Genomic DNA, 56,101 nt, shown 5'->3' on the forward strand with positions numbered 1-56,101 from the left:
GCTCTTTCAACCGTGGATAATGCTTCTCCGGACTCACCCTGCACGCAGGGATGTCGGTCTGCCTACTCACGTGAACAATTCCCTTCACCCGAGGCATGGGCGCTGCGGCCCCGCCCTCTCTCGTGCTGGCGCACCAGCGTGTAGCCCGGCGGCAACTCGGGGTCACCCGCCAGACCGTAATGGGCGACGAGCGTCCGGTATGCCGCCCGTGCTTCATCGCTAGGTTTTCCGGAAATACGGCGCAGATGCGGATACACAGTGTGGAGCTTGACCCTTCCCAGCAGGGGAGCTTGGCCCGGTGTGGCCTCGTCGGCAGAGGGTTCCACAACAGGCGTCCATACCAGCACCCGTACCGGTAAGCCGATCCGCTCACACCGGGGATACCGCAACCACCCGTCGATGCGGGCCGCGATATCACGGCGCAGCACGCCATCGCGAATCAACCGTTCCACACTGGGTGCAAGCCGAGTTCCCGCGCTTGATTCCGCCGAGTTGCCGTACACCGCGACCGGCAGTCGCATCTCATCGAAGGCGACCGTCCCATCCACGCACAGATACCCCAACCTGCGCACCGCCCGCAGAATGCGATCACGCAGCCCCAGCGAACCAAGGGCGCCTACACTGCGGTGATAAGCCGAGCCTGGAGCGGTGTCACGCGTGACGACACGCGGATCGTATTGGTGTTGGAAACGCATCCCAGCGCAGTACACAGGCTTGGGAAGCAGCGTCGTAAACGCGCGCACGACAGGGCTGCCACGTTCCCAGATGAACGTCACGACCGTGCCCGGCAGCATCGACGAGGGCCATGTGACCTCATCCAGGATCCCGCCACGCCCCGGGTGCTGTGCGATTTGCTGATAGGTGGCGGTCCACTCGGCAGAGCCGTCGCGGCTGGGATGGGTGAACAGCACACTGACCGGCGCTGCCTGTTGTAACGCGTCGGTGACTGCCTGAGGAATAGAGCAGTAGCGTTGCAGGAGGTGGGATTCACGCACCGCCACAGTCCAACTCACCAGGCCGTGCTCGTCCGAGGCGAGTAGGGTGCCGTAGCCAGCCTCGGCCCACTCAATTTCCCCGGGCTGTTCCTCAACAGCGGCCCCGCCGTCGGGTCCGTTTGTTTCCGCCCAGCCCAAACCCAGAGGATGCAGAATATCGATGCCGGTCGACGTTCCCGCCGGGTACTCGGCTCGCCAAACCCCGCCGGACTGCCAGACATCATCCAGCCGGACATGACCACCATGCGGCAGGATCCCTGCCACGGACCGAGCTCGGACGTACTCGGCGATCACGGTGTTGGCATGGATGATAGCCGCCGCGTAGCGCGGGCCCGTCAGCTGCGCGGCATCGGCAAGCTGCCGCAACCGCGGCCCAACAGCGACATAACGCACCGACCGCGACGGTGAAGCGTACAGTCGGCGCCGGGCCCGCGGCGGCTGGCACAGCCCGGAGGCCACGCTGCGCAAATCCCCGCCACCGAGCGGGCCCGAATCCGCCATTCGGGCAGCGAAATCTTCGGCTTCGAAGGCGTACATACCCCACATGCGTACCCCGGGCAGCGAGGCGAGCGCGTCGCGAATCGTACCCAGGCTGATCTGCACCGCCTGCTGCAGATCCTCATCAGAAGCCTCGACGCCCAGCAGGAATCGCAACGGCTGTGGTGCCAGCGGTGACAATAGGAGAGGGAGCGCCTGCGCGACCAGAAAGTGCGCGTAGTAACTCGGATCGCCCAGCTCTGCCGCAGCCGAATCCGGATAGCAGGCATTGACCGTCAAATGCCCGTGGTCATCCAGCCAACGCCCCTGACTGCGCAGCCGGGCCAGATCAGCTCGCGTCACCGAAAACGCCGGGCCGAATGCACCGAAATCGCAGACCAGGCGCTCCGCCAAGACGACCCCTGGCGCGTGACCCAGGTGAGCACTATGGGCGGGGGCACCCGACAACCAGCCGGGAACTGCTCCATCCTCTCCGACTTCGGGGTGTGCTCCTTCCTTATAGGTCACCTCGGCATAAATCGGCCCGCTACCCGTAGTGACGTTGACCAGCGCCCCCACCGGCAACGCCCTGACGGTCTCGCCCATGGCGACGGAGGGGAACGCATCGAGCTCCAAGGGCCCACCGACATAGCCACCCCCACCACGCACATCGAAGCCGAAATAGACGGCATTCCACGCCGACGTCACCGCCACCGGTCCGGAACGTGTGCGGATCAGCTCATGCAGATACAAGTGCAGACGATCGCGAAGGGACTCATCTAACGTTGCCCAGCCCTGCAGCATCTCGCCGCAGAACAGCGGCTCATCCTCGTAAGGCCGCCACACCGCGTCAGCCCGACACTCAGTCCTCACACACCACCCGCACTGCTGCCATATTTCGCGCAATCACCGGGAGGCTAGCCCACGCGCCTGACAGCACGACACCCACCAGGTTGATCTTCAACGGAATGGACGCTCGACCGCCGTTTGACTCAAGAAACAATGGAATATGCCAAAACCTCCCGAGTCTGCGCCGTCTATCGGAGCCGTGCGTTGACGACGGCGCGCGGTGCAACAAGTCGGGGCAACATCATCCCAACCGAACCCGGGCCGCTCGGACTGCAAAAGCAGCAGACGGGTGGATGGGTCGCCCGGATCGTGGCAGCCCTGCGGGGCCGGATCGACGGCCTGTGGCAGGCCCTGGAAGCGGTCACCGATTCACGCGACGGGCGGGGAGTACGGTATCAGTTGCCGTTACTGCTGGCCCTGGCGTTGCTGGCCGCGACCGCCGGAGCCAAGACATTCCTCGAGATCGCCGAGCACGCCGCGGATCTGCCGGTGGGGCTTTTGACCGAGCTCGGGGCGTGTTCGTGGGCGGGCACCCGTCGGGCTGGACCTGGCACGGGTGCTGGCCAGGGTCGATCATGACGAGCTCGATCGGCTTTTATCCGGCTGGACTGCCCGGGACGGCGCACCGGCCGTGGCGGTCGCCGTCGATGGCAAGACGATGCGGGCCGCGACCACCGGACAGGCCGGCATGCCTCAAACGCAGGTGGTGGCAGCGATGAACTCCCGCGGCGAAGTCCTCGGCCAGGCCACGGTCGATGCCGGTGATGGGAATGCCGCGGTCCGAAACCTTGTCGCCCGGCTGGGACGGAAAGCGTTGGAGGCAAGGGTGATCACCGCCGATGCCAAACACACCAGCAGCGCCTTCATCGCCGAAGCCGAGGCCGCCGGGGCGTTCTGGCTCCTACCGGTCAAGGGCAACCGCCCCAGTACATATTGATCGGGAACTTATAGGTGTGATCTTCGTTGTTCTGGCATGATCGCTGGTGTGCGGGACGCGCGGAGGTTGTCGCCTGAGGCGCAGGAGGATCTGCGGCGCAGGGTGGTCGCTGCTGTTCATGGTGGGATGACGCAGGTCGAGGCGGCCCGGGTGTTCGCGGTGGCCCCGCAGTCGGTGTCCAGATGGGTGCAGGCGTGGCGGAAACGTGGCTCGAAGGGTCTCACCGGGCGTCGCCGGGGTCGCAAGCCCGGCGAGCAGAAAGCGTTGAGTGCCCGCCGGCAGCGCAAGCTGCGGTATGCGGTGGCCGAGCACACCCCGGCCACGTTCGGGCTGACCGGCCTGGTGTGGACCCGCAAGACAGTGGCCGAGCTGATCCGGGTGCGCCACGGCATCGTGTTGAACCTGCGCACCGTCGGCAACTACCTGCGTTCCTGGGGATTGTCGCCGCAGAAACCGATCCGCAAGGCCTATGAACAGGACCCCGAGTCGGTGCGCCGATGGCTGGAGGAGGACTACCCGGCCATCGCCGCCCGCGCCCGCCGCGAGGGCGCACTGATCCTGTGGCTGGACCAGACCGGGATCCGCTCCGACGCCACCGTGGCCCGCACCTGGGCACCGGCGGGCCAGACACCGGTGGTGGGCAAAACGGGCAAACGGTTCAGCGTGAACGCGATGTGCGCGATCGGGAACAAAGGCGAGCTGTACTTCACCGTCTACACCGGCTCGTTCAACGGCAAGGTGTTCCTGCGGTTCCTGGACCGGCTGACCCGCCATCTGGACCGCAAGGTCCACCTGATCGTTGACGGACACCCCGTCCACCGCCGCAAGACCATCCAGCAATGGATCACCAAGCACGCTGAGGCGATCGAGATGCACTTCCTGCCGGGATACAGTCCCGAACTCAACCCCGACGAGATACTCAATGCCGACCTCAAACGCACCGTTTCCACCAGCACAGCCCCGAAAACCCGCGACGAGTTGAAACAAGCGGTACGTTCCTTCCTTCACCGCCTCCAGAAGCTGCCCGACCGAGTTCGCTCCTACTTCGGCAAACCCGAAGTTCGCTACGCCGCCTGACATCACACATTTGCCACCCGGATCAATATCAGCGGCTGAAAACCCTGCCCTGGAACCACACCCGGACAGGCGCCCACGACCGCACCCGGGGGCACGGGCTCCGAGACCCGCAGCTTGAAAGTCCTTGCCCTCGACGATGATCTGCGAGTTCGAACGGGGCGCCGCCGCCGTCGTCGGCGTGCTGGCGCGGTTCGACGTTCTGCGCGATGGTCTGCGAGCTCATCAATGCTCCTGATCTTTGTTCGTGGACTCTGACATGGACATGCACCCCGCGGCCTGGTGCTACCCGCGTGGCCTGGCACCACCGGACGCGGCCTTTCGTAGCGCCCTGCAACGGACTCGGGATCCGTAGCGCACGCGCGGTCTGTGGATAGGCGAAGACCCCTCGCCCTATACGAAAGGCGGATCACACACCACTATCGGACGGGGGAACAGTGCCATGGCCCGATCAAGCACCGATCCCAGCCAGTCCTCCGGCACAGAGAAACTGCCGTTGCGAACTGCGGGAACGATGCCGGTGTCAGGGGTGTGAGCCTGGGCAGGCTCGGGTGGCTCGATGATCTGAGGCATCGTTTCTCCCGGATTTACAGCATCGCCGTCGGTGGGCGGCCGGACCGCTTTTACCGTGCCTGTTGGGCAGGGCAGGAGGAAGGAGTTTGTGCACCGGAAGTGCTCGATACTGCTCGATTGTCGGCGGCCAGTGAAAAAGGTGCTGGTGCTGGCTCGATCCCGGCAGATGACCTCGGCGCCGGGATGGGCGCGCAGCCATTCGGCCACCGGCTCGGCGGTACGTTCGGGTAACACGTCCACTGGACGACCTGTGCGAATGCTGATCAGCAGCGTTCCGTACACGCGGCGCAGCGCGAAGTCGTCCACGCCCAGTACCGTCACCGTGTCGACGTCGGGGTCGGGCAGGGCCTTGACCAGCCTCAGCAGGGTGTCCCGGCTGGCCGATAACCCGAGTTTGCGCGCCAGGCGGGCACCGGCGCGGCCAGCCAGTGCCAGCCCGATCGTTTCCAACATCGCCCTCGAGGACGAGCCGCGCCGCGCGCGGCGCGGTCAGGCCGTCCACCTGCTCGGTGAACGTCCTAACCGGACAGTCGGTATTGTCACAGAAGAACCGACGCACCCGTAAGCGCATCGCCACGTCCCGACCGGCGATGGCCGCGTCCCCGAGTTGGCGGTCGTAGCGGCTGTGCACCCTGGCCTATCCGCCACCGCACTGCGGGGGCCGGACCTCGGATACCGTGGGATGCGCCCAGATCAGCAGCCCGGCCGTGGACTGCTCCACGCGCTCGACTTCGACATCGGCCAGGTGTGGAAGCAAGACATCGACCCTTTGATGATCACACCCGGGGAACATGATCACAGACCTGTCGAACGCGCAGCGCCCTGTTGATTACCAACAACCGCCAGAACCTTTTTCACTGGCCGCCGACAATGAATCACCCTGGGTTGGGTGGAGATGACGATGTTGGGCTGGATGGGTGATCATCGGGGGTGGGGCTGACGGTTCGGGAGGCGGCTGCTTATCGTGTGGCGGCTGGATGACAGGGGGACGTGCTGTGAGGGACGACGGTGAGCACAAGTAGGTCACAGGACGACTTGTCGAGTGAGCCGCCGCTGGTAATCGTTGCGAATCAGGTGTGGTCCGGAGAGCGTTCGTACGAGGACTTCTGCGCGGCTTTTGCTAAGACGACCGTGTATGCCCAGCGGACACCGCGACCAGGTGTGTGGGTGGCTGAGGCTGCGGGTCGGGGCCGATGGACGTCTGTTTTCTCACGTCTGGAGCGCTTGGCTGCCCATGCGGGGGAGTGCGACTACCTGGCAGCCAGCGGCGCGGACGTGCTGGAGTTGGTTCCTGAAGGCGTTGGGGTAATGCTCGACCCCGACGACGAGCACCGGTTTCCCCTGCTGACTCGGGTAGCCTCGGCGATACAGGTCGCCGAGGAGTGGGCTCAGCTGGCTCGCCGGCGAGGATCAACGGGCACCGGTCAGGTGTTGTCCTCTGCTGGAAGCTCCATTACCCCAGGTCACTGATCGGGGCGATGAAGGGGTTTGAGGGTTCACTGTGGATGGTCCAGGTTTTCACGTCGAGATCGACGTGTTAGAGGCCGCATCGAAGAGCATGGACGAGATCGTCACTGATCAGGACAACGCCGAACTGCGTGACCTCTGCGGCGGAGCTGAGGTGTACGGGCATGAATGGGTTCACACCGAGTTCGCGGAGTTCTGCGCGGCGTGGTCGGTTGGCTTGGACGCATTGTGCGACCGAGCCCGGAACATGGGCTACGAGTTGGGCGAGGCTGCGCGAACCTACCGCGAGGTTGACGAGGAAGCCGCGTGCCACCTCACCGAGGACCCGGCCGTGGATGTGGTTGACCCACCGAACTTCGAGCCCAGGGGGCATCCCTAATGCCCGCTGAGCTCGGCCAGGCCAGTGATCCGAAAGCCTTGATCCCCGGCGCACCCGACGCGATTCTGGAAAAGGTTCGGGTGCTGGGCGCACGCGCGGAGGACAGCATCCGGGCCGGGGAAGCGCTGAAGCAGATCGACACCGGCGCCTGGACAGGGGAGGCATCCGACCGCTTCCATGACGAACGCCGAACAGAGGTTCCCCGCTGGTTGAAAGCGGGAGATTCGCTTAACGCCGCCCGCCGCGCCCTGGAGACCTTCGCCGAGTGTTTGTCCTGGGCACAGGGCCAGGCGGCCGAAGCCATCGAGTTATGGAAGCAAGGCGAAGAGGCCACCCGGCGGGCGCAGACTGCTCACGATCAAGCGGTGGCCGATGCCCAGGCCCGGACCCAGGCCAACGCTGGCCGCGGGGACCCCACCGTCGTGCAGGCACCCGCATTTTCTGACCCCGGTGAGGCGCAGCGGCAGGCCGCCCGGGACATGCTGGAGCGGGCGCGGCAACAACTCGCCGACGTCGGTGACCGCACCGCCGATGCCCTGTCCACTGAGGCGGTCCTCGCTCCGCAGGATTCGCAGAAACAGGCCGATGCGAACTTCTACGGCGGCATCTGGAACAGCATTGCCGGGTTCGGTGAGGGCCTTACGACGCTGATCAGCGATCCCGCCGGCACGGTCTCAGCGATGGCCTACAGCGTCACCCACCCCGTGGAGACGTTCAAAGCGGCCGTCGCGTGGGACGACTGGGCCAACGGCCGCGGTGACCGTGCCCTGGGCAAGATCACCGGTGACGTGCTTGTCTCCGCGGCGACCCTCGGTGTGGGCAAGGTCGCCAAGACCCTGCTGCGTAAGCCCCCGCCCAAGCCTCCAGCGGCTGTGCGACCGTCGGTGACGGATCCGAAGCTCAACAACATCGTGAACGCTTTGTACAAGGGCATCGATCACCCTGAGCGCACCGGTGACGGAACGACGGCCGATGCTGTTCGACATGAGCGGGCTACGAATGAGGACGTCCAAGGCAAGAACCACGAGAGGAAGGCGCGGGAGTCGATCCGTGCGTTGAACAACTGGCTTCGCAAGAACCCGAACGCCTCGGAAGCCGATCGCCAGATCGCCCAGGCGGAGATCGACAATCTGCGGGATGCCCTCGGGCAATAGTAGGAGGAACACGATGGACGACGCGTCGTTCGAAGAAGAACTTGAGGCCGGTGCTGACCTCGTCCGCCGGCTTGCCGAGGGGTTGCCGACGGTCGTCGACATGCTGCGGGAGCACGAAGACGACAACGACGAGATCCTGCCGACGATCTTCCTCGGTCAAGTCGCTGACTGGTACGTCGAGGCGTGGCGTTCGCGACCGGCCGAGCCGAATGCCTTCAAAGAGGCCGAGCGTTTTACGGTCCGACTGGCAGCGTGCTACCCCAAGGTGAGCCCTGCCGAGCAGAACATGATCGTGGTCGGGTTCCTCGAGTCACTACCGAATCCCGGCGCACCTGACAGGGCATGCATCGATAGCCTCCCGGACGTGCTCCGGGGCGAACGCGAGAAAATGGACAGCCCCAATAACGGGCCCGGGATGGGCGATGGCGGCACGGGACTGTACTGAATCACGATGCGCGGCGTCGCCCCAGCGATCGTGATGGGACCGCGCTCTCAGCGGAGGACGGTTCCGGGAGAAGACCGTGATAGCCGAACCCTGCCGACTAGCAGGACGTATGTCGAACGTATATTCGACATCTGGCGTTGGGTTGTGCGAGCCTTGGAGCGGTGTCTGGTATTGAGCGTGGTGGTTGAGGGTGCGTAGGCGGCCTGCACAGAGCGTTCGACGCCCCGAGCGGGCTCGCTTGGCAGGGCACGCCCGCCGTGTACAGGCCCGGCACGCCCGAAATAAGGTGATCAGCAGGAACGCCACGGCCTTCGGGTCGCCACACTTTGACGAGCAAGGACACCCCAACTGATGGCAGTGACCCAGCAGGAGATCGAGAACCGTTTGTGGGATGCCGCCGACGAGCTGCGCGTGGCGATACCCGAAGCGCAATACTCCTTGGTCGTCTTCCCTCTGATGTTCTGGAAGTATCTATCGGATACCTGGGAGTACCACCACCAGGAGTTTCTGGCTGAGAACGAGGGCCTGGGCGATCTCTCTGACGAGGAAGCTCGCGAGATCGAGTACCGCGACTACCAGTCGTTCGAGATCCCGTTCATCTACCCCGGCACGGTCCACGAGCGTCGCGCTTCTTGGTCGTCCATCCTCGCCACCATCACGCGGCCGCGCCTCGGCAAGCGGGTCCGCGCGTCCCTGCAGGTGATCGAGACGGCCAATCCCGACAAGTTCTCCCGTCTGTTCGGGGCCATGACCTGGACTTCCGAAGAGGTGCTGTCGGGGGAGGTGTTGGCTGCGGTCATGCAGGCGATGGACCGCACCCCGAAGATGCACGAGGGCAACATGTCCCACGACGTGCTCGGCGGGGCGTACGAGTACCTGTTGAAGCGGTTCTCCGACGGGTCCGGCACCCGCGCTGGCCAGTTCTTCACCCCGCGAGAGGTCGTCGAGCTGATCATCGAGGTTCTGGATCCCAAGAGCTTCGAGTCTGTGTACGACCCCACCTGCGGGTCGGGCGGCATGCTCATCGCCTCCGCGAACCTCTTGAAGGCCCGCGGCGGGCGTGGCTACACGCTCAGCCTGAACGGGCAGGAGGCCGTACCAGACACTGCGGGTGTGGCCCGCATGAATCTCTTCATGCACAACCTCACCCAGTTCAAGGTCGAGGTCGGCGACACCCTGAAGGACCCACGCTTCAAGAAGCGGGACGGGTCCGTGGAGCAGTTCGATGTGATCGTCGCTAATCCGCCCTACAGCTTGAAGTGGAAGCCCTGGACCAATGACCCGCGCGCCCTCGGCGGGGTCGCCCCTCAGTCGTCAGCGGACTGGGCGTTCGTGCAGCACATGATCGCCAGCATGGACCCGAAGAAGGGGCGTGCGGGCGTCGTCTTGCCTCACGGTGTCCTCTTCCGCGGCGGTCAGGAAGCAGCCATCCGCCAGCAGGTCCTGGACGATCACCTCCTGGAAGCCGTGATCGGGTTGCCAGCAAACCTCTTCTATTCGACTTCCATCCCGACCTGCATCCTTGTGTTTCGTGCCCCTGGCACCAAGGCCGAGGAGCGCAGGAATGGGGTGCTGTTCATCGACGCCTCCAAACGGTTCACCAAAGCCAAGAACCGCAACGTCCTGACTGAGGTGGACATCGCCGATGTGGTGACTGCCTACCAGTCAAAATTCGACGCCGACGGCAACCCGGTGGACCCCAATGGACAAGATGGGCTCTCGGCGCGGCTCGTCCCCACCACGGAGATCGTGGCGAACGGGTACGACCTCAACATCGGCAGGTACATCAAGCAGGCCGCAGCTGAGGCCGAAGACCTTGGCACCCTCATCGAGGCGTACAACGTCGCCCGAGCCGAGCGTCAGAAGACCGAGCAACAGATGCTCGACGTACTCGCCGCCGCCGGGATCGAGGGCTTCGATGAGTGATGGCTATCCGCTTCGTCCGCTAGACGCATAATTACGAGAACCTCGGCGCACCTCCAGTCCTGGGCGTGCCCGCGAGTTGATCCGTGCAGGTCAACAGCCATCGGCGTATGACGGGCTTACCGTCCGGCGTGATCGCGTCTCCTGCTGGTCCGCTTTGTCAACTCGCTGCCGCCCACGTCTTTGCTGCCCTGCAACGCTGGCCGATGACCGACCGCGAGAAAGACCGGAAATATCACCCTCCGTCACCAATTCGCCACCGTGTGCCATGATCAGTGACCAGGAAACCTGAAACAGACCAAAGTGAGTCGGTCCCCCTAAACAGCTTGCCCTCCGGGGCAGCCCGTTGCCGCCACGGGGGTTCCTCCGGTTTCGTTTCGGGGGCACGTACACCAGTTGGCTTGTTTCCGTTGCCGCACACCGAGTTCGCTCGCAACGCCGCCGCAGCGCCTTACGGGTCACGGCGCCACCCGGTCAACGCGCACAACTGGTCCGAGATCGCGGCCTTGCCGGTCTCGGATGCTGACCGGTAGCGCGTGACGCTCTGCCTGTCACCGCCTGACGCTGACCCATCGTCCAATCCCATCAGCGCGATGAGCCACCCCTACTACCGCGGATCGGCGACATGCCGGTACGCGGGCATCCGTCCGTGAGGCAACGACTCATCCACGCGGGCGTTTTCGAAGAGCCCACGCGTGACATTGACTTGACCACGTCCTCCAGTACTATGGAAGGTTGAACTAGATTTTCTGGTGGTTCTGATGGTCAGTGTGTCGGGCGGTCTGCCGGGGGAACCGACGAGCTTTGTGGGCCGACGGCAGGCTGTGGCGGAAGTTAAGCGATTGATGTCAGCGTCGCGGTTGGTAACGTTGACTGGTGCTGGCGGCGTGGGTAAGTCGCGGCTCGCGTTGCGGGTAGCTCGGGATGTTCGGCGGGCTTTCCCGCAAGGGGCGTGGTTGATCGAGTTAGCGAAGCTGCAGGACCCATCGTTGCTGTATCACGCCCTATTTGAGGCGTTGGAGTTGCGTAACCGTTCGACGCGCGCGTTGGACGCGGTGTTGATCGAGTACTTGGTGGATAAGCGTCTGCTTCTCGTTTTGGATAACTGCGAGCATCTGCTCGATGCCTGCAGCGAGCTCGTCAGCAGGCTGCTGCCCGCTGCCCCCGGCGTGCGATTTTTGGTCACCAGCCGGCAATCACTGGGTGTGGCGGGCGAGCACGTGTGGCCGGTGCCGTCCTTGTCGGTGCCCGATGTGACCAGCACGAACAACAATGGTGAACTGACGGGCAACGACCCACGGCAGGGCTCACAGTACGAGTCGCTGGCATTGTTTGAGGAACGTGCTACCGCGGTGCTGCCCGGTTTCGAGCTGAGTGGGGATAACGAGATTGCCGTGACGCGGCTGTGTCAGCGGTTGGATGGTTTGCCATTAGCTATCGAGTTGGCCGCCGTGCAGATGCGAGTGTTGTCGGTAGAGGAAATTGTGGCCCGGTTGGAGGACCGGTACCGACTACTGACGAGCGGCAATCGAGGCGCTTTGCCTCGCCACCAGACGTTGCGGGCAGCAGTGGAGTGGAGTTTCGATCTATGCTCGGAGCAGGAGCGGGTCTTGTGGGCTCGGTTGTCGGTGTTCGCCGGGGGATTCGATCTGCAGGCCGCGGAAAGCGTCTGCGCGGATGAGGGAATGAACGCGCAGGACGTGTTCACCGGAGTGGCGGGGCTAGTGCAAAAGTCGGTTCTTACTCGCGAGAAGGGAATAGGCTCTCCGGCGCGGTATCGGATGTTGGAGACGATTCGACAGTTTGGACACGAGCGGCTTGTCGACAACGGCAAGGAATTGATAGTGCGCCGCCAACACCGGGATCACTATTTTCGTTTCGCGGAGCAGCTTTACGCCGGTTGCTTCGGCCCCGATCAGAAGCAGTGGAGCCAACGTCTCAGACTCGATAGAGCTAACCTTTGGAGGGCACTCGACTTTTGCCTGACTGAACCGGGCGAATCCCGCGCCGCGATACGCATGGCAGCGGCACTATGGTATTACTGGATCGCGTGCGGTTGCCTGCGTGACGGACGTTACTGGCTGGGACGAGCACTCGCGAAACATACGCAGCCCGACCGGGACCGCGCCTGGGCGCTCTGTATTAATGGCTATATTGCCGGCCTGCAAGGGGACATCGCGCAGAGCATCGTGCTTCTCGACGAGAGTTGTGCACTAGCGCGCCAGAGCGGCGACGAACGGGTGCTGGCGCATGCGACGCAGTTCTTGGGCATGACCTACCTGTTGAAAGGTGATCTCGCGACCGCGACGACGATGTGGGACCGGTCACTCGCCGAGCATCGGGCGTTGGACGAACTGAACTGCCTTACCGGTATTGCATACATTCACCGATCGTTGGCCGCCGCCTGCCTAGGGGATCTCGACAGTGCTACCGATATCTTCCGCGAGTGTCAGAAATTCTGCGCAGCGCATGGCGAGCAATGGGTAATGTCCTGGGCTCTGTGGGCGATTTCCTTTGCTCGGTTGATCGACGGCGACCTCAGCGAAGCACGCGCACGCATACGGGAGGCGCTTAGGATCATGCAGAATCTCGATGATCTGCTGGGCCAGCCGGCTTGTCTCGACGTGGCGGCCGTGATCAGCGCTGCTGAAGGCGACGTCACACAATTTGCGCGGCTGCTTGGAGCAAGCGACGCGATGTGGCGGCCGATCGGTAACCCTCGGTTCGGCTTCTACGCCTTTAATGAGCTATACGCGGAATGTGAAACGCGGGCTCGGAGATCACTCGGGGATAGTGCGTTTGATGCTGCTTATGAGCAGGGTGCGCAGTTGACTATTCGTCGTGCCGTCGGTGAGGCCCTCGGTGAGAAAACGAAGCCGTCCACAACGGTTTCTGCCCCTGCCGCGTCCGCGGAGCCATCGCTCACTCGCCGTGAACGCGAAACTGCCATGCTCGTTGCCAAAGGCATGTCCAACAAAGGTATTGCGGAACAACTCGTCATTTCACCGCGCACTGTCGAGTCCCATGTCGAGCATATTCTGGTCAAACTCGGTTTCAACACTCGCACCCAAATCGCCACCTGGGTGAGGCAAAAATTCTAGTCTCTCGCCTCCTCGCCTCCTCGCCTCCTCGCCTCCTCGCCTCCTCGCCTCCTCGCCTCCTCGCCTCCTCTCGTCTCCCGGCCTCGATCTTTCGTGATGTTGACCGGTCGATCTTGGTGGCCGTGTTGTTGAAAATCGATGCATCGCCGTCCGCGCGCGCTGGGTAGGTCTCGCGTTTTGGAATCATGCCAGGCGCCTTCACACGTCGACTGAGTCGGCGCGACGCCGGCACAGGCTTACCCAAGCCCAGGTAGCCGCCTTAGTCTCGCAACACCTGGGACTGGACCCGCCGATGTCGACCTACTACGTGTCAAAGCTGGAGCGTGGCATCCACCGATGGCCCAACGAGGAGTATCGCTCTGGCTTCCGGGCTGTGCTTGGCGTGGGGTCTGATGCTGAGCTGGGCTTCTACTGCAGCAGGGCGGTCGGAGAGGAGGAAGATGTGCATCGGCGCGGATTTCTTGGCCTGAGCACCGGCGTCGCCAGTGGCGTACTGCTGAGCGGATCGGTTGCGGAGTTCCTGGCGCGGGCAGAGTCCCCCACCCCCGTGCCGCAATGGGTCGGCCGTACAGAGGTAGCCCATGTGTCGCAAAGCGCCAAGACGTTCTCGGAGTGGGAGCATCTGTTCGGCGGCGGGCTTTCTCGGGAGGCGGTAGCCGGGCAGTTGCGCTGGGCCGCTGGCCTGCTGGAGGCCCGCTGCCGTCGCGAGGACGTGCGCCGGGAGCTCCACGTGGCCGTCGGCAATCTTGCGGAAGTCGCCGGCTGGATGTCCTACGATGCGGGAGCCCACGATTCCGCGGATCGCTACTTCCGGTTCAGCTTGTTCTGCGTGGAGCGGGCAAAGGATCAGAGCCTGCGCGCGACGGTTCTATCCGACATGGCGCGCCAAGCCGTCAGCTTGCGGCGCGACAATGCCCTGGAGCTCGCTGAACTTGCTCAAGTCCGAGATGACCGGCTCAGCGCCCGCGAACGGTCCATGTTTCAGGTCGTCCGTGCTCGCGCTCTGGCCAGAGAAGGCAAGGCCGATGCTTGCCTTGCTGCCATCGACCGCGCAGACGAACACTTCGCTGACAGCGTCACCGACACCCCCTTGGATGGAGTACTACGACGCAGCCGAAATGCACGGAGACTCTGGGCACGCGCTGTTCGATCTAGTACGCCACGGCCGCGACGCGGGCCCCGCCATCGAACGCCTGGACTTTGCCGTCGACCACCACACACCGGCATACGCTCGGTCGAAAACTCTGTCACTACTGAAATCCGTGACCCTGCAGATCAACCATGATCCAGGGCCCGCCGCGCAACGAGGGCTGGAAGCTCTCACTCAGGCCGAAGGTCTGCGGTCCCAGCGTGTCCGCAGCTATCTCCGGGACCTGCATGCCGCGACCAAGCCCTCTGTGCGGGTCGATGACGTGTCCGAGCTCCGTCACCAGATCGCCAAGACACTACAGGGTTAACTCCATGACCATTCCATTCGCCCGCGCCCAAGCCGAAACCCGTGCCCTGCAAGCAGCCTGTGCCCAACGGGGAATCGACAGCGCAGGCGTCGAACTTCTCAGTTTGGGCGACAGCGCAACCTACCGGTTGCCCCACCAACTCGTCGCGCGCGTCACCCGGATGGCGAGCCAGCGCGATACCGCGTTGAGAGAAACCGCTCTGGCAGTCTGGCTGCTCCACAGCGCCAACATCCCCGTCGTCGAGCCCGCCGAGGAGCCGGTCGAGCTCAATGACGTCGACACAGTGGTGACGTTCTGGCACGAACTGCCCACTCACAGACCCGCGACCCCAGCCGAGATCGGGTACTTCCTGCATAAGCTACACAGCACCTCCCCGCCCGAGGGGAACCTGATCTCCCCGCTGCAGCCTTTCGTACGGGTTGCCGAACGAATCGATGCTGCCCCGATCTCAGCAGGCGACAAGACGTTCTTGCGTGATCGCCTCGTCGATCTCGAAAGCCGCTGGAAGAAAGCCACTTTCACACTCGGCCAGGCCTTGATCCACGGCGACCCGCATGACAACAACATCGTTGTCACCGACGACGGTAGAATCCTGGCGCTTGACCTCGAACGCGTCGCGATCGGCCCACCGGAATGGGATCTGACGCTCGTGGCCAGCGAACACGACAGCTTCCGTTGGGTCAGCGCCGCCGAGTATCAGCAGTTCGCTGACGCCTACGGCTTCGACGTTCTTGCCAGCCCATCCTACGAGCTCCTGAGAGATATCCGTGAACTTCGCATGACGAGCTGGCTCGCCAACCGCGCTGACCAGGGTGAACGCATCCGGCAGGAAACGCGCCACCGCATCGATTGCCTCCGTGGACACCACGGTCTACGGCCCTGGAACTGGACCGCGTCCTAACCCCTGTAAGACGCCATCAAATCCTCCTAACCAGTCACATCCATCCTGAACGCCGAATTGCTTCTGCCAGGCGTCCCTGGAAGAACCGACGCGAATGGCCTGCGGTGGTCGCTGTTTCGCTGCGTGACCTTCGGGCGGGTATCGCGGTGCTGCTGGGGAATGCCACCTCCGGGGGTGGCGTCCCTGTTTGTAGGACGAGCCCGTTTGCGGTTTGCAGGCCCCGTGCGAGCCCTTTCCCAGATCCGGATGAGGCGATGTGATCGTCTTCGCGTTTCGCTTGTGCGAGGCGGCAATTTAGGGAGTGACGTGTATGGCTTTGCATCAGGGTGTGGAGGCCGAGGACGCGCGATCGGCGTCGATTCCCGGCGGTGGCGACGGCGCGCAGCGTTGGGAGGCCGAGGAGGCGCAGCGCCTGTATCAGGCAGAACGACGTCGGCGTTCGGAAACGCTGTTGAGCCGTCGCCGGCCGGGGCTGACCGTGGACGAGGCGTATCTCGTGCAATGGTGTGGGACGACGCTGCGTATAGGGACAGGGGCCCGCGTGGTGGGCCACAAAGTCGGGCTGACGTCGGCGGCAATGCAACGGCAGATCGGGATCGACGAGCCGGATTTCGGCGTGCTGCTGGATTCCATGATCGTGGGCGCAGGCGGGGTGCTGTGGGCGGGTGATCTGCTCGCGCCGCGGATCGAGGCGGAGATCGCGTTCCGGCTCGGCACGGATGTGGGTGGGCCTGACATCACCGGGCACGATGTTCACGCGGCGGTGGCCGAGGTGTTTCTGGCGTTGGAGGTCATCGACAGCCGCTTCGACCTGGCGGGGATCACGGTGGCCGACAACGTGGCCGACAACGCGGGCGCGGCGCGGTGTGTTCTCGGTGCTGCGGCGTCACTTCCGGAATGGGACCTGCGGGACGAACGCCTGACCGTTCGGGTGGGCACGCACGAGGTCGCCACGGGTGAGGGACGGGACGTCCTGGGCGATCCGCTTCGGTCGGTCGCCTGGCTGGCTCGGCGGCTGCACGCGTTCGGCACGGGGCTGGCCGCCGGTGAGGTCGTGCTGGCCGGAGCCGTGCACGCCAGTTTCCCGCTGCCGGTGGGGAAGACCGTGTCGGTGCACTCGCCGCGTCTGCCCTCGGTGAGCCTGCACATCGCGCCCGGCCACAGCTACTGATACTGGAAGGAGAAGGCCATGCCGAACCATGCCAAGCTCCGGGCCGCTGTGATCGGCGCTGGCGTACTCGGGGTGGATCTGGCCGCGAGACTCACGACGTCCAGCATCCTGGCGTGCACGTTGGTCACGGGACGACGCAACAGCATCGGGTTGCGGAGGGCCGCGCAGCTGGGATGCGCGACGTCCACCGCTGGCGTGGACGCAGTGGGGAGCGATATCGACGTCGTTTTCGACGCATCCAACGCTGCGGCGCATCCCGCGCACTGGGGCGAGCTCGCCTCACGTGAGGACGTCCTGCTCGTGGACCTGACCCCGAGCAGCGGCGGCACGATGGTCGCCCCGACGGTCAACGGATACCGAGCCGAGTCAGCTCGCCATCTCAACTTGGTCAGCTGCGGCGGACAGGCCGTCCTGCCCGTCTTGAACGCACTGGCCCAGCACTGCACACCGGCCTACGTCGAGGTTGTCACCACGGCGGCCAGCCCGAGCGTGGGCCCCGCCACGCGGCGCAACCTCGACGAGTACCTGGCCACCACGGAATACGCGATCCGTCGCCTCACCCATGCGCCTAAAGCCAAGGTGTTGACCGCTATCAGTCCGGCCCGGCCCGCACCGGAGTTTCGCGCAGAGGTCACGGTGCTCGCCTCTGATGTCGGCAGCGCACCAGATCTGAGGGCGTCCGTGGAGGCCGCGGCCGCGGAGGTCCGTTCGTTCGTGCCGGGGTACGCGGCGGCGTTGGTGGCAGCCGGCGATGGGCGGGTGACGGTCTCGGTGCGCGTGAAGGCTCATGGCGGTCGACTACCGGCCTATGCCGGGAACGTGGAGATCAGGGCCTGGCGCCACCACATTTCGGTGAAGAACGTCTCCGTGGTGTTCTGCTACTTCCTCCAACTCCTGCTCGACGCCTACCCCAACGCGCCGGTCGTGGCCGTTGTCTGCGACAACGGATCCACCCACCACAGCGGGATCACCAAGCGGTGGCTGGCCGAACACCCGCGCCTCATGCTGATCGAGGGCGCGAAGTACAGCCCGCAGGACAATCCGGTCGAGCGAGTCTGGGCCGGGTTCAAACAGTGGATCGCCAACACCGCACCCGCCACCATGGCCGACCGTGTCCGGCAAACCCACGCCTACTTCCGCGGTCGCACCCCCGAACAAACACTCGCCACTGCAGCCCCCTGGACCACGCCCTGGCTACCCGAAGGTTTCGGACAAGACTTTTGGCCAGGTGCTTAGACTGCAAGAGTGGCGGGGACGACAGATCGGTTGAGTTTCTATCGCGAGTGGATAGAAGCTCAGGGCGATGTTGTCTTCGAACGTCTGGTCGGTCTGCTTGCGGAACGCGTTCCCACGATGGTGCCAGACGACGTCGATCGGGCTCTACTGAGGGCATCTGTCATGTCACATCTGCCGTCGTTCCGAAGCTTTGGTTTGGCGGCTCGCCCTCGGATGTGGGCGATGCCGAAGCCGGCTCGCGTGCTCGTCATCGCTCAGGCGGACAGCGGTGCACCGCTGGAGTCGCTGCTGATGGCTTACGAGATCTGCAAGGTCGAGATCTGGAAGACGTTCCTCGAAGCGGTCCGGGCGAAGTCCCATGAGGCGCTGTCCGAGGACTTTCGGCTGGAGTTGCTCGAGGTCGCGATGAGCTGGATCTCCGACTACGTCCAGGACATCACTGCTCAGGTCGTCGAGATCTACTCCACGAGAACGGCTCATTTGGCCTACCGCGAGGGTGCCCAGGTCCGGGAAACGTTGGACAATTTCATTGCCGGAGACATTGACGTCGCGCACGCTGAGGAACTCCTCGGATACTCGATCGCCGGCTATGCCCACGTTGCCTTTGTCGTCGCTACCGACCCGGACCTTCCGGCCGGCCGATTGGACGCTTCGGTCTCCCACGTTGCGAGCATGCTGGGTGGTCCGTTCCTTGGGATGGCCCTGGGTGCCCGCTCGGCGCTGGTGTGGGTCACGGTGCGCGAGGGGTCCTGGACCGCATTCGGGTCACGCCTGCCCTCGCGTCCACCCGAGGGAGCCAGGGTCGCACTCAGCAGTGAGCAGTTTGGCGCCGTCGGGTTCCGACGTGTTCGGGAGGAGGCACTCAGTGCCGCGCGTCTGATGGAAGCCAATCCATCCGCATCGCCGCTGTGCTTTCCTGATGTCGAGGCCGAGATGCTAGCGCTTCAGGACCACCAGGCAGCGCGACAGTTGGTTCGTCGGCAGCTCGGCGCTCTGCTCTACAAGGGACCGGCCGGTCTCGAGCTGATACAGACAGTCCAGGTGTTCTTGGAAACCGGTGCCAGCCCGACGCGGACTGCCCGCGAGCTCCACTTGCATCCGAATACGGTGACGCAACGGCTCAAGAAGTTCGAGAAGGTCCGCGGTCGGCCGACCGAAGTCGGAGACCTTCCGCTCTGGCTCGCGCTTCGGCTTGCGCCCCTGGTTCGCCTCGACCAGGCGGCTGACGCCTCCTGACCGGCTAGCTGTTGCGGGCCAACAAGGGCTGGTTCTCCGCGCTCACCACCGAGAAACGCAAGCGCGATGCGCACATCAGAGTCCGAGCCCTCAACACCGACATCCGGCCTGGATCAAGGCCGGAACGGGACCCCCGTCCCTACGTGTGGATCAAGACGCGGACCACGTCCTCGTATCCATCGCCCGCTCCTGCACACGAATTAACGACTTACGACACTAGCAGCGATTCCAGCCGCACCTGGCGGGTTCGCCGGCCTCTACTCAGTGGCATGTGTGGGGACACCCCACCGGATTGTGGTGCCGGAGCAGGTTGATCCGGTGCGGCTCCAGCGAGCAACATGTTGTGTGACACAGAGCACGTCACTGCAGGAAGGCAACTTGTGAGCGAACCGATTTCTCCGAACGGCCCGGTGAAGGTGGCCATTACCGTGGACGACTTCCTGCAGTGGAAACTGGTGCCGTTTCCGACCGGGTACAGCGCTGAGCGCGTGGTGTCGTCGTTGACCTCGGCATTCGCTGATTTTGGGATCACTGGCTGCTACGCGTTTTTCAGCACGGGTCCAATGGAGGCGGATCCGAGTCTGCGCGAGCAAGTCGAAGCGTGGTGTGCTGCCGGGCACCACGTCGGAAACCATACGCACAATCACGCCAGTCCCGATTGGGTCCCGGCCAGTGCATTCACTGACGACATCAAACTCTCCGAGGACTACATCGGCAGTTTCATCGAGGCTGCTCCGGTGAAGTACTTCCGGTATCCGATGGACATGTGGGGCGCCGAGGCTGACAAGGTTACCGACATTCACCACTTCCTGGCCGAGGAAAACTACATCCCGGCGCCGGTCAGCTACTGGTTCTATGACGCTCAGTTCGTCGCGCCGTACTGGCGAACGGTCGAGAGCGCGGACTCTGACGCGGCCGCTTGGCTGGTGCGGACGTACGCGGAAACGGCGGTTGACCAGCTCCGGCGCCACGCGGCTGTTTCGCGTGAGATGTTCGGCCGCGACCCGATCTTCATCTCGGTTTTTCACGGTACGGCCGTTACGTCCGACTCGGTGCGCCCAATGCTCGAGGCTCTGGTCGCGGCCGGCGTCGAGTTCGTATCGCTCGAGGAAGGCATGCGGGATCCGTTGAACGCGCTCCCAGCGCCAATTCACACCCGCCTCTTCCGAAACAGCACCCAGAAGTGGGCCGACCACCTCGGTGTCTCCTTCGAGGGGATTCCGCCGTTGGAGACGTTGTCCAAGATGGAGGAGATCAGTCCGCGTGAGGGGATGTCCTACGAGGATGTCTTTGGCGCGATGCGCAACAACGCCGCTAAGGAAGTTGGCGGCAAGGTTGCTGGCGGCGAGTTCGACTGGCAGAGCGCGGTGCAACCGATCCATGGCTGAGAGACCAGCACACCCGTTCGTTGCGCGCCCTGACCGGGTCGCCGTCGTGATGGCTGCGTCAGGTGCAGCCATGACCTATCGTGAACTCGCCGACGGCTCGGCTCGGTTGGCGAATGTGCTCCGGGGAGCCAACCTCCCCGACGGTAGTCCGATCGCGATCCTCTTGGGGAACTGCCTGGAGTACTTCGTGGCGTACTGGGGCATCCTCCGAGCCGGCCACCGCGTCACGACCCTTAGTACTCAACTGACACCGGATGAGGCCGCCTACATCGTGGGCGATTGCAATGCGAGCGGCGTAATCGTCGGCACGGACTTCGAAGGTACAGCGTCGAGGTTCGACGAGATCGACCACCTGAAACTCAGGCTGGCAGTAGGGACGGGTCTGCTCGATGGGTACCGGAACATGCGGGAAGCCCTTGCCGAAGTATCGGATGAGCGCCCTGACCGGGAGCCGCTTGGGAACGAGCTGCTCTACTCGTCGGGCACGACCGGAACTCCCAAGGGCATCTGGCGGCCGATCGATCCGGACGCAGCCATCGACGAGCGTACGTTCTCGTTGGCCTCGGTGTATAAGACTGAGTTCGGCTTCGAGGATGGCGATGTCTATCTCAGTCCGGCGCCGCTGTATCACGCGAGCCCGCTGCGGTTCTGTGTCGCGACGCACGTGCTGGGCGGCACGGTGGTGGTACAGGAGAAGTTCGACGCCGAGGGAGCGCTCAAGGCGATCGAGCAGTATCGGGTGACTTACAGCCAGTGGGTCCCGACGATGTTCGTCCGGATGCTGCAGCTGCCCTCAGAAGTTCGGCACGCCTACGATCTTTCGTCGTTGCGGGTGGCCGTTCACTCGGCTGCACCCTGCCCGGATGCAACCAAGCGTGCGATGGTGTCGTGGTGGGGCCCGATCCTGTGGGACTTCTACGGCGCCTCGGAAGCCATCGGTCGGGCATTCCTTGACCCGAAGGAATGGTCCGAGCGACCAGGATCGGTAGGGCGACCTGATCCGGAACTGGTGCGGATCTGCGACGATAGTGGTGCCGCACTTGCGGCTGGCCGGGTCGGAACGATTTATTTCAAGCCCGCGCGCCCTTTCGAGTACTTCGGTGACTCGGAGAAGACCGCTCGTTCCCGTCACCCAGACAATCCGGCGTGGGTCACCGTTGGGGATGTTGGGCGATTGGACTCCGACGGGTACCTCTATCTCGCCGATCGTCAGTCCTTCGTGATCATCTCTGGCGGTGTGAACATCTACCCCCAGGAGGTCGAGAACGCGCTGGTCGGCCATCGCAAAGTGGCTGACGCTGTGGTCGTCGGGCGCTCAGACCCCGAGTTCGGCGAGTCCGTCGTGGCCTTCGTAGAGCCGGAGCCAGAGTTCCATGCCGACCCCGATCTGGTCGAGGACATTCGAGGTCGCCTCCGTCGGACGTTGGCTCGCTTCAAACACCCCAAGTGGATTGAGGTGGTCCGTGAGGTTCCCAGGACGTCCGGTGGCAAACCTGATGTGGCCATACTGCGTGAGCTGGCAAGCCAATTGTCGACTGCGCCAGCATCCAAGGCGCCGGACGTGGACGGCGGGGCAGCGGCAACAGGTCCCGTCGGGCGGTCGGCTAGACGGGACAGTGGTCCGATCCTGGTCGATGATCGTGACGGGGTCAGGACAATCACCTTCAATCGTCCTGATGTTCACAACGCGCAGAATCTCGAGATGCTGCGCGAGTTCGATGCCGCGATCGACGAGGTGGTAGCCGACCGCTCTGTCAGGGTGTTGGTGATCGCGGGCGCGGGGCGGAGCTTCTGCTCGGGCCACGACCTTCGGATGATGGGCGAGGACGAGACCTACTTTAGCAACTTTTCCAAGGTGGAGACGCGGAAGGCACAGGAGAAGCGTTGGTTCGTCGACCCGGTTGAGAAGCTCCGCCACTTGCCGATACCGACCGTGTGCCGAATCCAGGGCCACTGTCTGGCTGCCGGACTCATGTTTGCCGCAGCGACTGACTTTGTCGTTGCGGGAGAATCCGCGATATTCGGGTCCCCGATCCTGATGCACATGGGGGTCAACGAGGCAGAGGTTCCCAACTTCGCATCGAAGGTTGGCGAGAGCTGGGCCAAACGGGTGTTCTGGTTGGACGAGAGACTGTCGGCCGAGCAAGCCCGGCAAGCAGGTCTGGTGACATGGGTAGTCCCGGACGCTCACCTTGACTCGAAGTTGGCATGGCTCACCGAGCGGCTCCGGCGTGCGCCTCGTCAGGCGTTGGAGCTGTCCAAGGAGAGTCTGCAGTACCTGGCGGACCTCCGCGGGGAGGCGCAGTTCCACACATTCCATTTCATGTCGCACCAGATCAGTCATGCGACTCACGAAGCGGGCCAGATTCTTGACGAGCGCCTTGCCCGCCTCGCGAGGTCGGAATCGGTGATTCCCGACCACGAATCGAGGTCATCTGGTGGCAGTACTTCTACGTCGTAGTGGTCTTTCTGTGAATCGTGAAAAGGGAAAGTAGGCACAGGTATGAGGTGTTTAAGATTGGCGATCGCCGCTGCGGCGGCGATGGTCCTCGTGACAGCATGCGGTGAGAGCGATCCTTCCGGGGCTGGTGGCACCGATGCTGACGTTGCAGCCGTTGTCGAGCAGGCCAAGAAGAACATCGAGGCCAACTTCGCCGGCACGGACCGTGAGATGCCCAAGTCTGGGCCGAAGGCGGTACCTGGCAAGAAGGTCTGGGCGATTGCGTGCTCACTCCAAGGTTCTGGATGCGCGCTGCCCGCCAATGGTGCCGCGGAAGCAGGCAAGCACCTGGGCTGGGATGTGAAGGTGGCTGATGGCAAGCTCGACCCAAACGTCTACAACCAGCAGATTCGAGCAGCCATCGCGGACAAGGCTGACGCGATCATGCTGTTCTCGGTGGATTGTGCTGCGACCAAAGGAGCCATTTCGGAAGCCCAGGCGGCAGGCATCGTCGTGTTCGGCGCCAACGCCCTCGATTGCGACGACAAGTTCGCAGGTGGCGGCGAGCGGATGTTCGACGGTCATCTCCCCTGGGGCAAGAACCTCGACACCTATGGTGAGTTCCTAAGCACGGTGGTCGGACCGGCGATTGCCGACTGGGTTATTGCAAAGACCAACGGTGAAGCCTTTGTGGTGGAGCTGAAGCAGGATGACCTGGCTGTGACGCGCCACGTCGGCGAGTCGTTCCGGGCTCGGATGGCCGAGTGCTCGACGTGCACGGTTGAGTCGATCCCATACACCTCTGGTGACATCTTCAGCGGCAAGCTGCAGGGTAAGACTGCGGCTGGGCTCTCGAAGTTCCCGAAGGCCAATGTGGTCATGTCGCCCTTGGATGCCAACATCCCGGTTGGTGTGGGAGCTGCTGTCGAGCAGGCTCGGAAGTCGGGTCGTTCTGACCTCCTGCTTGCCGGCCACGAAGGTAGCCCTTCGTCACTCGAACTGCTGCGCTCGGGTGTACAGAACTTCGCGGTCGGTCGACCGATGACCTGGCTGGGCTGGGCTGCTGCCGACTCCTTGAACCGGCTGTTTGCCGGCGAGGACGTCGTCGACTCGGGTATCGGCATCAAGTCGATGGACTCTGCCAGCGTCCCGGACGTCGAGGAGTACGACGGCAACCACGGTGCTGACGCCTACCAGCAGAACTACATCAGGATTTGGCAGGGAAAGTAGCAGTGCGATCGAACGACTACATACTGCGGGTCGGGTCTGTCTCGAAGACCTACGGCACATCACGCGCGCTGGCTGAGGTGGACTTAGACGTTGCCCGAGGGAGCGTTCACGCCCTCGCCGGAGGGAATGGGTCCGGCAAGTCCACCTTGATCAAGGTGCTTGCTGGAGTCGTCCGGCCGGATCGGGGTGGACATGTGGTCACCCCGATCCGGAGCGAGCCGACAGATCAGATCACGCCGTCGGTCTCCCGGCAGTTGGGGCTTCGGTTCGTTCATCAGGACCTTGGCCTCTTTGAGGACCTGTCGGTAGCAGACAACCTGCTGCCGGTTCTCGCACCGGGGGACAGCCCGGCAGGCTTCGTCGGTCGGCAGTCGCTGCGTCAGCGGGCCAGGTCCATCCTCGACCGGTTCGAGCTGGATATCGACGAATCTCGGGACCTGCGTGAGTTGCGGCCTGCAGAGCAGACGCTGGTTGCCATCGCGCGCGCCCTCTCCGACTTTGAGGTGCCGTCCGGCGGGGTCGCGGACGGGGTCTTGTTCCTCGACGAGCCGACGGCTCGTCTTCCGCATGGCGAAGTGAGTGAGCTTTTGGAACGCTTGCGTGGGTACGCCGGCCGCGGGCAGAGCATCGTATTCGTCTCACACCGACTGGACGAGATACTCGAAGTCTGCGATGCGGTCACGGTGCTGCGCGACGGCGTGAAGGTGCTCGATAGCCCGTCGGCAGATCTGGCCCGACCCAAGCTCGTAGAGGCGATCGTCGGCCGACAGGTCGATAGCGCGAGCGTTCGGGGAGGGCGGTCGCCCGTTGAGCATCGAGAAGTACTCTCGGTGTCCGGGCTTCTCGGGGGGCCGCTCCGCGGAGTGGACCTGCAGGTCGGGGCTGGTGAGGTCGTCGGCGTCGCCGGGCTGGTCTCAAGTGGCCGGACCAGCCTATTGGAAACGATCGTGGGTTTGCACCCGCACCTTGGCGGCTCGGTGAGGGTTGCGGGTCGTGAACTGTCGGGCGCTGGGCTTCGTACGATGCTGGCCAACGGCGTCGCTTACGTGCCTGAGGATCGCCTTCGTCTGAGCCTGTTCCCGGAAATGTCGGTATCGGACAATGTCGTAGCCAATGCGCTGCATCGGCACACCCAATTGGGGGTGTTCCGACCACGGAAGGCGACCCGGGCCGCAGCGCGGGAGCATGCCGAGTACGGCGTCAAGTCGCCCGGTTTGGATGCGCCGATCTCTGTCCTCTCAGGAGGTAATCAGCAGAAGGTCGTCATGGCGCGCTGGTTGTCGTCGTTGCCGCGAGTGCTGCTCCTAGACGAGCCCTCTCAGGGTGTGGATATCGGGGCTCGCGCAGATATCTATCGCTTCATTGGCGCCGCTGCCGAATCGGGCGCCGCAGTTGTTGTTGTCAGTTCAGACATCGAGGAGCTCCTGGGGCACTGCACCCGGATTGTGGGCCTTCACGAAGGCACCATTTCCTTCAGCAGGCCCACCGAATCACTTACACGCAGCGAACTCATCAGCCTGGTTTACGAGATGAACGAGAAAGCGGACCTCCGATGAACCAACGAACCGAAGTCCCCGCCCACGAGGCATCAGGCGTGTCATCGGCGGTCGAAACTCCATCTTGGCAGGTGTCTGGCGCCAAGGCAGCGGCCGTCGACTTTCTGGCCAAGTACGCACTCGTCGCTGGCTTGGTGGGCCTGACGCTCTACTTCGCTATCTCTCCGCAGACGTCCGAATCGTTCTCAAGTTGGACGAATGTTCAGACGATCGTGGCCAGCGAATCTGTTGTCGGCATCGTCGCGCTGGCCGCCTTGGTCCCCTTGGTGGCGTTCCGCTTCGATCTGTCCTTGGGGGCAAATGTCACAGTGTCGTCGATCGCGACTGCTCACGCCGTCGCTTTCTGGGAGGTTCCGACGATCGTTGGCGTCATCATCGGGATCAGCACTGGGGCATTCATCGGTCTCGTGAACGGTCTGCTGGTGTCGCTCTTCCAAGCCAACTCGCTGGTGATCACGCTGGGCACATCGACGCTTCTCAGCGGATTGAGTGCGCTGTTCTCGGGGTACGACATCATCCTCGGCCTGCCTGACTCCATGACGGACTTCGGGGCGACCACGTTCCTGGGCATCCCGAAACCAGCATGGTTGCTGCTGATCTGCGTCCTGGCGGTGACGGTGCTGTTGCGGTACACCGTTGCTGGTAGGCATCTTTCCTTCATCGGTTCGAACGAGAAGGCGGCCAAACTGGTCGGCGTTCCGGTCTCGCGGATGGTGGCGTTCAGTTTTGTGATCGCTGGTGCTCTCGCTGGGGTTGCCGCGGTGCTATTGGTTTGCCGTACCGGATCGGCTTCGACCGGGATCGGCGAAGGATTCATGCTGCCGGCGTTGGCAGCAGTCTTCCTGGGGGCGACCACGATCAAGCCGGGGAGGTTCACCGTCGCCGGATCGATCGTCGGCGTCTTCTTTGTTGCGGTTGCTGTCAACGGCTTGACACTAGCCGGCGTCGATGACTGGGTCGAGCCGACCTTCACCGGCGCCGTGGTCGTGGTGGCGGTAGCACTCTCGGCGGTTCTGGCGGCCCGCAGTCGTGGTGAACGGCGGTGAGGGGTCGGAAACTGTTGGATTGGATCTCTGTAGTTATCAGTGATCATCATGGTGTATGGTGATCTTGTGAGGCTATCGGAGTGGGCTGAACGGGAAGGTGTGCACTACCAAACCGCGTGGGCTTGGGCGAAGTCCGGTCGCATGCCGGTTCCGGTGGTGCAAACACCATCTGGGACGTGGCTCGTGCGCGAACATGACCGGCCCGCCGGGTTCGCCGTCGCGTACTGCCGGGTGTCTAGCGCTGACCAGGAAGACGACCTCGAACGTCAAGCGGGTCGGGTCGTCGCCGCGTGTGGTGAACAGGGCATCTCAATCGATGAAACCGTGACCGAGGTCGGTTCTGGTCTGAACGGGAACCGGCCGAAGTTGCGGAAACTCCTCGTTGACCCACGGGTGTCCACGATCGTGGTGGAGCACCGCGACAGGTTGGCTCGTTTTGGTGTCGAACACCTGGAATCCGCCTTGGCCGCTACCGGACGTCGGATCGTCGTGCTCAACCCAGAAGAAGTGAAAGACGACCTCGTGTGGGACATGGTGGACGTGCTCACCTCGATGTGTGCACGCCTGTACGGGCGCGGGTCGGCACGCAAACGCGCGGAAGCGGGTGTGGCGTGCGCGACCGCTGAGGTCACTGGTCTGTGAGCATGGTGCATCAGGCGTACCGGTACGCGCTCGACCTCACGCCCATGCAGGAGCGTGCGGTGTTGTCGCACTGCGGGGCGGCGCGGGTGGCCTACAACTGGGCGTTGGCTGGGGTGAAGGCGAACCTGGACCAGCGCACCGCCGAACGCACCTACGGCATCGGCGAAGATCAGCTCACGCCGTCGTTGAACTGGTCCCTGGCTGGTTTTCGGCGCGCCTGGAACGCCACCAAGGACGAGGTGGCTGCGTGGTGGCCGGAAAACTCCACAGAGTCCTACAACTGAGGTTTCTCAGTTATGCGGCGGATGAGGTGCTGGTCGAGGGCCTGGCGGGATTTTGATCGACTGTGTTCTGGCCTGCGCTGATGGCAGTTATTCGGGCCCGGCGGAAGGCGATGAGCATGTCGTCGACGCTGACGTTGCACTTCTTGCGGTTCCAGGGTGCTCGGGCGCGGGCGGCGGCCAGGTCCGCCTCGGGGGTGCCGTGTCCGGCGTACCACAGGGTCAGGATGGTCAGGCCGAGCATCGCGAAGGGCACGGTGCGCTCGACGGCGCGAGGCAGCCGGTTGGCGGCGTCGCCTGCGCCGATGAGGATCTTGGAGTCCTTGATCGTCTGCTCCACGCTCCAGCGGTCGGCGTAGCGGGCGATGACTGTTTCGACTGAAGCGCTGGTGTCGGTGGACACCAGCGCGATGTCGTAGGGCCGGGCCGAGTCGGTCTCTTTGATCAGCACCACGGTGACCGGGGTACGGTGCAGCGAGCCCCACCACAGGCAGGTGATGGTGGCGATGTGCACGGTTTCGGTCTTGCCGTAGCAGGTGACTTCCGTGGTTCGCCAGGTGGCGGTGGCCGCGAGGTCGGTGCAGGTGCCGAGTTTCTCGCCTTTCCATCTGGGATGTCCGCGCTTGCCCGTGGGCTCGGGCGGTAGGGCATACAGCACGGCGTTGGCTGCCAGGCGGGTGGTGAACGTGGTGTTGCCGGGCAGAGTGCGCCACGCCGGTCCCCGGTAAGCGGCGTCGGCCACCACGTGGAGGGTGCGTTCGGGGAATGCGCGGGCGAGCAACCCGACCAGCGCCCGGGCCGCGTCGGGCTTGGAGACACCGGATTTGGGGATATGCAACCGGAACAGGACCGGCAGGCAGACCGCCCTGGTCAAAAACGGCACGGTCACGACGAGTCCGACAACCACGAAGCAGTTACCCCGTCCGATCCCGTCGCGGCCCTTCGCCGAGCCGTCGTGCTGCCAGAACACCCCGTGGGTCTTAGCGCCATAGCGGTGAAACAACGTGTCGTCGACCACCACCGTCACCGCCTGCCCGGCCGGGACGAAACGGGCCACCACCTGCCGGGCCAGCAGCAACCCCAGCGAATCCAGATCCCAACGGGAATGGGAGAAAAACCGGTGCGCCCGAGCGTGGTGGGAGCGTCCCGCCAGTCCGGCCGCGCTCCACATTCCCGTTACCGTCCGGGGGCCTGTGGCTGCCAGCAGGCCGGTCACCAACGAGACGAACGTGGCGAACGTCGGTGCGGTGAACACCGAACGCACCCCTTCCAGCACCGACAGCAAACAAGACGGTATGGTTCCCACAGGAAGCATCGGCGAATCTCCCGGACAACGGGCGGTTGTAAGCAACGCCGATGCTTCCTCCATCTTCAGGCCAGGTCACGCCGCCACGCCGAGCACCTCGGCATCCACCCACCAGATCAACTCACCAATAACTGAGAAACCTCAGAGGTTATGGTGTGAAGGTGACTGTGGTCCAGGCTCGGCGGCTTTCCTCTGCGTAGCAAGAGGATCTGCGGCGGAGGGTGGTTGTCGCTGTGGAGCCCGGGTTGAGTCAGGCCGAGGTGGCAGAGGCGTTCGGTGTCGGGGTGCGATCGGTGTCGCGGTGGATGAATGTGTTCCGTGGTAACGGGAATCGGGCCTTGGCGGTACGGAAACGTGGTTGGCGTGCTGGTGAGCAGAAGGCGCTGAATGCGAGGCAGCAGGCGCGGGTGCGGCGGGGCGGTGCTGGGCAAGTATCCGGACCGGTTGGCGTTGCCGGGGCTGGTGTGGACGCGCGGGTAGGTCGGCGAGCTGGTGAAACGCTGGTTCGGGATCAGCCTGTCGCGGGTCACGATCGGGAAGTACCTGCGGTCGTGGGGGTCTGTCCCCGCAGAAGCCTGAGAAGAACCCGGACAAGATCGCCGAATGGCTGGATCAGCGGTATCCGACGATCGCCGCGGCGCAGCGGTCGCATCGTGATCGTGGGTGCGTCGCTGGCGGGACTGGCGGGTGCGGTAACCCTGCGTCCGGAGGGTTTCACCGGCTCGCTGACCATGATTGGGGACGAGCCGTATCGCCCTATGACCGTCCACCGCTGTCGAAGCAGGTGATGGACGGGTGGGTTGCGCTGGATCACACCGGGCTGCCCCGCAGCGACGAGTTGGATGCGCGGTGGCTGCTCGGTGTCCCCGCCACTGGGCTGGACTTGGTCGGCAAGCTGGTGCGCCTCGGCGACGGCGACGCGGTCGACTACGACCGGCTGCTGATCGCCACCGGGACCCGTGCCCGGCTTTAGCCCAATGAAGCCGAGGCCGCTCTCGACGGGGTGTTCGTGCTGCGTACCCGCGACGACGCCGCCGAACTGCAGCAGCGGTTGGCCTGGCGGGCCCGGCGAGTGCTGGTCATCGGCGCGGGGTTCACCGGTTGCGAGGTCGCCTCGGCATGCCGGGGTAGAGACCTGCCGGTGACGATGATCGAACGGGGACCGACACCCCTGGGCGGCGCCCTGGGGGGATCGGCGCAGTGGCCGCCGACCTGCACCGCGAGCACGGCGTCGACCTGCGCTGCGGTGCCAGCGTCGCCTCCCTGGGGGGATTCCACCGGCCGGCTGCGCCGCGCGCATCTCTCCGACGGCACCGCGATCGACGCCGATGTCGCCGTGGTGGCGCTGGGGGCGGTCCGCAGCACCGAATGGCTGCAGGGTTACTGACAGTTCCGGATCCTGTGTCAATGTGTGACAGAGCGTGGTGTAGTGTGTTGCTTGCTGACCGAGCGAAAGCCAAGCCCGGTCAGCGGTTTTCCTGCGGCGGCAGGTGAAACACGTCAGGTACCGCGAGTTGCGTGGGAACCGGCCGCAAGGCCAAACGCACGTGGAGACCGTGTCAGACCAGCGTTCGTGCTGGCAGTGGTCGAGGAAGCGTGAAGGCCACCAGTCTTCCTGATGGTCAACGCAGGTGGCGCAAGTCATCTGCTCACGGAACGTTTTGACACGTTTCGTGAACGGTTCAGGCTTGGCCGCCGGCGCCCTGGGGGTGGCCTGCGACGCCGGTTGCCGGGCGGTCGACGTCAACGGCGTGGCCACCGATGACGTCTTCGTCGCCGGGGACGTGTCGCGCTTCCCGCACCGGCTGTACGACTACCAGTTCCTGGCACTGGAGCACTGGGGCAACGCGACCGCTCAAGCCCAGGTCGCCGCCCACAACATGGTCAGTCTCCAGACTGAGCGGTGGCCGTACCTGCACAGCCCGGCGTTCTGGTCGGCGCAGTTCGGGACCAACATCAAGTCCGTGGGTGTGTCGACCTTCGCCGATCAGGTCGTCATCGCCCAGGGCTCGGTGGCCGAGCTCCGGTTCGTGGCCGACTACGGCTACCAGGGGCGCATCACCGCCGCGGTCGCGTTCAACCACGGCAGGTGGCTGGAGTTCTACCAGAGGCGGAGAACCCCCGTGGCGCGGCAGGCCGACGGCAGTTACGTGGTCGGCACCTACGACGAGATCGTCGCGTTGCTGCACGATCCACGGGTCAGCTCCGATCCCCGCAGCCACCCTGAGCTGGCCGGCGGCCTGCCCGTACCGGAGGAGGGGCTGCCTGGATTGCCGCTGCCCTTCATCCAACTCGAGCCTCCCGATCACGACCGGGTGCGCGAGCTGGCCACCCGCTCGTTCGGGCCACCGTGCACTCGCGACCGCATCGACGGGATGCGGCCCTGGCTGGCCGAGGTCGCCACGGGGCTGATCGGCGACTTCGCCTATCCCTTGCCGGTGACCGCGATCTGCCGGCTGCAGGGCGTCCCCGTGAGGACCAGCCGTGCTTCCGCCACTGGGCCGACGCGATTACCGCGTCCGCTGATCCGTCCACGGGCGCGTTCGCCGAGCGCCAGCGCAGGCGGGCCCAGGTGAACGCGGAACTGGGGCAGTACCTCGACGGGCTCGCCGAGGCCCACGCCCGCCAACCCGGCGACGACCTCATCTCCGGGCTGCTCACCGACACCGGCGCCCACGCGCCGATGCCCCGCGAGGACCTGCTCAGCACCGCCGCGCTGCTGCTGGTCGCCGGCCACGAGACCACCGTCAACCTCATCGCCAACGGCATGCTCACCCTGCTGCGCCACCCCGATGTGCTCGACCGGCTGCGGCACGAACCCGATCTGATCACGCCGTTGGTCGAGGAGTTGCTGCGTTACCAACCCCCGGTGCAGATGCTGACCGGCCACAGCGCGCTGACCGACATCGACATCGCCGGGACCACCATCCCTCAGGGCTCCCCGCTGACGCTGATGCTGGCCGCCGGCAACCGCGACCCCCACGCTTCGCCGACCCGGACCGCTTCGACCCCGACCGCACCGACAACCAGCACCTCGGCTTCGCCAACGGCATCCACTACTGCTTCGGCGCCCCGCTGGCCGGGTCGAGTCACAGGTGGCCTTGCCTGAACTGGCCCGCCGGTTGGCCAACCTCCGGCTGGTGACCGACCCGCCTCCCTACCAGCTCAATCAGGTGCTGCGCGGCCCCCGCCACCTCCTCGTCGAATTCGACACCCTCGCCACGGCAACCCATGAGGAACGCGCCGACGCGTCGCGAGAACGCGTGATGCGTCGGTGAACGGACGCGCCGCGGTGGCTCCATCGCTGTGATAGCCGGACTCTCCACACCAAACGAGGAGCTCATCGGTGAGCGAGACCGCGACACCCATCGACCCCGGCACGAACGGCGTGCGCTACGTCGAAGGGGACCGGCCGCCGGAGGCAGCGGCCGAGGTCGAGCGCTTGGACTACACGGCGGGATCGCCTGCTGGACCGGGCCCGGGCCGGTCATCCATGAAGGGCCGGTCAAGGTTCCTCGCTGGGAGCCCGGGGGTGGATTGTCGCCAGGGGTCTGAAGACATCGTGAAGAAGGCATGAACCTGGGTTGGGCATGCTGGTATCTAGGAAGTGAAGCCGACGCTTGGGAGTGCGGACATGATGGCAAACGATCACGGCACGGTGCTCGCCACCATGGTCTTCAACCTGGTAGCCCCGGCGGGTGTGATCGCGCCGGTTGGCGTGGAACTGGGGTACGACAGCCGCAACCCGTACGAGGTCAGCATGAAGCTCAACGTGGGCAAGGCCGGTCAGGTGGATTGGGTGATCGCCCGTGACCTGCTGGCCGACGGGCTGGTCGCCGAGGCGGGCGAAGGCGACGTGCGAATCCGCCCTCGACTGGACGATCCGGGGCTGGTCGTGATCGAGTTGAGCTCGCCGTCAGGGCAGGCCGCCTTCGAAGTGAATGCCGATCAGCTTGCGGAGTTCTTGAACGACACCTACGACGCGGTCGCACCCGGTGACGAACACCGGTGGATGAGCTTCGACGAGGCGCTGAGCCGGCTGCTCTCGCACAACCTGTAGTGGCCCGGTTCTCCCGAAGCGCCGCACGCCAGGCGGCCCAGCCGCGGGACCTGGTGTGGCCCTGAACACCTGAAAACTCCGCCACGCTGCGCCTCGCCGGTGAGGGCGCCACATCTGGGCAAATGGCGGGCGCTCTCGGTCTTCATCGCGATAGGCGCAGCGATCTTGATCAAGACCCGGGTGCTGGTGCGCCTCGTCGAGTTGTTGCGAGCCGACCAGTCGGTCAGCCTGCGACGATGAGGTAGAGACCGTAGAGGACAAGCACGACGCAGGCCGCAAAGCACAATGCCGCTGTCACGGTGGGTCCTAGCAACGACGTGTGTCGCTCGAACGCGGCCGTGCGTTTCCCTACGGCCACGATACCCAGGCTGAACAGCACCACGACGACGACGCTAACGGCCAGCGAGACCACGAAGACGCTGCCAAGTCCGCCCCAACTGATGTGCATCGCTGCTTCTGCCCTTCAGCTCACGGGAACTTCGTTGACGTTCTTCGCATTGATCGGATTTCGTCGCGACACCCAAAAGGCGCCCGCCGCCAGCGCGAGGGCGACCACCGCGACGAGCACCGTGCCGCCGACGCCTTGCGAGGCGACCCCGCCGGCCACTGCACCGATCGCGGCCGCGGCGGGCAAGGTCAGGACCCACGCGACCACCATCTGCCCGGCCACCCCCCAGTGCACCTCGGCCAGTTTCTTGCCGACGCCCGCTCCGACGACGCTGCCCGAGGCGACGTGCGTGGTGGACAGCGGGAAACCCACATGCGAACTGGAAAGGATCAGCGCGGCGGTGCTGCCCTCCGCCGGCGAAACCCTGCGGCGACTCGATCTCGGTGATGCGCTTCCCACGGTGTGGATGATCCGCCACCCACCGAAGTAGGTGCCCACCGCTATGGACAGCCCGGCGATGAGAATCACCACACCGGCGGACGCGAACCCATGGGCAGCGCACCGGCGGTGATCAACGTCAGTGTGATCACGCCCATCGTTTTCTGCGCGTCGTTCGTGCCGTGCGCCAGCGATACCAGCGAGGCAGAGGCCACGGGTCATCGAGCCCCAGTCAGGTTCGCCGACGTCCGCGCCGGTGATCGAGCCGATCGGGGTCGGGCATCACCCGATCAGCTCACTGCGGCCACGCCAGCGGAGAGCCTGACGGTGACGCGCTATGGCCACACCGCCACCGTGACGGTGCACGAACGCCGCTGCCTCTGGCGTGTTCCGCTCCCAACCCGTCCGCGTGCTCGTGGTTCGAGAACCACGCTGGCTCGCTCAGGCGCTGGTCACTACCGACCTTGCCACGCCGGCTGTGGAGATCATTCAGCGGTACGCGTCCCGGTACGCGTCCCGGTACGCGTCCCGGTGGGCGATCGGAGGTCGTGTTCGCCGATGCCAAACACCTCACCGGCGTCTGTGAGGCCCGCAGTCGCACTCGCCGCGCGGTGGAACGCACCGTCCCGCTCGGCATGCTCACCCAGCGTCTAGGCCGCACCAGGCCATCGCGAACGTCCGCCCACTATGTCCTTTGCCGATGCCGGTCACGGATCCAGAGCAGACCGAGCCCATTGGCATGCGTCGACACGACCGGCTGGGTGGCCTCCTCCACGAGTACCACCGTGCGGCATGACCTGCACGGATACGGTTTTCGGGCACGTGCAACGTCCGCTTACGTTTGACGGTCTTCGCCCTCTATTACGGACATCCCTAGGTGGGTATGTGAACCGCATAGTTGACCGCGAATGATCGCCCCGAACACCAGGATGATCGCCTGCGTCACGACGGTGATGAGGCGCTGCGACTAGGTCAGTATGCTCGCCGCGAAATCGCTGATCGAGGGGTACCAGTGCGCGCTGATGTCGGGTACGTGTCCTTACACAGCGATTCACTCGCGCGTCCCCATCAGCGGTCGGGTTGTCGCCAGCCCGTGCCTCTCCATCGCGCGAAGGTTCGGCACGACGACCACGGAGTCCGGTACCAGGGTGCAGCGCCCGTTGAACCGTTGCGGCCTGGATTACGTGTGGCTACCAATACCCTGATCGAAGCCCCATCCACCGGTGCTGCAGGGGGAAGGAGTGGTAGATGGCGAGCTTATTGTCTCGTCGGACGCAAACCGCTGGCGATGATGCGCTGATCCGGTCGCTGTTCGAGGAGCACGGTCGCGCCCTGCTCGCTTACTCGACGCGACTGACCGGTGATCGAGCGGCAGCCGAGGACGTCGTGCAGGAGACGCTGGTACGAGCGTGGCGAAATCCCGGCGCACTGGTGAACGGGAAGGGTTCCGTTCGCGGGTGGTTGCTGACCGTGGCGCGCAACATCGTCATCGACCGCAGCCGCGCGAAGGCCGCTCGTCCACCGGAGGTCGCGACCACGCCGACAGCGCCGCCGGCGGTGCGCGACCACGCCGACTCCGTGGTCGACTCGATGGTCGTCACCGAGGCGCTGGATAGGCTTTCGGAAGACCACCGCGACGTGCTGGTGCAGATCTACTTCCGAGGACTCAGCGTGGCTGAGGCAGCCGCTGAACTGGCAATACCCCCGGGAACCGTGAAATCACGATCGTACTACGCCTTGCGGGCACTTCGTGAAGCGTTGGGCGGCGCAGCGTTGGTCGCATGGAAAGAGGTGGCCGGATGAGCAGCCAGGATCACAAGGTCGACCTGGGCGCTTACGTGTTGGGAGCACTCGACGAACCGGAACACAGCGCGATTGACGAGCACCTGGCGTCCTGCGGATACTGCCGTGGGGAACTGGAGGACTTGGAGCAGATGCGTGCCGTGCTGGGCGAGGTCCCGCCGGAGTTGTTCCTGGACGGACCTCCAGCCGACGCAGACCTGCTGTTGCAGCGCACCTTCCGGCAGATTCGTTCGGAGAAATCCAGGGCGAACGGCATCAGGCACGCCGTGGTCGGCGCGGCGGCGGTTCTCGCCGCAGCCGTCGCCCTCGGCGGCGGCGTGCTGATCGGCCGAGCGGGTGACAGCGCACCGCCGCTGGTCGTCGCGCAGCCGCCGATCGCGTCCGTGCCGCCCGCCGGAACGAAGGCGGCCACGGCCGTCGACCCCGCCAGTGGGGCGAGGCTGACGGTGACGGTCACGCCTGCAGCTGGCTGGGTGCGGTTGAACGCCGCGGTCAACGGGATACCGGCGGGCGAACGGTGCCGCTTGGTAGTCGTGGGCAAGGACGGTAGCCGGGAGATCGCTGGTAGCTGGCTGGTGTCCGAGAAAGGCGCGAACGAAGGCAGCGCGCTGGATGGTTCGGCGTTGGTGGCGCCGGACGATGTGGCGGCCGTCGAGGTGGAGAACTTCGAGGGCACCAGATTCGTCTCCACGCCGGTCTGACCAGGCGAGGTATTCCGCCGTCGGCCCCGTCCCGGAACATCCGGGGCGGGGCTTGATCAGGCCGCGGCCCGGGAGTGGGATGATGACTCGGTGTCCACAAGCCGAAGACAGTCTGGGCGCCGGGCGTGGCGGGTGGCCGCGGTTCTGCTGCCGGTCGGGCTCGTCGCGGCGTTGGGCGTCGGGTACGTTGACGGGCACGGTGTTCATGGCGATCCGGGGCCGGGGACCGGCGATTTCGTCGACATCGCAGATGTTCCCCCGATGGGTCCGCAAAACCGGTTCGGCCCGGACGCCTCGACCGGTGTGGTGACGGTTGACTGCGGTCGCAACGAAAACGCCCACCGCAACGCGGACAACGTCGTCGCAGCACCCGCCGTGTCCGGCGGAGCGCATCACATGCACGATTACGTGGGCAACCTGGCAACGGATGCGTTCGCCACCGACCAGAGCCTCGCTGCAGCCGGAACCACTTGCGTGAACGGTGACAGGTCCACCTACTACTGGCCGGTGCTTCGCCTGCTCAACGGCGACGAGCCGGGTTCCGCCGACATGCCGCACAACAGCGGCGCGATTCTCCAACCCGCCTCAGTACTGATAAGTTTCCGCGGCAATCCGGCCAGCAAGGTGATCCCGATGCCCCGGTTCCTGCGGGCCGTCACCGGCGACGCGAAGGCGCTCACCACCGGCTTGGACAACGCCGCCCGAGTGCACTGGACCTGTTCCGGAATGCTCGACCGGCGGACGAACCGCTATCCGAGGTGCCCGGACGGGCATCGAGTGGTCCGGGTCCTCGACTTTCCGAATTGTTGGGATGGCAGGAGGAACGACAGCCCAAACCATCGCGATCACCTGGTGTTCCCGGCGGGAAACGGGGTATGCCCGACCAACTCGTTCGCCGTCCCGCAGTTGCGCATCGAAGTCGGCTACGACGTGCCCAGCGACGCGGAGTACGCCATTGACACCTTCGCGGATCAGCTGCGCAGCCCGATCACGGATCACAGCGACTTCATCAACGTGATGACCGATGAGCAGATGGCACACGTCGTGGCCGTCGTGAACAGCGGGCGCATCAGTTGAGGAAGAAACCTCCGAAGTGACAATGGTCGTGGGTGTGTTGCCAGGGCTCCGCCCGGCAACACACCCACGACCAGCGGCAGGTCAGCCGAAGAACACCGACTCCACGGCATTGTCGAATCCGACCTCGCCGAGATCGGCGACATCACCGTTGACGACCAACGACTTGCCGGTGCAGTTCTGCCCGGACCACAGCTTCAAGGACCCGGACGCCGAAATCGACGACGTCACGTCGGGCCGCGCGACGTTCTGGCAGCCCGGTCCGGCCACGCCCTGCGAAGCACCGTCGTCGCTGAAATTCGGGTCGTCGAAGAGAACCGCGTTGTCGGCGGATTCGGTCGGCTGCGTGCCGCCGTCCTGCGCATCGCCGCTGCCGTCACTGGTTTCGGCCCCGGCTTTCTGGCCGTTCGGAGTGATCCCGAACCACGTTCCGCCCACACCTTGGCCCTTGGCGTCACCCGGCTTGGTGTCCTTGGCGAAGCGGTAGACCGGCCAGCCACCGATGGTCACCTGGAGGCTGCCGTCGTCCCGTTTGACGGTGCCCACCTGGGTCTTCGGAACGCCGGCCAGGAAGATCTTGCCGCCCGGAACCACGGTCAACGGCGGCCAGGTCTTCGCGCAATCCCCGTTGCAGTTCGACTTCGAGGGCTTGGCCGTGTCCTTGTCGAACCGGTACAACGTCAGTCCGGCACCGTTGACCACTACCGGGTCCAGAGCACCTGCCCGGGAAGCCTTCAACTGCACCCACTTTCGCGCAACATCCTGGTCCGCGGTGTTGGCCGTGCCGTCGGACCCGGTTGCCCAGTCCCCGGTCCTCGCCGGCGCATTGTGCGCCTTGGCGGTCCCCGCCAGGAAGGACAGGCCGACGCTTCCGGTCCCGGGGACCGGCGCACTCGGCGCTGCAGGCACCGGACCCGCCGCGACGGTCGGCAACCCGCATGCGGTCAACGACACCGCTCCGGCGACGACGAGCGCGGCAACGTACTTGGCTCGCTTGGACAGCATGAGTTCTCCCCTGAAATCCCGGGCTCCAGCCAATCTGCAGCCACGTACGGCGGACACACGTGCCCTGATCCGCACCGGTTCAAGAGATCGCTGAAATTTTTCGGACGCCCGCCGTTGACTCGATGGAGTAAGGCGTTACGAAGCTCGGCTGTCCTACGCCAACAGGGCGTGTGCAAGGTTGATCTGAGGGCTGCGGCGGGTTTCTGAGCAGGCTGGACACGCGGCACGAGGGTGCGGCCTTGATGGGAGATCATCGGGGTGTCTAGTCCGTGATGTTCTACCCGAAAGCCGCGCCCTCGCGGTCCTCATCCTCCCCGATACTGACTGTGCTGAACCAGCCCACCCTCACCGTGGAGTCCCTGCAGAGCCGTATCGACGGCCTGTGGCAGGCCCTGGAAGCGGTGACTGATCCCCGCAACGCCCGCGGCCTGCGGTATCGCCTGCCGTTGCTGCTGGCCCTGGCGGTGCTGGCCGTGGCCGAGCGACGGAAGTCCTGGACCACGCAGCAGACCACAGCATTCATCCAGCGACTCGTCGCCCTGACCAACGACGACCTGAAGAAGACGTTCGCCGACACCGTCACTGCGTGGCAGAAACCGATGTAGTAAAACCGCCGATCAGCAGATCTGCCAAGCCGGTCGATCTCCTCCCTGCATCGGTGGTCCCGAGCCCGAGAACGACTGTGGAGACACAACGGCCTGCAACGAGACATCCCGGCCGCGCTGCTGCCGATGGTGCAGGCACGTCTGTGACGGCTGATGGGACAGGCGGGGTTTTTGCTTTGACCTGGGAAAATGACGACATTGGCGCGCTCGGGACAGGTGCTGGCGGGGTGTCCCGACGTGTCCCCGAACGGCTGCCATGGCACATGTAGCGGGAACTCAGCTTCGGGACACGGTTACCTGTCCCGAAGCCGTGCGCGGTGGTAGGCGCGAAGTGCCGACCGTTGCGTCAAACCCTGGGCTACGCGTCGTTGCAGCCGGTGGCCGTTTACCTTTCCGCGCGTAGCCGAGCTCGATTGGGAGCTGTGCCGCGGCCTGGTCGCTTCACCGCCTGGTCGAAGAGCTCGGACCCTAGGCCGAAATGACGAACGCGCCCCGCGTCGAACCCGCGAGGGTCACGACGTGGGGCACTTCCGTAGATGCGACTCGTTTGGGTTCAGTCCGGTGTGGTCAGGGCATTGACGGGACTGACCCGGGCGGCGCGGCATGTGGCGAAGAACCCGGACATGGCGGTGATCGCGATGAGGACCGCCACGACCAGAATGAGCTGGCCACCAGGCAATTCCAGGGGAGCGCCCAGGTCAAGCACCGCCGTGGCCAGCCAGGCGTAGGGAACGCCGAGCAGAACGCCGAGTGCCGCGCCGATGGTGCCGTAGAGCCCGGCCTCGGTGGTGATCATCGTGCGCAGTCCGCCTCGGCCCATGCCCAGTGCCCGGAGCAGGCCAACTTCTGTGGTGCGTTCGAGCACCGACAGGATGGCAGTCGTGCCGACGCCGACGACGGCGATGAGCACGGTGAGACCGAGCAACCCGAGCGCCACTGCGGCCATGCCGGACACCTCGCTGTTGGCTTTGTCCCGCAGATCGGCGAGATCCCCGATCTCGACTTCCCCGGACGCGCCGACGACGTTGCGGATCGCCGCTTTCGCCCCGGCCTGCCCGTCCGCGCCGGGAGCCGACGCGTTGGCCAGCATCATGAAACTGGACGTGCCGAGCTTGTCGAGGTCACCAGGCACCAGGATCGCGTCGCTGGACAGCGGCCCGCTTTCCTGGAGGATGGCCTTGACCGTGACGGGGACCTCTCCGCCTGCCGATCGGAGAGTCGTGTGATCACCCACCCGCACTTGGAGGTCCTCGGCGGCAGACCGGCCGAGGACCGCCTCGCCAGGGCTCAGACCGGCGAGTGTGCCTTCCGCCGCCGTGACCCGCCTCGACTCGGGCAGGGCCGACACGTCCAGGTCCACGGCCTGGGAGTTCGACTGACCGATCTTCAACGACGCCGCCCGGAACGGGGTGACGCCCGTGAGAGCGCGGTCGGCGGTGAGGCGGTCGACGATGCCGCTGGCGAAGGGCTGTCCTTCCGTGGCTACGACGAGATCGGCAGGCGCCCTCGCCGCCAGTTTCTCGTCCACATAGGACTGGAGGCAGGCGGTGCCGACGACGGTGCCGACGACGAGGGTGACTCCCAGGGCGACGACGACGGACACGCCGGCTGCCCGGTGCGGTGTGCCTCCGACGCTGCTGACAGCGAGCCGTCCGGCGTGACTGAGTTTGCGCAGCGGCCAGCTCACCGCGGCCAGTACCGGCCCCACGATGGCCGGGCCGAGCGCGATCAGCGCGCCGAACGTCGCGCTCCCGGAGAGGACGAGGCTGAGCAGCGCGCCATCGGTGTCGTAGTCCGGCTCGCCGGCTCCCGGCAGACCCGCGACCGGATACGCGGCGGCCCCGATCGACCAGACGACGAGGAGCAGGCCCAGGACCAGGCGGAGCGGTCCGATGCGCCGTTCGGCGGTCATGGTGTTCGAACTGCGCAACGCCTGAAGCGGCGCGACGCGTGCCGCGGAGTACGCGGGGGCCAGGACAGCGGCGACGGTGGTCAGTGCCGCTCCGATGACGACCGCGAACGCGGCGGTGATCGGCACACCGGGGGCGGAGACCGTGATCCCGGTGGCCCCTGCGATGGCTGGCGCTGCATAGCCCGCGCCGTAAGCGGCGAGGACACCTAGCGTGCCCGCGACCAGTCCGACGACAGCTCCTTCGGCCGCGAGGGCCCTCACGAGCTGACCGCGCTGGGCGCCGAGGGTGCGCAGCAGTGCGAGCTGGCGCATCCGTTGCGCGAAGACGATGCGGAAGGTGGACGTGGCCACCAGAGCCGCGGCGCCCACCGAGACCGCCACGAACATCGCGATGAGCGTGAAGACCTTGTCGATCTCCGCGGCGCTTTCCCGCGCTTCCTTGTTGCGCACGACCTCTCCCGGAGTGACGTCGACGAACATCTCCGGATTCACCCCGAGCACGGAGTCGAGGTCGTTGATCAGTTGCGCGCGTTGCTGCTCGGATACCGCACGGATGTCCACTCGCTCATACGGCTCGGGGTCGTCGAGCAACGTGGCCACGACGCGGTCCGTGGCGTAGGCCCGCTTTTCGCTCTCGACAGGTCCTTCGACCACCCCGGTCACGACCATCTCCGTGGGCCGTTCGCCATTGCCCAGGGTGAGCCTGGCGCCGACGTCGATGGCGAGGTGCCCCGCAGTGCGGCGGTCGAGGGCTATCTGTCCCGGGCTGGCCGGGTAGGTTCCGCTGACCAGCCGCACTTTCGACAACGGACCGGCCCCCGGGTCGGCGACCAGGGTGAGGTTGCTGCGCTGGATGCTGCCGATCTGCTGGGTGGTCTCCAGCCGTCCGGCGGCTTCGGCCACACCCGGCGTCCCCCGGATCGCCGCCAGCTCGTCGGGGCTCAGCCCTTTTCCGCTCGACGACACGACCACGCTGGTCGCCCTCGGGGTGTCGCTGAAGGTGTCGAGGGCGGTCTGCACCAGCATGTCGCGGGCCAGGACCGCCCCGAACACCATGAACGACGCGACCAGCACGGACAGCCCGGTCAAGATCAATCGCTGGGGTCTGCGGCCGATCCGCTGAGCTGGGTTCGCAAGACGCTGGTGTTCACCGCGCACCGTCCAGAGTCCGGAGCGCGTGCGTGACCGACTCTCCGGTGGGGTGGTCGATGTCCTCGACCACCTGTCCGTCGCCGAGCACGAGCACCCGGTCGGCGTGCGAGGCCGCACCCGCGTCGTGGGTCACCATGACGACCGTCTGCCCGAAGTCTCGAACAGAGTCGCGCAGGAAGCCCAGCACCTCGGCTCCGGACCGGGAATCCAGGTTGCCGGTCGGCTCATCCGCAAAGATGACTTCCGGGCGGGAGACCAGTGCTCGGGCCAGCGCCACGCGCTGCTGCTGACCGCCGGAGAGCTCTCCGGGCCGGTGGCTGAGCCTGGTACCGATTCCCAGGACGTCGACGATGTGCTCCAGCCGCGACCGGTCGACGGGCTTGCCCGCGAGATCGAGCGGCAGCGTGATGTTCTGTTCGGCGGTCAGCTGGGGAAGCAGGTTGAACGCCTGGAACACGAACCCGATCCGGTCGCGCCGCACGGCGGTCAACTCCCGGTCGGACAGCCCGGTGAGCTCGGTGTCGCCGACCGTGATCGTGCCGGAAGTCGCGGTGTCGAGCCCGGCGAGGCAGTGCATGAGGGTGGATTTACCGGAACCGGACGGCCCCATGATCGCGGTGAACCGGCCCCGGGCGAACCCGACGCCCACCCCGTCGAGAGCCCGTACCCCGGTGTCGCCTTCGCCGTACACTTTCACCAGGTCGTTTGCCGCGACGGCGAAGTCCGATCGGTGCGCCCCCGCACCGGCGTCGATGGGACTCATTCGGTCACCTCCTCTATTTCGTTCTGGGGGCGGGCATCAGAAGTCGTAGGCGGGGATGTTCAACGGTTGCTGATCACTGCAGTGCCCCTGCGCGTTCTCCACCATCTCGTCGAATTTCTCCCGGCTGGGCGGGGTTCCTTCACCGGTCACCTTGCTGACCTTCCAGGTGACGTATTTGCCCACCTCGGTCCTGATGCCCTGGTCCACGAATTGCGGGTAGTCCATCGCGCGGATTTCCTTCTCGAACGCTTTGGCCTCTTCCTTGCCGCTCGGCACGGTCCCGGCCTTGTCGAAAAGCTCTTGGGCGAGCACGCAGTCCTCTGCCGTAGCCGCGGTGGGCCCCCGCGATTCCCGCCAGGCGTAACTGACGCCGAATCCGATGCCCGTCAGAACGACGACGGCCACCAGTGCGAAAAGGGCGATCGTTTTCTTCTCCGCGGTCTTCACCGATGTGAACATGCGATTCCTCCGAAAAACCGTCCGCTGCTGATGAAAAGGATCATCTCAGCGCGGCGCACGACGGCGCATCGGATCGCGGTCTGATCTCCGGGGCGGCCCGCCGTACGACCCGGGTACTACGTCGCCGGCGGATCCTCGTACTTCGGGTCGAACCACCGGCGGAAGGCCCAGGTCACCCGGCAGGACGAGTCAGGCCGGCCTCGTAGGCGAACACGACGGCCTGGACCCGGTCGCGCAAGTCGAGTTTCGTCAGGATCCGTCCGAAGTGGGTCTTCACAGTGGACTCGGCGACGTGCAGCCGCTGGGCGATCTCGGAGTTGGACAGCCCCGCCGCCACCAGTTCGAGCACTTCCCGTTCACGGTCGGTCAGAACGGCGAGCCGTTCGTCCGCTCGCCGTGGCACGAGGTGACCGGCGAACCGGTCGAGCAGCCTCCGGGTGACGCGAGGCGCGACGACGGAATCACCCGCAGCCACCGCACGGATGGCGGAGAGCAGGCCCTCCGGCGGGGAGTTCTTCAGCACGAAACCGCTGGCCCCGGCCTGGAGCGCGGCGAAAGCGTCGGCATCGGTGTCGAACGTGGTCAGGGCGAGGACGCGCGGACCGTCCGGCCGGGCGCACAGGTGTCCGGTGGCTTCGATCCCGTCCATGACCGGCATCCGGATGTCCATGATCACGACGTCCGCAGCGACCTCATCGAGCAGCGCCAGCGCCTGCTCGCCGTCCGCGGCTTCCCCCACGACCTCGATGTCGTGCTCGGCGGCCACCACCATGGCGAACCCGGCGCGAACCAGGTCCTGGTCGTCGACCAGGACAACGCGGATGGTCATCGTGCCAACGCCTTCCTCGGCAGGACCACGCGGACCTGCCACCCTGGGTTCTCGTCCGTTCGCGGACCCGCCGTGAACTCCCCGTCGTGCTGGGCGACCCGCTCCCGCATGCCGATGAGACCGTTGCCGCCGGAGGTGGTTTCCCGTTGAGTCGCGGGCTTTCCGGCTCCATCGTCGACCACGGCGACTTCGACGGTCTCGGCGCGGAAGGTCAGGTCGACCGTGACCGCGGCGCCGGTTCCGGAGTGCCGGAGGACGTTGGTCAGGCTTTCCTGGACGAGGCGCAGCAGGGTCAGCTTCTCGGCCTCGGATAGCTCTCCGGGGTCGCCGTCGGTGTGCAGCTCGGCGGCCAGACCGGCCGCGCTCGCGCGTTCGACCAGCACTTGGAGCCGGTCCAGTCCGGGGCGACGGCGGTCGGGCTCCTCGCCGGTGGTCGCCGTGCCGCGCAGCACGGCGACGATGCTGTGCATGTCCTCCAACGCGTCACGTCCGGTGTCGGCGACCGTGCGCATCGCTTTCTGGGCCTTCTCCCAGTCCTTGTCGACGACACAGCTCGCACCGTCCGCCTGGATGACCATCACTGCGAGGCTGTGGGCCACCACGTCGTGCAACTCGCGCGCGATCGCGGCGCGTTCGTCGGCCGCGGCCAGCTCAGCGTCGGCCGACGCGAGTTTGGCGAGGTGGTCACGTTCCCGCTCGGCCGTGGCGGCCCGGTCCGAATAGAGCTGCGCGGTCTCCTTGCGGACCCGCAGCACATAAGCGATGAGCCAGGACACGGCACAACCGCCGAGAAGGATGCAGAATGCGATCGGATCCTTGGAGGCATTGGGCCCAAGCAGGGCCACCAAACCGACGGTCGCCACCACACCCGCCACGTACCCGTGCCAGTGCGACTCGGCATGGGTGACCACGGAGGCCATGGCCACCAGCAGCGCCACTTCGAAACCCGCCGGCGCGATATCGGTGAACAGCAACTGCGCCACGGCCAGCACCGACACGAGCGTCATGACCAGGACGGGACGGTGTCGCCGCAGGACCAGGACGCCAGCCATCGCCAGGCCGATCACCCCGCCAACCGGGGACGGACGCAGGTATTGGAACGCGACCGTCCCGACGCAGGCGACGATCGCGAAATCGAACAGCGTCCACCACCACGACCACGGAAACAGCCAAGCTTTCACAGGCGACACACTAACGGGACATGACAACGGCCCGGGGGAATGTCCGATGAACGGCTCTGGCGCCGCGAACAGACCGGCGCGATGGCGCGTGTCCCCGAGCTGCAACGCTTCGCCGCTGAGCACGACCTGGTTCTGATCTCCATCGATGATCTCGTCCGCTATCGGCAGCGCACCGAACCGCTCGTGCACCGGGTGGTATCGACCTCGCTTCCTACCGAGCACGGACGGTTTCAGGTCGTGGGTTACGCAGGGCGAGACCAGGTAGAGCACCTGGCGCTCATCGCAGGGGATTCCCATCGGATCAGCGCAACCACGCCCGTGCATGTTCACCACGAATGTCTCACCTGCGATGTCCTGCGCGGGCAGATGTGCCGGTGTGGCAGCGAGCTCAACGACGCGATGCGCCGATTCGCCTCCCAGGGGAGGGCGTTGTGGTGTACCTGCGCAGTGGTACACGTGAGTGTGGCTCGCAAGCCGGTGATCTGTCTCCGGTGGCCGACTGGATAAGGGCTGATCTCGAGGCGCAAAGTCGCATCGCGAACGCGGACGCAGCGTGGGACAGCGCGGATCCTGCGAATGCGACGTCACGTGCCCAGTTGCCGTGGACGGCGGGGGCTGTCCAGGGTTTGGTCGGCACCTGATGCGTGAGCCTTCGGCATCGCCCTGGCGATCGCCACGTGGATCGAGGCGAAGTACCACCGCAAAGGCCGACTGCGCATGGTCATTCCGGTCGAGTCTGCGGCTATCTCCTGCGCCACGCATGCGGCTTGCACCGTTCAACCCCGAGTGGAGAACGAACGCTCCAGTAGTACCCGCGTCCCATTCGGGATTCGGGTATTGCTGGTCGTCTTGCGTAGATATCGGTGGGCTTCGGCGACGCACTTCACGGAGGGTCCAGCAGGCGTCGCAGCATGGTCGGTATCTTGCTCATGCGGGTGCCGGATCCAGCCGAAAGCCGCTTCCTTCTCGGCGGACGACTCCCGCGGTCGGAGCCGGGAAATGGGTGTCGAGCAGCAGCGTCTCGGTGTCGACGATGCTTTCGAGGAGCTCCCATCGAGTCCGCTGCGCCTGTGCCGGGTCGACGTCCACGCAGCTGGTCACCTGGAGGTGCGCCAGCTGGACGGGGTGGTGGACGCTGTCGCCGGTGATCACTGCGCGCTGCCCTGAGTTTTCGATCCACACCGCGACCTGCCCGGGGGTCGGAAACTGTTGGATTGGATCTCTGTAATGATCAGTGATCATCATGGTGTATGGTGATCTTGTGAGGCTATCGGAGTGGGCTGAACGGGAAGGTGTGCACTACCAAACCGCGTGGGCTTGGGCGAAGTCCGGTCGTATGCCGGTTCCGGTGGTGCAAACACCATCTGGGACGTGGCTCGTGCGCGAACATGACCGGCCCGCCGGGTTCACCGTCGCGTACTGCCGGGTGTCTAGCGCTGACCAGGAAGACGACCTCGAACGTCAAGCGGGTCGGGTCGTCGCCGCGTGTGGTGAACAGGGCATCTCAATCGACCGAACCGTGACCGAGGTCGGTTCTGGTCTGAACGGGAACCGGCCGAAGTTGCGGAAACTCTTCGTTGACCCACGGGTGTCCACGATCGTGGTGGAGCACCGCGACAGGTTGGCTCGTTTTGGTGTCGAACACCTGGAATCCGCCTTGGCCGCTACCGGACGTCGGATCGTCGTGCTCAACCCAGAAGAAGTGAAAGACGACCTCGTGCGGGACATGGTGGACGTGCTCACCTCGATGTGCGCACGCCTGTACGGGCGCGGGTCGGCACGCAAACGCGCGGAAGCGGGTGTGGCGTGCGCGACCGCTGAGGTCACTGGTCTGTGAGCATGGTGCATCAGGCGTACCGGTACGCGCTCGACCTCACGCCCACGCAGGAGCGTGCGGTGTTGTCGCACTGCGGGGCGGCGCGGGTGGCCTACAACTGGGCGTTGGCTGGGGTGAAGGCGAACCTGGACCAGCGCACCGCCGAACGCACCTACGGCATCGGCGAAGATCAGCTCACGTCGTCGTTGAACTGGTCCCTGGCTGGTTTTCGGCGCGCCTGGAACGCCACCAAGGACGAGGTGGCTGCGTGGTGGCCGGAAAACTCCAAAGAGTCCTACAACACCGGACTGGACAACCTGGCTCGTGCGTTGAAGAACTGGAACGACTCCCGCAGCGGCAAGCGCGTGGGCCGAAAGGTCGGGTTTCCGCGGTTCAAGTCCAAGCACCGGTCAGCATTGTCAGTGCGGTTCACCACCGGAACCATCCGCATCGAACCGGACCGGCACCACGTCACACTTGCCAGGCTGGGGACGCTCAAGACGCACGAGTCCACCCGCAAGCTCGCCCGGCGTATCGAAACGGGAACCGCACGCATCTTGTCGGCCACTGTGCGGTTCGAGGGTGGACGCTGGTTCGTCGCTTTCACCTGCGAAGTCCAACGCAGCGAGACGAAACCCGCTGATCCTGCCGCGACCGTGGGAGTGGATCTCGGGATCTCGCACCTCGCGGTGTGCTCGCGACCCGGGACACCGGCGGTGCGGCCGGCGCCACGGCGGTGTCCGGGGGAACGGGGGCAGCGCGGCCCCGCGCCGTGCCGCGATCACGCGCTCCTCCAAGCGGCTGACTACGGCGTCCGCGTCGGCGACACGGCCCTGGGCGAGCAGCCAGCGCGGCGACTCGGGCAGCGATCGCCGCCACCACAGGAGCACCAGGACGGGCAGTCCACAGAGCACGGCGGTGATGCGCCAGCCATCGTGCAGCGGGACGACGAACGAGCCCAGCACCGCGGCGATGACGTTGCCGAGCGAGAAGAACAGCGTGACGCCGCTGACGAACCGGCCGCGGTTGTGCCCGGTGGCGAACTCGGAGATGTAGGGCGAGACGATCGCCGCCTCGGCACCCGCGCCGAGACCGCCGATGATCCGTACCGCGATGACGAACACGAACCCGTTCGCGAACGCCAGCCCGATCGACGCGGCACAGAACAGCAGCAGCGCGTAGAGCATGACCTTCTTGCGGCCGAAACGGTCGCCGATCATGCCGGCGAACAGGACGCCGACGATCATGCCGACCGGTGCGGCGCCGCCGATCAGGCCGATCTGGCCGTTGCTCAGGCCGAACTCCGTTTTCAGGTGCGGCAGCATGAAGCCGATGATCACGATGTCGAGAGCTTCGAAGAGGTGGCCGAGGCCGCCCGCGAAGAGGATGCCAAGCTGCGGCCGGCCCATCGGGAGCCGTTCGAGCCGGGCGAATATGGGTGTCGGTGGACATGGTGGACCTCCGGGAGAGAGCAGGAGGGAGTGCCCGGCAGCGCCGGGTCGCGAGGGCAAAGGGTCAGCGCGTGGGTGACGCGGCGGGGAAGCCCGCGGACTCGGACAGCGATCGGCCGGCGGTCTCGGGCAGTCGCCAGGCCAGCACGAGCCCGACGATGAGGGCGATGGCGGCGAGGTAGAGGGCCGGTGCGACGGGTGTGTGCGTCGCGGCCGCCAGTGCGGCGGCGACCAGCGGGGCGGTGCCCGCGATCGGGCCGACGCCGAGGCTGTAGGCCAGCGCCGAGCCGCTGGAACGGGTGCGGGCGGGGAAGAGTTCCACGAGCACGATCGACGACATGACGTTGAGTCCGGCCTGCGGAATGGCGAACAGGCACATGCCCAGCAGGGCAAGGGCCGGTTTCCCTGAGCCGACCAGCAGCAGCACCGGGACGGCCAGCACGGCGTGAGCGAGCGCCCCGCCGACATAGACCCGGCGCCGCCCGATCCGGTCCGACAGCGCGCCGGCAAGCGGGCAGATCGCGGCGTAGAACAGCAGGGCGACCGAACTGACGGTCAAGGCTGCCTTCTGCTGTCCCCCCGCCGACATCGCGGTCGTGAAATACGTTGCCAGGTAATAGAAACCGACGCCGGTGATCGAGGCGCACGCGAAGGCGAGGACGAGCGTCGAGCGCTCGGTCTTGAGCGCGGTCCGCACCGGTGTGGCCGCGATTTCGTCGCGTTCACGCAGTTGCTGGTACACCGGGGTCTCGTCGAGACGCAACCGTAGGTAGAGGCCGATCAGCCCGAGCGGTGCGGCGAGCAGGAACGGCAGCCGCCAGCCCCACGACTGCATCTCCGCCGCCGTGAGCAGGCTTTGCAGCAGCAGCACCGATCCCGTACCGGCCACAATGGCCAGTCCACCGGACGCGGAGATCAGGCTGGCTCGGAAACCGCGCCGGCCTGGGGGTGCGTACTCGGCGAGGAACGCGGACGCGCCGGTCCACTCGCCGCCCGCGGACAGGCCCTGGACACAGCGAAGCAGGACCAGCAGCAGCGGCGCCCAGAACCCGACCGCCGCATAGGAGGGCAGCACGCCGATCAAGGTGGTGGCGCCACTGATCCCGATGACCGCGGTCGACAGCGCGGTCCGGCGGCCCCGGCGGTCTCCCAGCGAGCCGAGCAGGGCACCGCCGAGTGGGCGGAAAACGAACGCGATCCCGAACACGGCCAGGGAGGCCAGCAGGGAGACTACCGGGTCGCCGCCAGGGAAGAACACGCGGCCGAGGGTGACGGCCACTGCACCGTAGACGGCGAAGTCGAACCATTCGGTGAAGTTGCCGATGAGGGTGGCCACGACAACGGTGGATGGAGAGCGCATCGGTGGGCTCCAGTGCAGGAGTCGTGGTGTGGCCGGCCCCTCCGGCCACACCGGGGTGTCATTTCGAGTAGTCGATGATGCCGCGGATGATCTTGCCGTCGCGGAGGTCCTGGTAACCCTCGTTGATCTCGTCGAGGGTGTAGCGCGCGGTGATCAGCTCGTCGAGCTTGAGTTGCCCGGCGTCGTACATGCGCAGCATCTTGACGATGTCGTACTGCGGGTTCGACGAGCCGAACAGCGTGCCCTTGATGGTCTTCTGGTTGAACACAAGGTCCGAACCGGACACGTGCACGGTCAGGTTCTCCGGGTTCGCCACACCGGTCACCACCACGGTGGCGCCCTTGCCGATGACGGCGAACGCGTCGGTGATGACCTGTTCGGTCATCACACCGACCACGCAGATGGCCTGGTCCGCACCCTCGCCCCAGGTCAGCTCGCGCACGGCGGCGGCGGCCTCGTCGGCGGTGGCGAAGGCATGGGTGGCACCGAACTCGAGTGCGGTGTCCCGTTTGAACGCGACCGGGTCGACGACGATGACGTTCTTGGCCCCGGCGTGCACCGCGCCCTGTACGGCGTTGATGCCGACGCCGCCGATGCCGTAGATCACGGTGGTGTCGCCCGGCCGGACATCGCCGGCGTTGACCGCGCTGCCATAGCCGGTCGGGACGCCGCACCCGACGAGCACCGCCTTGTCCAGTGGCAGCCAGTCGTCGACCTTGACGCAGGAGAGCTCGGCGACGGTGGCGTATTCGGAGAAGGCGCCGAGCATGCAGAACGCACCGATGTCGCCGAGTTCGGCGTCGTGCATCCGGAAGGTCCCGTCGGGCATGCTGCCTTCGAGGATCGTGGCACCCATGTTGCACAGGTTCTGTTTCCCGGTCGAGCAGTAGCGGCACTTGCCGCAGCTGGGAATGAAGCTGCACACGACGTGGTCGCCTTCGGTCACCCGGGTGACGCCCGGGCCGACGCGCTCCACGATCCCGGCGGCCTCGTGCCCGCCGACGATCGGGAACCGGACGACGTTGTCGCCGTCGATCATGTGCAGGTCGGAGTGGCAGAGGCCGGCGGCCGAGACCTTCAGCAGGACTTCGTTCGGGCCGGGTTCGTTGAGTTCGATCTCTCTGATGTCGAAGGGAGTGTGGTAGCCGGTCAGGACAGCGGCGCGAGTCTTCATCGTCTCTCCGTCGGTCGTCCGGGGAACGTCAGCCGTGGAAGGTCCACACGGACTTGGTCTCGAGGTAGCCGTCGAGGCTGTCGGGGCCCAGATCGCGGCCGTAGCCGGACTGGGCGAAGCCGCCGAACGGGGCGGCCGGGTCGGTCAGACCCCAGCCGTTGACGTACACCGTTCCGGCGCGCAGGGCGCGGGACATGGTGTGCTCGGTGGCGACGCTGCCGGTCCAGACACCGGCCGCGAGGCCGTAGTCGCTCGCATTGGCGCGGCGGGCGACCTCGTCGGCGTCGTCGAACGGCAGCACGACCACGACCGGGCCGAAGATCTCCTCCCGCACGCATTCCATGTCGTCGGTGACGCCCGCGATCACCGTCGGCGGGAAGAAGAACCCGCCACCGGACGGGAGTTCGCCGGCCTGGTGCACCTTCGCGCCGTCCGCGGCGGCGCGCTCGACGTAGCCGCGCACCCGCTCTAGCTGGCGTTCGCTGACCAGCGGTCCGAAGTCGACGCCCTCATCGAGGCCGTGCCCGATCGTGAGCGCACCGGCCTGGGTGAGCAGCTTGTCGACGACCTCGTCGTGGATGCCGCGGTGAACGAACAGCCGGGACGGGGCGCTGCACGTCTGCCCGGAGTGCCAGAAGATACCGCCCGCCGAGCCGGCGACCGCGGCGTCGAGGTCGGCATCCGGGAAGATGATGTTCGCGCTCTTGCCGCCCAGTTCGAGGGTGACCCGTTTGACGAGATCCGCGGCGCCCCGCGCGATCTGCCGCCCGACCACGGTCGAACCGGTGAACGACAGCTTGCGCACGTCCGGATGCGACACCAGCGTCGCCCCGGGTTCGGCGCCGTGGCCGGGGACCACGTTGAGCACGCCGGGCGGCAGCCCGGCCTCGGTGGCCAGCTCGGCGAGCCACAGCGCCGACAGCGGAGTTTCCTCCGACGCCTTGAACACCACGGGACACCCGGCCGCCAGCGCGGGCGCCATCTTCCATCCGCACAGCAGCAGCGGGAAGTTCCACGCCGTGATCATCCCGGCCACGCCGACCGGCTCCCGCTCGGTGCGCACGTGGATCCCGGGATGGGAGACGGGCACCGTCGTGCCGTGGATCTTGCTCGGCCACCCCGCGTAGTAGAGGAACGTCCGCGCGGCGAACTCGACGTCGATCGCGCGGGCCGCGCCGCGGACCTTGCCCCCGTCGAGCACTTCGAGTTCGGCGAACTGGTCCGCGTGCGTATAGATGGCTTCGCCGATGCGGGACAGGATCCGCCCGCGCTCCAGGGGGCTCAGCTGTCGCCACTCGGAGGCGGGGTCCAGGTTCCGTGCGGCGGCGGCGACCGCCGCGTCGATGTCGGCCGGTCCGGCGCACGCCGTGGTCGCGATCTGGGTGCCGGTGCCCGGGTCGATGACCGGCTGCGTCCGGCCGCTCAGAGCCTCGCAGCGCTCCCCGTCGATGAACAGGTGCGGTGCCGCGGCGAGGCGGGAAGCCACGACGGAAGCAAGGCCCTGGGCACGTGTCGTCGTTGACATCTACGTCCCATCCTTTTCGATATTTGATACAAATTGATGTGACGGAAGCTACGTTAGCGCCCGTCTGATGTCCAGCATGAGTTCAAGACTTACTGTTTTACCTGTTCAAGGCCTGAGAACCCATCGGCGCCCTTGTCTGATCATGTATCAAACTTGTAGGGTCTCACCATCTACTGATGACTGCTGGAGGTTCCGATGCCCGCCGTCGCCGCGGCCCGCCCGTTCCGGGAGGGGCTGCTGAAGCTGGCGCCGCCACGCCTGCTCGGGTCCCGTTGTGATCGCTGTGCCACGGTCTCGTTCCCGGCGCGGGAGTTCTGCCCCGGCTGCCGGGCCGTGGACGCCATCGCGGAGACCGAACTCTCGCCCGCCGGGTCGGTGTACAGCTTCACCGTCGTCCGGCAGGCACCGCCCGGAATCGAGGTGCCCTACGTGCTGGCGTACGTCGATCTCCCGGAAGGCGTTCGCGTCCTCGCACAGGTCAGCGGGGTGGCACCCGAGGACGTCACGATCGGGCTGCCCGTGCACCTGGAACTGACCACCTTCGACCAGGACGCCGAGGGCGCCGACCTGGTCGGCTACCGGTTCCGCGCGGGGAACGAGGTGGCGGCATGAGTCTCGCCCCCGCGCATGTAGCCGGCGCCGGCATGATCCGGTTCGGCAAGTACCCGGTCGAGGTGACCCTCGAACGCATGGCCGTGGGTGCCGCGCGCGCGGCGCTCACCGACGCCGGTGCCGAGCTGCCCCACATCGACGCGGTCTACGTCGGGCACGTCTTCGGCGGGCCCGTCGCCGGCCAGCGCATCGCCGCGCAGCTCGGGCTGGACGGGCGCCCGGTGTCCAACCACGAGAACTACTGCGCCAGCGGAGCGACCGCACTGCGCGAAGCCTGGGTGGCGCTGGCCGCCGGGCTGCACGACGTCACGCTCGTGATCGGCGTCGAGAAGATGACCGACCGGGTGTCCGGCGGCGTCCGCCCCGACCCGGGTGACCTGGACGCCGCGGTTGGTTACGTGATGGCCGCCGGCCACGGGCTCAGCGCCCGCCGGTACATGGCCGACCACGGCGCGACCCGCGAGCAGATCGCCGCGGTCGCGGTGAAGAACCACGCTCATTCGGTGCACAACCCGTTCGCCCACTACCAGCGCCCGGTCAGCCTCGACGAGGTGCTGTCCGCGCGTCCGATCGCGGAACCGCTCGGGCTGCTGGACTGCAGCCCGATCTCCGACGGGGCCGCGGCGATGGTGCTGTGCAGCCCGGCCGGGCTGCGGCGGCTGGGGCTGACCACGCCGGTGCCCCGCATGCTGGGCTGTGCCCTCGTCAGCGGCAGCGTCCGGCCGGGCACGGGCGACGTGAACGAGGAGGACGTCTCCTTGCGGGCGGCCGAGGAGGCCTGGAAGCTCACCGGGGTCGGCCCCGGCGACATCGACCTGGTGGAGATGCACGACTGCTTTACGATCGCGGAAATCGTGCGGATGGAAGGGCTCGGCCTGATCCCGCGCGGCGAAGGCGCGTCCTGGACCGAGGCCGGGCACACCTCGCTCGGTGGGCGGCTGCCGGTCAACCCCAGCGGGGGGTTGCTGTCCCGCGGTCACCCCGTCGGCGCGACCGGCGTCGCCCAGGCCTGCGAGCTGACCTGGCAGCTACGCGGTACCGCGGGCGCGCGCCAGGTCGAGGGCGCCCGCGTCGGCCTGAGCTACTGCAAGGGCGGCACGGTCAACGGCACCGACGGCGGATCGGTGACGACGCTGGTGATGGCCCGATGACCACTCAGGTGTCCACCGGCGTGCACGTGTGGGGTGGCCGTACCGCTCCGGCGCTCCTGTCCGCACTGTCCACTGTGGAATCCGCGGTGCTCGCCGCCTGCCTGGTGCCGGACCTGCCCGGTGATCGCGATCTGGAAGCGCTGTCCGACGAGCTGCTCGACGCCGAGATCGGCGACGTGCTCGGCGGCGTACTGGCGGAGGTACAGCGGCTGCTGCCCGGACTGACCGGATCGGGGCGGCTGCTGTTCCTGCTGCCGGCCGAGGCTGCGCTGGGGCGGCCGCACGCCACCTCCGCCGGTGCCGTCGCCGGGGGGATCCTGTCGATGGCACGGACGCTGGCGATCGAACTCGCCCGCGACGGCATCGCGGTGAACACCGTGCTGTACGCCGACGCCGCCGAAACCGCGGTCGCGCACCAGGTCACGGCGCTGGTCGCCGCCGAGGGCGCGGCCGTGACGGGGCAGGAGATCTACGTGACCGCGGGCAGCGGCCTGGGGAGGTTGCGGCCATGAAGACCGCGCTCGTGACCGGCGGCGCCGGTGATATCGGCCGGGGCGTCTGCGCGCGGCTGGCCAGGGATGCCGACGTGGTGGTCGTCGCGGACCTCGATCCCGCCGAGGCGGCGGCCGAGATCGGGCCGAAGGCGCGGCCGATGGTCCTGGACGTCAGCTCTCCGGCTTCCCGCACTGCGGTGGCCGCGGCCTGTGTCGAGGAGTTCGGCGGCGTCGACATCCTGGTCAACTGCGCCGGTGTGCTCAAGGACGCCCGCGTCGGCACGCTCGATCCGGCGTTGTTCCGCCGCCTGCTCGCGATCAACCTGCTGGGCCCGCTGGCTCTCACCCGGCTGCTGCTCGGGCCCATGGCGCGGCGCGGCGGGGGCGCGGTCGTCAACATCGCCTCCCGCGCCTGGCTGGGCACCTTCGGCTCCACGGCCTACTCGACCGCCAAGGGCGGTCTGGTTGGTGCCACCCGCTCGCTCGCGCTGGAAGTCGCACGCCAGTGCATCACCGTCAACTGCGTCGCCCCCGGGTTCGTCGCCACCCGGATGACCGACGGCCTGCCGGACCGGATCCGTGAGCGCACCCTCGACGCCATCCCGGTCGGTCGCGCCGGGCGCCCCGATGATGTCGCGGACGCGGTCGCCTACCTGGCCGGCGCCTCGTACGTCACCGGTCAGGTGCTCGTCGTGTGCGGCGGGCGCAGCATCGGCGACCCCTACCGGCAACCGGCGTGAGGGGAACGCACATGGGACCACTGAAAGGACTGCGTGTCGTGGAGTTCGCCGGGCTCGGCCCGGCACCCTTCGCCACGATGATGCTTGCCGACAGCGGTGCCGAGGTCGTGCGCATCGACCGGCCCGGAGCCGGGCGGTCCGGCG

General features: G+C 65.9%; 56 protein-coding genes and 4 pseudogenes (2 of these 60 cut by a window edge). 43 read left to right on the plus strand and 17 right to left on the minus strand.

Going from position 1 to position 56,101, the window contains the following annotated elements:
• Together ACRXBZ_RS33455 and ACRXBZ_RS33460 are read right to left on the minus strand one after the other, a co-directional pair.
• Positions 1 to 70, minus strand: the beginning of a protein-coding gene (locus tag ACRXBZ_RS33455) for a hypothetical protein (protein WP_433882464.1). The gene continues 5,903 nt to the left of window position 1, outside the view; the window shows 70 of its 5,973 coding nt (coding positions 1-70); the start codon lies at positions 68 to 70; the stop codon falls past the left edge of the window.
• Positions 63 to 2,318 (minus strand): hypothetical protein, encoded by a 2,256-nt coding sequence (locus ACRXBZ_RS33460; protein WP_433882465.1) that lies wholly within the window; start codon positions 2,316 to 2,318, stop codon positions 63 to 65. The genes ACRXBZ_RS33455 and ACRXBZ_RS33460 overlap by 8 nt, the downstream gene beginning before the upstream one ends.
• Before the next feature lie 207 nt (positions 2,319 to 2,525).
• Here ACRXBZ_RS33460 and ACRXBZ_RS33465 point away from each other — a divergent pair, with 207 nt between their 5' ends.
• From ACRXBZ_RS33465 to ACRXBZ_RS33475, 3 genes are read left to right on the plus strand one after another with little or no spacing between them, the layout of a single operon-like run.
• Positions 2,526 to 2,900: a transposase family protein gene (locus ACRXBZ_RS33465; protein ID WP_433882466.1), complete on the plus strand. Its 375-nt coding sequence runs from the start codon at positions 2,526 to 2,528 to the stop codon at positions 2,898 to 2,900.
• Entirely contained in the window at positions 2,878 to 3,258 is a 381-nt protein-coding gene (locus tag ACRXBZ_RS33470) for a transposase (RefSeq protein WP_433882467.1), read from the plus strand. Before ACRXBZ_RS33465 ends, ACRXBZ_RS33470 begins: the two co-directional genes overlap by 23 nt.
• A gap of 36 nt (positions 3,259 to 3,294) precedes the next feature.
• Positions 3,295 to 4,335 carry an IS630 family transposase gene (locus ACRXBZ_RS33475; protein WP_433882468.1) on the plus strand — a complete coding sequence of 347 codons (1,041 nt, stop codon included), beginning with the start codon at positions 3,295 to 3,297 and terminating at the stop codon, positions 4,333 to 4,335.
• A 390-nt stretch (positions 4,336 to 4,725) separates the two neighbouring features.
• Here the strand turns inward: ACRXBZ_RS33475 and ACRXBZ_RS33480 are convergent, their stop codons facing one another.
• Positions 4,726 to 5,358 carry a hypothetical protein gene (locus ACRXBZ_RS33480; RefSeq protein ID WP_433882469.1) on the minus strand — a complete coding sequence of 211 codons (633 nt, stop codon included), beginning with the start codon at positions 5,356 to 5,358 and terminating at the stop codon, positions 4,726 to 4,728.
• A 621-nt stretch (positions 5,359 to 5,979) separates the two neighbouring features.
• Between ACRXBZ_RS33480 and ACRXBZ_RS33485 the strand changes: the two genes are divergently transcribed.
• The 19 genes and pseudogenes from ACRXBZ_RS33485 (at position 5,980) to ACRXBZ_RS33575 (ending at position 27,961) form a co-directional block, all read left to right on the plus strand.
• Positions 5,980 to 6,375, plus strand: coding sequence for an SseB family protein (locus ACRXBZ_RS33485; protein WP_433884050.1), 396 nt, complete (start codon positions 5,980 to 5,982; stop codon positions 6,373 to 6,375).
• Between the two features lie 64 nt (positions 6,376 to 6,439).
• Positions 6,440 to 6,751, plus strand: coding sequence for a WXG100 family type VII secretion target (locus ACRXBZ_RS33490; protein WP_433882470.1), 312 nt, complete (start codon positions 6,440 to 6,442; stop codon positions 6,749 to 6,751).
• On the plus strand, positions 6,751 to 7,905 hold the full coding sequence (locus ACRXBZ_RS33495; protein ID WP_433882471.1) for a putative T7SS-secreted protein: 1,155 nt from the start codon (positions 6,751 to 6,753) through the stop codon (positions 7,903 to 7,905). The genes ACRXBZ_RS33490 and ACRXBZ_RS33495 overlap by 1 nt, the downstream gene beginning before the upstream one ends.
• A 13-nt stretch (positions 7,906 to 7,918) precedes the next feature.
• Complete coding sequence (locus ACRXBZ_RS33500; protein ID WP_433882472.1) at positions 7,919 to 8,350, plus strand: hypothetical protein; 432 nt, start codon at positions 7,919 to 7,921, stop codon at positions 8,348 to 8,350.
• A gap of 351 nt (positions 8,351 to 8,701) precedes the next feature.
• On the plus strand, positions 8,702 to 10,276 hold the full coding sequence (locus tag ACRXBZ_RS33505) for a type I restriction-modification system subunit M (RefSeq protein ID WP_433882473.1): 1,575 nt from the start codon (positions 8,702 to 8,704) through the stop codon (positions 10,274 to 10,276).
• A 758-nt stretch (positions 10,277 to 11,034) separates the two neighbouring features.
• A complete protein-coding gene (locus ACRXBZ_RS33510) occupies positions 11,035 to 13,374 on the plus strand; it encodes a LuxR C-terminal-related transcriptional regulator (protein ID WP_433882474.1) in 2,340 nt (779 codons plus the stop codon).
• A 142-nt stretch (positions 13,375 to 13,516) separates the two neighbouring features.
• Entirely contained in the window at positions 13,517 to 14,659 is a 1,143-nt protein-coding gene (locus ACRXBZ_RS33515) for an NsdA family TPR-like regulatory protein (protein ID WP_490885445.1), read from the plus strand.
• A 176-nt stretch (positions 14,660 to 14,835) separates the two neighbouring features.
• Positions 14,836 to 15,732 (plus strand): phosphotransferase, encoded by an 897-nt coding sequence (locus tag ACRXBZ_RS33520; protein WP_433882476.1) that lies wholly within the window; start codon positions 14,836 to 14,838, stop codon positions 15,730 to 15,732.
• 310 nt (positions 15,733 to 16,042) lie between these two features.
• Positions 16,043 to 16,903, plus strand: coding sequence for a 2-keto-4-pentenoate hydratase (locus ACRXBZ_RS33525; protein WP_433882477.1), 861 nt, complete (start codon positions 16,043 to 16,045; stop codon positions 16,901 to 16,903).
• Positions 16,904 to 16,921: 18 nt separating this feature from the next.
• A pseudogene (locus ACRXBZ_RS33530) lies at positions 16,922 to 17,719 on the plus strand (hypothetical protein); the annotation flags it as partial.
• A gap of 15 nt (positions 17,720 to 17,734) precedes the next feature.
• Positions 17,735 to 18,139: pseudogene (locus ACRXBZ_RS33535) on the plus strand (transposase); the annotation flags it as partial.
• A gap of 9 nt (positions 18,140 to 18,148) precedes the next feature.
• Positions 18,149 to 19,375 carry a PucR family transcriptional regulator gene (locus ACRXBZ_RS33540; RefSeq protein WP_433882478.1) on the plus strand — a complete coding sequence of 409 codons (1,227 nt, stop codon included), beginning with the start codon at positions 18,149 to 18,151 and terminating at the stop codon, positions 19,373 to 19,375.
• A gap of 380 nt (positions 19,376 to 19,755) precedes the next feature.
• Complete coding sequence (locus tag ACRXBZ_RS33545) at positions 19,756 to 20,763, plus strand: polysaccharide deacetylase family protein (RefSeq protein WP_433882479.1); 1,008 nt, start codon at positions 19,756 to 19,758, stop codon at positions 20,761 to 20,763.
• Positions 20,756 to 23,224, plus strand: coding sequence for an AMP-binding protein (locus ACRXBZ_RS33550; protein ID WP_433882480.1), 2,469 nt, complete (start codon positions 20,756 to 20,758; stop codon positions 23,222 to 23,224). Before ACRXBZ_RS33545 ends, ACRXBZ_RS33550 begins: the two co-directional genes overlap by 8 nt.
• A 57-nt stretch (positions 23,225 to 23,281) precedes the next feature.
• Positions 23,282 to 24,433 carry a sugar ABC transporter substrate-binding protein gene (locus ACRXBZ_RS33555; RefSeq protein ID WP_433882481.1) on the plus strand — a complete coding sequence of 384 codons (1,152 nt, stop codon included), beginning with the start codon at positions 23,282 to 23,284 and terminating at the stop codon, positions 24,431 to 24,433.
• 77 nt (positions 24,434 to 24,510) lie between these two features.
• Positions 24,511 to 25,989 carry a sugar ABC transporter ATP-binding protein gene (locus ACRXBZ_RS33560; protein WP_433884051.1) on the plus strand — a complete coding sequence of 493 codons (1,479 nt, stop codon included), beginning with the start codon at positions 24,511 to 24,513 and terminating at the stop codon, positions 25,987 to 25,989.
• Entirely contained in the window at positions 25,986 to 27,035 is a 1,050-nt protein-coding gene (locus ACRXBZ_RS33565) for an ABC transporter permease (protein WP_433882482.1), read from the plus strand. The genes ACRXBZ_RS33560 and ACRXBZ_RS33565 overlap by 4 nt, the downstream gene beginning before the upstream one ends.
• Positions 27,036 to 27,101: 66 nt before the next feature.
• Complete coding sequence (locus tag ACRXBZ_RS33570) at positions 27,102 to 27,677, plus strand: IS607 family transposase (protein WP_433882483.1); 576 nt, start codon at positions 27,102 to 27,104, stop codon at positions 27,675 to 27,677.
• Between the two features lie 2 nt (positions 27,678 to 27,679).
• Positions 27,680 to 27,961: a helix-turn-helix domain-containing protein gene (locus ACRXBZ_RS33575; RefSeq protein WP_433884052.1), complete on the plus strand. Its 282-nt coding sequence runs from the start codon at positions 27,680 to 27,682 to the stop codon at positions 27,959 to 27,961.
• Positions 27,962 to 27,971: 10 nt separating this feature from the next.
• On the opposite strand, the gene ACRXBZ_RS33580 is transcribed toward ACRXBZ_RS33575, so the two are convergent.
• Positions 27,972 to 29,327, minus strand: a complete 1,356-nt coding sequence (locus ACRXBZ_RS33580) for an IS701 family transposase (RefSeq protein ID WP_433882484.1) — start codon at positions 29,325 to 29,327, stop codon at positions 27,972 to 27,974.
• 158 nt (positions 29,328 to 29,485) lie between these two features.
• On the opposite strand from ACRXBZ_RS33580, the pseudogene ACRXBZ_RS33585 reads away from it, so the two are divergent.
• The 8 genes and pseudogenes from ACRXBZ_RS33585 to ACRXBZ_RS33620 all read left to right on the plus strand — a co-directional run.
• Positions 29,486 to 29,611: pseudogene (locus ACRXBZ_RS33585) on the plus strand (helix-turn-helix domain-containing protein); the annotation flags it as partial.
• A 440-nt stretch (positions 29,612 to 30,051) separates the two neighbouring features.
• The gene (locus ACRXBZ_RS33590) at positions 30,052 to 30,237 is read left to right on the plus strand and encodes a hypothetical protein (RefSeq protein WP_433882485.1); all 186 of its coding nucleotides are present in this window, start codon (positions 30,052 to 30,054) and stop codon (positions 30,235 to 30,237) included.
• A gap of 36 nt (positions 30,238 to 30,273) precedes the next feature.
• Positions 30,274 to 30,651, plus strand: a complete 378-nt coding sequence (locus ACRXBZ_RS33595) for an FAD-dependent oxidoreductase (protein ID WP_433882486.1) — start codon at positions 30,274 to 30,276, stop codon at positions 30,649 to 30,651.
• A gap of 301 nt (positions 30,652 to 30,952) precedes the next feature.
• A complete protein-coding gene (locus ACRXBZ_RS33600) occupies positions 30,953 to 31,840 on the plus strand; it encodes an oxidoreductase C-terminal domain-containing protein (RefSeq protein WP_433882487.1) in 888 nt (295 codons plus the stop codon).
• Positions 31,837 to 32,373, plus strand: coding sequence for a cytochrome P450 (locus tag ACRXBZ_RS33605; RefSeq protein WP_433882488.1), 537 nt, complete (start codon positions 31,837 to 31,839; stop codon positions 32,371 to 32,373). The genes ACRXBZ_RS33600 and ACRXBZ_RS33605 overlap by 4 nt, the downstream gene beginning before the upstream one ends.
• Positions 32,360 to 32,542 carry a hypothetical protein gene (locus tag ACRXBZ_RS33610; RefSeq protein ID WP_433882489.1) on the plus strand — a complete coding sequence of 61 codons (183 nt, stop codon included), beginning with the start codon at positions 32,360 to 32,362 and terminating at the stop codon, positions 32,540 to 32,542. The genes ACRXBZ_RS33605 and ACRXBZ_RS33610 overlap by 14 nt, the downstream gene beginning before the upstream one ends.
• A 68-nt stretch (positions 32,543 to 32,610) precedes the next feature.
• Entirely contained in the window at positions 32,611 to 32,841 is a 231-nt protein-coding gene (locus ACRXBZ_RS33615; protein ID WP_433882490.1) for a hypothetical protein, read from the plus strand.
• Between the two features lie 57 nt (positions 32,842 to 32,898).
• Entirely contained in the window at positions 32,899 to 33,324 is a 426-nt protein-coding gene (locus ACRXBZ_RS33620) for an SsgA family sporulation/cell division regulator (protein WP_210435410.1), read from the plus strand.
• A 223-nt stretch (positions 33,325 to 33,547) separates the two neighbouring features.
• On the opposite strand, the gene ACRXBZ_RS33625 is transcribed toward ACRXBZ_RS33620, so the two are convergent.
• From ACRXBZ_RS33625 to ACRXBZ_RS33635, 3 genes are read right to left on the minus strand one after another with little or no spacing between them, the layout of a single operon-like run.
• On the minus strand, positions 33,548 to 33,772 hold the full coding sequence (locus ACRXBZ_RS33625) for a hypothetical protein (protein ID WP_433882491.1): 225 nt from the start codon (positions 33,770 to 33,772) through the stop codon (positions 33,548 to 33,550).
• Between the two features lie 15 nt (positions 33,773 to 33,787).
• The gene (locus ACRXBZ_RS33630; protein WP_433882492.1) at positions 33,788 to 34,243 is read right to left on the minus strand and encodes an inorganic phosphate transporter; all 456 of its coding nucleotides are present in this window, start codon (positions 34,241 to 34,243) and stop codon (positions 33,788 to 33,790) included.
• A complete protein-coding gene (locus ACRXBZ_RS33635; RefSeq protein ID WP_433882493.1) occupies positions 34,237 to 34,365 on the minus strand; it encodes a hypothetical protein in 129 nt (42 codons plus the stop codon). The genes ACRXBZ_RS33630 and ACRXBZ_RS33635 overlap by 7 nt, the downstream gene beginning before the upstream one ends.
• 1,033 nt (positions 34,366 to 35,398) lie before the next feature.
• On the opposite strand from ACRXBZ_RS33635, the gene ACRXBZ_RS33640 reads away from it, so the two are divergent.
• From ACRXBZ_RS33640 to ACRXBZ_RS33650, 3 genes are all read left to right on the plus strand, one after another.
• Positions 35,399 to 35,953 (plus strand): sigma-70 family RNA polymerase sigma factor, encoded by a 555-nt coding sequence (locus tag ACRXBZ_RS33640; RefSeq protein WP_433882494.1) that lies wholly within the window; start codon positions 35,399 to 35,401, stop codon positions 35,951 to 35,953.
• Positions 35,950 to 36,654 (plus strand): anti-sigma factor family protein, encoded by a 705-nt coding sequence (locus ACRXBZ_RS33645; RefSeq protein WP_433882495.1) that lies wholly within the window; start codon positions 35,950 to 35,952, stop codon positions 36,652 to 36,654. The genes ACRXBZ_RS33640 and ACRXBZ_RS33645 overlap by 4 nt, the downstream gene beginning before the upstream one ends.
• 132 nt (positions 36,655 to 36,786) lie before the next feature.
• The gene (locus ACRXBZ_RS33650) at positions 36,787 to 37,731 is read left to right on the plus strand and encodes a DUF1996 domain-containing protein (RefSeq protein ID WP_433882496.1); all 945 of its coding nucleotides are present in this window, start codon (positions 36,787 to 36,789) and stop codon (positions 37,729 to 37,731) included.
• An 81-nt stretch (positions 37,732 to 37,812) separates the two neighbouring features.
• Here ACRXBZ_RS33650 and ACRXBZ_RS33655 read toward each other — a convergent pair whose 3' ends face one another.
• Complete coding sequence (locus ACRXBZ_RS33655) at positions 37,813 to 38,733, minus strand: hypothetical protein (RefSeq protein WP_433882497.1); 921 nt, start codon at positions 38,731 to 38,733, stop codon at positions 37,813 to 37,815.
• A gap of 326 nt (positions 38,734 to 39,059) precedes the next feature.
• Here ACRXBZ_RS33655 and ACRXBZ_RS33660 point away from each other — a divergent pair, with 326 nt between their 5' ends.
• A complete protein-coding gene (locus ACRXBZ_RS33660) occupies positions 39,060 to 39,338 on the plus strand; it encodes a hypothetical protein (RefSeq protein WP_433882498.1) in 279 nt (92 codons plus the stop codon).
• A 553-nt stretch (positions 39,339 to 39,891) separates the two neighbouring features.
• Here the strand turns inward: ACRXBZ_RS33660 and ACRXBZ_RS33665 are convergent.
• From ACRXBZ_RS33665 to ACRXBZ_RS33685, 5 genes are all read right to left on the minus strand, one after another.
• Entirely contained in the window at positions 39,892 to 42,339 is a 2,448-nt protein-coding gene (locus tag ACRXBZ_RS33665) for an FtsX-like permease family protein (protein ID WP_433882499.1), read from the minus strand.
• 58 nt (positions 42,340 to 42,397) lie between these two features.
• Positions 42,398 to 43,165 (minus strand): ABC transporter ATP-binding protein, encoded by a 768-nt coding sequence (locus ACRXBZ_RS33670; protein ID WP_433882500.1) that lies wholly within the window; start codon positions 43,163 to 43,165, stop codon positions 42,398 to 42,400.
• 36 nt (positions 43,166 to 43,201) lie between these two features.
• Positions 43,202 to 43,624, minus strand: a complete 423-nt coding sequence (locus ACRXBZ_RS33675; protein WP_433882501.1) for a hypothetical protein — start codon at positions 43,622 to 43,624, stop codon at positions 43,202 to 43,204.
• 172 nt (positions 43,625 to 43,796) lie between these two features.
• Positions 43,797 to 44,453, minus strand: coding sequence for a response regulator (locus tag ACRXBZ_RS33680; RefSeq protein WP_433882502.1), 657 nt, complete (start codon positions 44,451 to 44,453; stop codon positions 43,797 to 43,799).
• Entirely contained in the window at positions 44,450 to 45,958 is a 1,509-nt protein-coding gene (locus ACRXBZ_RS33685) for a sensor histidine kinase (RefSeq protein WP_433882503.1), read from the minus strand. The genes ACRXBZ_RS33680 and ACRXBZ_RS33685 overlap by 4 nt, the downstream gene beginning before the upstream one ends.
• On the opposite strand from ACRXBZ_RS33685, the gene ACRXBZ_RS33690 reads away from it, so the two are divergent.
• The 4 genes and pseudogenes from ACRXBZ_RS33690 to ACRXBZ_RS33705 form a co-directional block, all read left to right on the plus strand.
• Positions 45,872 to 46,141 carry a GTP cyclohydrolase II gene (locus ACRXBZ_RS33690; RefSeq protein ID WP_433882504.1) on the plus strand — a complete coding sequence of 90 codons (270 nt, stop codon included), beginning with the start codon at positions 45,872 to 45,874 and terminating at the stop codon, positions 46,139 to 46,141. The two genes, ACRXBZ_RS33685 and ACRXBZ_RS33690, sit on opposite strands and share 87 nt — an antisense overlap.
• 492 nt (positions 46,142 to 46,633) lie before the next feature.
• Positions 46,634 to 46,801, plus strand: a complete 168-nt coding sequence (locus tag ACRXBZ_RS33695) for a hypothetical protein (protein ID WP_433882505.1) — start codon at positions 46,634 to 46,636, stop codon at positions 46,799 to 46,801.
• A 94-nt stretch (positions 46,802 to 46,895) separates the two neighbouring features.
• The gene (locus ACRXBZ_RS33700) at positions 46,896 to 47,471 is read left to right on the plus strand and encodes an IS607 family transposase (RefSeq protein WP_433882506.1); all 576 of its coding nucleotides are present in this window, start codon (positions 46,896 to 46,898) and stop codon (positions 47,469 to 47,471) included.
• 2 nt (positions 47,472 to 47,473) lie between these two features.
• Positions 47,474 to 47,584: pseudogene (locus tag ACRXBZ_RS33705) on the plus strand (helix-turn-helix domain-containing protein); the annotation flags it as partial.
• A 285-nt stretch (positions 47,585 to 47,869) separates the two neighbouring features.
• On the opposite strand, the gene ACRXBZ_RS33710 reads toward ACRXBZ_RS33705, so the two are convergent.
• The 4 genes from ACRXBZ_RS33710 to ACRXBZ_RS33725 form a co-directional block, all read right to left on the minus strand.
• Positions 47,870 to 48,859, minus strand: a complete 990-nt coding sequence (locus ACRXBZ_RS33710) for an MFS transporter (RefSeq protein ID WP_433882507.1) — start codon at positions 48,857 to 48,859, stop codon at positions 47,870 to 47,872.
• Between the two features lie 106 nt (positions 48,860 to 48,965).
• Positions 48,966 to 50,261 carry an MFS transporter gene (locus ACRXBZ_RS33715; RefSeq protein ID WP_433882508.1) on the minus strand — a complete coding sequence of 432 codons (1,296 nt, stop codon included), beginning with the start codon at positions 50,259 to 50,261 and terminating at the stop codon, positions 48,966 to 48,968.
• 58 nt (positions 50,262 to 50,319) lie between these two features.
• A complete protein-coding gene (locus ACRXBZ_RS33720; RefSeq protein WP_433882509.1) occupies positions 50,320 to 51,435 on the minus strand; it encodes an NDMA-dependent alcohol dehydrogenase in 1,116 nt (371 codons plus the stop codon).
• 28 nt (positions 51,436 to 51,463) lie between these two features.
• Positions 51,464 to 52,960: an aldehyde dehydrogenase family protein gene (locus ACRXBZ_RS33725; protein ID WP_433882510.1), complete on the minus strand. Its 1,497-nt coding sequence runs from the start codon at positions 52,958 to 52,960 to the stop codon at positions 51,464 to 51,466.
• Positions 52,961 to 53,155: 195 nt separating this feature from the next.
• Between ACRXBZ_RS33725 and ACRXBZ_RS33730 the strand changes: the two genes are divergently transcribed.
• The 5 genes in view from ACRXBZ_RS33730 to ACRXBZ_RS33750 are tightly spaced (at most 11 nt apart) and all read left to right on the plus strand, a layout consistent with a single transcriptional unit that may run on beyond the window.
• Positions 53,156 to 53,572: a Zn-ribbon domain-containing OB-fold protein gene (locus tag ACRXBZ_RS33730; RefSeq protein WP_433882511.1), complete on the plus strand. Its 417-nt coding sequence runs from the start codon at positions 53,156 to 53,158 to the stop codon at positions 53,570 to 53,572.
• Positions 53,569 to 54,723 (plus strand): thiolase family protein, encoded by a 1,155-nt coding sequence (locus tag ACRXBZ_RS33735; protein ID WP_433882512.1) that lies wholly within the window; start codon positions 53,569 to 53,571, stop codon positions 54,721 to 54,723. The genes ACRXBZ_RS33730 and ACRXBZ_RS33735 overlap by 4 nt, the downstream gene beginning before the upstream one ends.
• A complete protein-coding gene (locus ACRXBZ_RS33740) occupies positions 54,720 to 55,235 on the plus strand; it encodes a hypothetical protein (RefSeq protein ID WP_433882513.1) in 516 nt (171 codons plus the stop codon). The genes ACRXBZ_RS33735 and ACRXBZ_RS33740 overlap by 4 nt, the downstream gene beginning before the upstream one ends.
• Positions 55,232 to 55,957, plus strand: coding sequence for an SDR family NAD(P)-dependent oxidoreductase (locus ACRXBZ_RS33745; RefSeq protein WP_433882514.1), 726 nt, complete (start codon positions 55,232 to 55,234; stop codon positions 55,955 to 55,957). The genes ACRXBZ_RS33740 and ACRXBZ_RS33745 overlap by 4 nt, the downstream gene beginning before the upstream one ends.
• Positions 55,958 to 55,968: 11 nt before the next feature.
• A protein-coding gene (locus ACRXBZ_RS33750) for a CaiB/BaiF CoA transferase family protein (protein WP_433882515.1) crosses the window boundary here: on the plus strand, positions 55,969 to 56,101 show its 5' end (the start). 881 nt of this gene lie beyond the right edge of the window; only the first 133 of its 1,014 coding nucleotides appear in the window; the start codon lies at positions 55,969 to 55,971; the stop codon falls past the right edge of the window.

The organism is Saccharopolyspora hattusasensis (assembly GCF_050972075.1).
GTDB classification, from domain to species: Bacteria; Actinomycetota; Actinomycetes; order Mycobacteriales; family Pseudonocardiaceae; genus Saccharopolyspora; species Saccharopolyspora hattusasensis.

Excerpts from the sequence above, each read along its gene's own strand:
- ACRXBZ_RS33475 (WP_433882468.1), top strand. The coding sequence starts at position 3,295 with ATGATCGCTGGTGTGCGGGACGCGCGGAGGTTGTCGCCTGAGGCGCAG.
- ACRXBZ_RS33480 (WP_433882469.1), bottom strand. The coding sequence starts at position 5,358 with ATGTTGGAAACGATCGGGCTGGCACTGGCTGGCCGCGCCGGTGCCCGC.
- ACRXBZ_RS33495 (WP_433882471.1), top strand. The coding sequence starts at position 6,751 with ATGCCCGCTGAGCTCGGCCAGGCCAGTGATCCGAAAGCCTTGATCCCC.
- ACRXBZ_RS33500 (WP_433882472.1), top strand. The coding sequence starts at position 7,919 with ATGGACGACGCGTCGTTCGAAGAAGAACTTGAGGCCGGTGCTGACCTC.
- ACRXBZ_RS33505 (WP_433882473.1), top strand. The coding sequence starts at position 8,702 with ATGGCAGTGACCCAGCAGGAGATCGAGAACCGTTTGTGGGATGCCGCC.
- ACRXBZ_RS33510 (WP_433882474.1), top strand. The coding sequence starts at position 11,035 with ATGGTCAGTGTGTCGGGCGGTCTGCCGGGGGAACCGACGAGCTTTGTG.
- ACRXBZ_RS33520 (WP_433882476.1), top strand. The coding sequence starts at position 14,836 with ATGACCATTCCATTCGCCCGCGCCCAAGCCGAAACCCGTGCCCTGCAA.
- ACRXBZ_RS33525 (WP_433882477.1), top strand. The coding sequence starts at position 16,043 with ATGGCTTTGCATCAGGGTGTGGAGGCCGAGGACGCGCGATCGGCGTCG.
- ACRXBZ_RS33550 (WP_433882480.1), top strand. The coding sequence starts at position 20,756 with ATGGCTGAGAGACCAGCACACCCGTTCGTTGCGCGCCCTGACCGGGTC.
- ACRXBZ_RS33565 (WP_433882482.1), top strand. The coding sequence starts at position 25,986 with ATGAACCAACGAACCGAAGTCCCCGCCCACGAGGCATCAGGCGTGTCA.
- ACRXBZ_RS33575 (WP_433884052.1), top strand. The coding sequence starts at position 27,680 with ATGGTGCATCAGGCGTACCGGTACGCGCTCGACCTCACGCCCATGCAG.
- ACRXBZ_RS33580 (WP_433882484.1), bottom strand. The coding sequence starts at position 29,327 with ATGGAGGAAGCATCGGCGTTGCTTACAACCGCCCGTTGTCCGGGAGAT.
- ACRXBZ_RS33590 (WP_433882485.1), top strand. The coding sequence starts at position 30,052 with ATGGACGGGTGGGTTGCGCTGGATCACACCGGGCTGCCCCGCAGCGAC.
- ACRXBZ_RS33620 (WP_210435410.1), top strand. The coding sequence starts at position 32,899 with ATGATGGCAAACGATCACGGCACGGTGCTCGCCACCATGGTCTTCAAC.
- ACRXBZ_RS33625 (WP_433882491.1), bottom strand. The coding sequence starts at position 33,772 with ATGCACATCAGTTGGGGCGGACTTGGCAGCGTCTTCGTGGTCTCGCTG.
- ACRXBZ_RS33640 (WP_433882494.1), top strand. The coding sequence starts at position 35,399 with ATGGCGAGCTTATTGTCTCGTCGGACGCAAACCGCTGGCGATGATGCG.
- ACRXBZ_RS33645 (WP_433882495.1), top strand. The coding sequence starts at position 35,950 with ATGAGCAGCCAGGATCACAAGGTCGACCTGGGCGCTTACGTGTTGGGA.
- ACRXBZ_RS33655 (WP_433882497.1), bottom strand. The coding sequence starts at position 38,733 with ATGCTGTCCAAGCGAGCCAAGTACGTTGCCGCGCTCGTCGTCGCCGGA.
- ACRXBZ_RS33670 (WP_433882500.1), bottom strand. The coding sequence starts at position 43,165 with ATGAGTCCCATCGACGCCGGTGCGGGGGCGCACCGATCGGACTTCGCC.
- ACRXBZ_RS33675 (WP_433882501.1), bottom strand. The coding sequence starts at position 43,624 with ATGTTCACATCGGTGAAGACCGCGGAGAAGAAAACGATCGCCCTTTTC.
- ACRXBZ_RS33680 (WP_433882502.1), bottom strand. The coding sequence starts at position 44,453 with ATGACCATCCGCGTTGTCCTGGTCGACGACCAGGACCTGGTTCGCGCC.
- ACRXBZ_RS33685 (WP_433882503.1), bottom strand. The coding sequence starts at position 45,958 with ATGCACGGGCGTGGTTGCGCTGATCCGATGGGAATCCCCTGCGATGAG.
- ACRXBZ_RS33695 (WP_433882505.1), top strand. The coding sequence starts at position 46,634 with ATGGGTGTCGAGCAGCAGCGTCTCGGTGTCGACGATGCTTTCGAGGAG.
- ACRXBZ_RS33710 (WP_433882507.1), bottom strand. The coding sequence starts at position 48,859 with ATGGGCCGGCCGCAGCTTGGCATCCTCTTCGCGGGCGGCCTCGGCCAC.
- ACRXBZ_RS33715 (WP_433882508.1), bottom strand. The coding sequence starts at position 50,261 with ATGCGCTCTCCATCCACCGTTGTCGTGGCCACCCTCATCGGCAACTTC.
- ACRXBZ_RS33720 (WP_433882509.1), bottom strand. The coding sequence starts at position 51,435 with ATGAAGACTCGCGCCGCTGTCCTGACCGGCTACCACACTCCCTTCGAC.
- ACRXBZ_RS33725 (WP_433882510.1), bottom strand. The coding sequence starts at position 52,960 with ATGTCAACGACGACACGTGCCCAGGGCCTTGCTTCCGTCGTGGCTTCC.
- ACRXBZ_RS33730 (WP_433882511.1), top strand. The coding sequence starts at position 53,156 with ATGCCCGCCGTCGCCGCGGCCCGCCCGTTCCGGGAGGGGCTGCTGAAG.
- ACRXBZ_RS33735 (WP_433882512.1), top strand. The coding sequence starts at position 53,569 with ATGAGTCTCGCCCCCGCGCATGTAGCCGGCGCCGGCATGATCCGGTTC.
- ACRXBZ_RS33740 (WP_433882513.1), top strand. The coding sequence starts at position 54,720 with ATGACCACTCAGGTGTCCACCGGCGTGCACGTGTGGGGTGGCCGTACC.
- ACRXBZ_RS33745 (WP_433882514.1), top strand. The coding sequence starts at position 55,232 with ATGAAGACCGCGCTCGTGACCGGCGGCGCCGGTGATATCGGCCGGGGC.